The sequence below is a fragment of the Psychrobacter sp. M17(2026) genome, assembly GCF_055699815.1.
Genome location: NZ_CM146741.1, coordinates 922744 through 980414 on the forward strand (window position 1 = coordinate 922744; position 57671 = coordinate 980414).

33 protein-coding genes, 2 tRNA genes and 1 pseudogene (1 of these 36 running past the window's edge) are annotated in these 57671 nt (G+C 43.8%); 26 read left to right on the forward strand and 10 right to left on the reverse strand.

The annotated features are described in order from the left end of the window. The first annotated feature begins 75 nt into the window (after positions 1-75). The 4 genes from ACR63T_RS04020 to ruvB all read left to right on the forward strand — a co-directional run bounded on the left by ACR63T_RS04020 (position 76) and on the right by ruvB (position 3754). Positions 76-480 (forward strand): hypothetical protein, encoded by a 405-nt coding sequence (locus ACR63T_RS04020; RefSeq protein WP_305899797.1) that lies wholly within the window; start codon positions 76-78, stop codon positions 478-480. Positions 481-853: 373 nt separating this feature from the next. Next, positions 854-1891, forward strand: coding sequence for a class II fructose-bisphosphate aldolase (fba, locus tag ACR63T_RS04025; RefSeq protein WP_472784843.1), 1038 nt, complete (start codon positions 854-856; stop codon positions 1889-1891). Between the two features lie 98 nt (positions 1892-1989). Then, positions 1990-2610, forward strand: coding sequence for a Holliday junction branch migration protein RuvA (ruvA, locus tag ACR63T_RS04030; protein ID WP_201572537.1), 621 nt, complete (start codon positions 1990-1992; stop codon positions 2608-2610). 163 nt (positions 2611-2773) lie between these two features. Beyond that, a complete protein-coding gene (ruvB, locus tag ACR63T_RS04035; protein WP_201573740.1) occupies positions 2774-3754 on the forward strand; it encodes a Holliday junction branch migration DNA helicase RuvB in 981 nt (326 codons plus the stop codon). Positions 3755-4013: 259 nt separating this feature from the next. On the opposite strand, the gene ACR63T_RS04040 is transcribed toward ruvB, so the two are convergent. From ACR63T_RS04040 to ACR63T_RS04060, 5 genes are all read right to left on the reverse strand, one after another. Then, positions 4014-5672 carry an ABC1 kinase family protein gene (locus tag ACR63T_RS04040; RefSeq protein ID WP_305899799.1) on the reverse strand — a complete coding sequence of 553 codons (1659 nt, stop codon included), beginning with the start codon at positions 5670-5672 and terminating at the stop codon, positions 4014-4016. 195 nt (positions 5673-5867) lie between these two features. Then, complete coding sequence (locus ACR63T_RS04045; RefSeq protein ID WP_472784844.1) at positions 5868-6584, reverse strand: ubiquinone biosynthesis accessory factor UbiJ; 717 nt, start codon at positions 6582-6584, stop codon at positions 5868-5870. A 133-nt stretch (positions 6585-6717) separates the two neighbouring features. Then, positions 6718-7602: a bifunctional demethylmenaquinone methyltransferase/2-methoxy-6-polyprenyl-1,4-benzoquinol methylase UbiE gene (ubiE, locus tag ACR63T_RS04050; RefSeq protein ID WP_472785228.1), complete on the reverse strand. Its 885-nt coding sequence runs from the start codon at positions 7600-7602 to the stop codon at positions 6718-6720. 343 nt (positions 7603-7945) lie between these two features. Further along, positions 7946-8656: an FFLEELY motif protein gene (locus tag ACR63T_RS04055; protein WP_472784845.1), complete on the reverse strand. Its 711-nt coding sequence runs from the start codon at positions 8654-8656 to the stop codon at positions 7946-7948. 54 nt (positions 8657-8710) lie between these two features. Further along, positions 8711-9421, reverse strand: coding sequence for an FFLEELY motif protein (locus ACR63T_RS04060; protein WP_472784846.1), 711 nt, complete (start codon positions 9419-9421; stop codon positions 8711-8713). A 371-nt stretch (positions 9422-9792) separates the two neighbouring features. Between ACR63T_RS04060 and ACR63T_RS04065 the strand changes: the two genes are divergently transcribed. Further along, complete coding sequence (locus tag ACR63T_RS04065) at positions 9793-11421, forward strand: ATPase (protein ID WP_472784847.1); 1629 nt, start codon at positions 9793-9795, stop codon at positions 11419-11421. A gap of 359 nt (positions 11422-11780) precedes the next feature. Continuing rightward, complete coding sequence (locus ACR63T_RS04070) at positions 11781-13388, forward strand: inorganic phosphate transporter (protein ID WP_472784848.1); 1608 nt, start codon at positions 11781-11783, stop codon at positions 13386-13388. 122 nt (positions 13389-13510) lie between these two features. Here the strand turns inward: ACR63T_RS04070 and ACR63T_RS04075 are convergent, their stop codons facing one another. Further along, a complete protein-coding gene (locus tag ACR63T_RS04075) occupies positions 13511-15220 on the reverse strand; it encodes an aminotransferase class I/II-fold pyridoxal phosphate-dependent enzyme (protein ID WP_472784849.1) in 1710 nt (569 codons plus the stop codon). A gap of 583 nt (positions 15221-15803) precedes the next feature. Here ACR63T_RS04075 and msrB point away from each other — a divergent pair. The 19 genes from msrB (at position 15804) to ACR63T_RS04170 (ending at position 44815) form a co-directional block, all read left to right on the forward strand. Further along, positions 15804-16229, forward strand: coding sequence for a peptide-methionine (R)-S-oxide reductase MsrB (gene msrB, locus ACR63T_RS04080; RefSeq protein ID WP_472784850.1), 426 nt, complete (start codon positions 15804-15806; stop codon positions 16227-16229). Positions 16230-16369: 140 nt separating this feature from the next. Next, positions 16370-16855: a glutathione peroxidase gene (locus tag ACR63T_RS04085; protein WP_305899808.1), complete on the forward strand. Its 486-nt coding sequence runs from the start codon at positions 16370-16372 to the stop codon at positions 16853-16855. A 377-nt stretch (positions 16856-17232) separates the two neighbouring features. After that, positions 17233-17308, forward strand: a tRNA-Val gene (locus tag ACR63T_RS04090). Positions 17309-17356: 48 nt separating this feature from the next. After that, positions 17357-17433: transfer RNA gene (locus ACR63T_RS04095), tRNA-Asp, on the forward strand. Between the two features lie 307 nt (positions 17434-17740). Continuing rightward, positions 17741-19558, forward strand: coding sequence for a ShlB/FhaC/HecB family hemolysin secretion/activation protein (locus ACR63T_RS04100; protein WP_472784851.1), 1818 nt, complete (start codon positions 17741-17743; stop codon positions 19556-19558). Positions 19559-19701: 143 nt separating this feature from the next. Further along, a complete protein-coding gene (locus ACR63T_RS04105) occupies positions 19702-28206 on the forward strand; it encodes a two-partner secretion domain-containing protein (protein WP_472784852.1) in 8505 nt (2834 codons plus the stop codon). Then, positions 28193-28678 carry a hypothetical protein gene (locus ACR63T_RS04110; protein ID WP_305899811.1) on the forward strand — a complete coding sequence of 162 codons (486 nt, stop codon included), beginning with the start codon at positions 28193-28195 and terminating at the stop codon, positions 28676-28678. Before ACR63T_RS04105 ends, ACR63T_RS04110 begins: the two co-directional genes overlap by 14 nt. A 647-nt stretch (positions 28679-29325) precedes the next feature. Further along, entirely contained in the window at positions 29326-31149 is a 1824-nt protein-coding gene (locus ACR63T_RS04115; protein WP_472784853.1) for a putative adhesin, read from the forward strand. A gap of 12 nt (positions 31150-31161) precedes the next feature. Further along, positions 31162-31668 (forward strand): DUF7919 family protein, encoded by a 507-nt coding sequence (locus tag ACR63T_RS04120; protein WP_305899813.1) that lies wholly within the window; start codon positions 31162-31164, stop codon positions 31666-31668. A 396-nt stretch (positions 31669-32064) separates the two neighbouring features. Then, complete coding sequence (locus ACR63T_RS04125; protein WP_472784854.1) at positions 32065-33642, forward strand: polymorphic toxin-type HINT domain-containing protein; 1578 nt, start codon at positions 32065-32067, stop codon at positions 33640-33642. A gap of 1 nt (position 33643) precedes the next feature. Beyond that, positions 33644-34501, forward strand: a complete 858-nt coding sequence (locus ACR63T_RS04130) for a hypothetical protein (protein WP_472784855.1) — start codon at positions 33644-33646, stop codon at positions 34499-34501. Positions 34502-34967: 466 nt separating this feature from the next. Next, positions 34968-38018 carry a beta strand repeat-containing protein gene (locus ACR63T_RS04135; RefSeq protein WP_472785229.1) on the forward strand — a complete coding sequence of 1017 codons (3051 nt, stop codon included), beginning with the start codon at positions 34968-34970 and terminating at the stop codon, positions 38016-38018. A gap of 101 nt (positions 38019-38119) precedes the next feature. Further along, positions 38120-38899: a hypothetical protein gene (locus ACR63T_RS04140; protein ID WP_472784856.1), complete on the forward strand. Its 780-nt coding sequence runs from the start codon at positions 38120-38122 to the stop codon at positions 38897-38899. Positions 38900-38961: 62 nt separating this feature from the next. Next, positions 38962-40127 (forward strand): IS3 family transposase gene (locus ACR63T_RS04145; RefSeq protein ID WP_472784857.1). Its coding sequence is split into 2 segments (ribosomal slippage): positions 38962-39220 and positions 39220-40127, totalling 1167 coding nucleotides; the frame shifts between segments, so codons are not numbered across the junction. A gap of 30 nt (positions 40128-40157) precedes the next feature. After that, positions 40158-40298, forward strand: a complete 141-nt coding sequence (locus tag ACR63T_RS04150) for a polymorphic toxin type 47 domain-containing protein (protein WP_472784858.1) — start codon at positions 40158-40160, stop codon at positions 40296-40298. A gap of 5 nt (positions 40299-40303) precedes the next feature. After that, entirely contained in the window at positions 40304-40729 is a 426-nt protein-coding gene (locus tag ACR63T_RS04155; protein ID WP_472784859.1) for a hypothetical protein, read from the forward strand. 112 nt (positions 40730-40841) lie between these two features. Then, positions 40842-42971 carry a hypothetical protein gene (locus ACR63T_RS04160; RefSeq protein WP_472784860.1) on the forward strand — a complete coding sequence of 710 codons (2130 nt, stop codon included), beginning with the start codon at positions 40842-40844 and terminating at the stop codon, positions 42969-42971. Between the two features lie 8 nt (positions 42972-42979). Further along, positions 42980-43930, forward strand: a complete 951-nt coding sequence (locus ACR63T_RS04165) for an Imm49 family immunity protein (RefSeq protein WP_472784861.1) — start codon at positions 42980-42982, stop codon at positions 43928-43930. A 228-nt stretch (positions 43931-44158) separates the two neighbouring features. Continuing rightward, entirely contained in the window at positions 44159-44815 is a 657-nt protein-coding gene (locus ACR63T_RS04170) for a DsbA family oxidoreductase (protein WP_472784862.1), read from the forward strand. 111 nt (positions 44816-44926) lie between these two features. On the opposite strand, the gene ACR63T_RS04175 is transcribed toward ACR63T_RS04170, so the two are convergent. Then, entirely contained in the window at positions 44927-45196 is a 270-nt protein-coding gene (locus ACR63T_RS04175) for a DUF4031 domain-containing protein (protein WP_472784863.1), read from the reverse strand. Between the two features lie 248 nt (positions 45197-45444). On the opposite strand from ACR63T_RS04175, the gene ACR63T_RS04180 reads away from it, so the two are divergent. Beyond that, the gene (locus tag ACR63T_RS04180; protein WP_472784864.1) at positions 45445-46182 is read left to right on the forward strand and encodes a YidX family protein; all 738 of its coding nucleotides are present in this window, start codon (positions 45445-45447) and stop codon (positions 46180-46182) included. A 158-nt stretch (positions 46183-46340) separates the two neighbouring features. Here ACR63T_RS04180 and ACR63T_RS04185 read toward each other — a convergent pair whose 3' ends face one another. The 3 genes and pseudogenes from ACR63T_RS04185 to ACR63T_RS04195 all read right to left on the reverse strand — a co-directional run. After that, complete coding sequence (locus ACR63T_RS04185; protein WP_472784865.1) at positions 46341-47660, reverse strand: lytic murein transglycosylase; 1320 nt, start codon at positions 47658-47660, stop codon at positions 46341-46343. Positions 47661-47899: 239 nt separating this feature from the next. After that, the gene (locus ACR63T_RS04190) at positions 47900-48790 is read right to left on the reverse strand and encodes an OmpA family protein (protein ID WP_472784866.1); all 891 of its coding nucleotides are present in this window, start codon (positions 48788-48790) and stop codon (positions 47900-47902) included. A gap of 178 nt (positions 48791-48968) precedes the next feature. Continuing rightward, a pseudogene (locus ACR63T_RS04195) lies at positions 48969-57671 on the reverse strand (ESPR-type extended signal peptide-containing protein); its annotated part runs 3753 nt beyond the window's last position; the annotation flags it as partial.

A 57671-nucleotide genomic window follows, 5' to 3' on the forward strand; every position in this document is an offset into this window, starting at 1 on the left:
TTGCTAGTTATAGAATAGCGCCATTACCGATGCTCGAATGCATTATTATTTATTTATTTATCTTGAAGGTTTACTATGTTAAAACGTCATTTATTACTTGCCACTATATTTGCTGGTACTTTTGCAGTTACTGCCTGTAGCCAACAAACAGAAAATGAAGCAGAAGCGACTGCTGCTGAAGCGGTAGATACTGCTGACTCAGCTGGCGATGATATCGCTGCTAACACTGAAGCCGCTGCAACTGAAGCTGAGATTGCTGCTCAAAATACAGGTGCTGAGATTGCTGATGGCGCTGATACTGCGGGTGCAGCAGCTACGGACGCTGTTGCTAATGCTGGCGAAGCTATTACTGAAGGTACTAACAAAGCGGTTGCAGCGACTGCTGGAGCTGTTGCTGATGGCGCAAGCTCAGTTGCTAATGGTGCATCTGATATCGAAGCTGATGCAGAAGGCAATGCGCCAACTGATCAACAGTACTAATTTTAGCAATAGCTATCTGATGTTAGATGTAGTTATTTGACGGCTCTTTTTGTGATAGCAGTTTATAAAATAAAATAGTACTAAAAAGGCCTTGGGATATTCCAAGGCTTTTTTATGTTCATAACTTTATAACTCAATATTTTATAGCCGATATGTTGTGGGTTCAACTTATCATTGAGCATTGATCATCTAAAACTCAGTAGATAGTAAAATACAGGCGTATCCACTACGAGTGAGGGCTAAATTTTGCTATAATTAACCGCGCTAATAAAGGTAGAGTCGGTTATCCCATAAACCGTCAAAATACCATTCAGAACTATTTATCAAAACCACACTTTCATATCAGTCGTCAAAATCAAATAGAGAGCGTTATATGGCTTTAATATCGTTACGTCAACTTTTAGATCATGCTGCCGAACACAACTACGGTGTTCCTGCTTTTAATGTGAATAACTTAGAGCAAATGCGCGCTATCATGATGGCAGCGGACGCTTGTGATTCTCCTGTTATCGTACAAGCAAGTGCAGGCGCACGTGGCTATGCTGGTTCCGCTTTTTTGCGTCACTTGATTATTGCTGCTATTGAAGAGTGGCCACATATTCCAGTGGTAATGCATCAGGATCATGGTATGTCGCCTGCGATATGTCAACGCTCAATCCAGTTAGGATTTTCATCAGTGATGATGGATGGCTCGCTTGGTGAAGATGGCAAGACCCCAATGGATTATGACTACAATGCTAGCGTGACCCGTGAAGTCGTCAAAATGTCACATGCGTGTGGCGTATCAGTCGAAGGCGAGATTGGTTGCTTGGGTAGCCTTGAGACGGGTATGGCAGGTGAAGAAGATGGTTCTGGCGCAGAAGGCGTGCTGGATCATGAGCAACTATTAACTAGTGCTGATGAAGCTGAGCAGTTTGTCAAAGACACTAACGTCGATGCACTAGCAATTGCCATCGGTACTAGTCATGGCGCGTATAAATTTACTCGTCCACCGACAGGCGATATCCTATCGATTGAGAGGGTGAAAGAGATTCATGCCCGTATTCCTAATACCCATTTGGTTATGCACGGCTCATCGTCTGTACCGCAAGAATGGCTAAAAGTCATCAATGAAAATGGGGGTAATATTGGTGAGACTTATGGTGTACCTGTTGAGCAAATCGTTGAAGCGATCAAGCATGGTGTCCGTAAAGTCAATATCGATACTGATTTACGTCTCGCATCAACGGGTGCTATCCGCAAATTCCTTGTAGAAAACCCAAGTGAATTTGATCCGCGTAAATACTTTAAAGCGTCTATGGTTGCGATGTCAGATATCTGTGCTAATCGTTTTGAAGCCTTTGGTTCAGCAGGACAAGCGCACAAAATTCGCCCAATAAATCTAGAAGGTATGGTTAACTTTTATCAATAGAGTTAAGCGCTTTAGCGTAAACGTGCGATATTATTTTTCATTAGGTTGTTTTTAGCGCATGGTTGATATTGAGTGATAAATATAATAGGTGTCAGATTATGATAGGACTTATCAGCGGACAAGTGCAGCATTTGATGGCACCGATGGCCTGCGTTATGACGGCGTCAGGCGTTGGCTATGATATCGAGCTGCCGTTGCCGTCGTTTTGTCAATTACAATTGGATCAACAAGCTAGTATTTGGACGCATTTTCATGTGCGTGAAGATGCGCAGCTGCTGTTTGGCTTTATTGATCGCAAAGAGCGTGATGTCTTTCGCCAGTTGATTAAGATTAATGGGGTCGGTGCCAAAATGGCATTGGCTATGTTATCAGCGATGTCAGCGGCTGAGCTCAAAATGCATGTCGACCAAGACTCGGAAACCGCGCTCATGCGTATTCCAGGTATCGGCAAAAAGACAGCTCAACGTCTGCTTATTGAGCTCAAAGACAAGCTTAAAAATATCGAAGTTGACGATAGCAATTCGGAGTTTGATGTTCAGATTACGCCAATCTCTAATGAGGGCAGTATCATCGCTGAGGTGGAAGGCGCGCTGATTAGCTTAGGGTATAAAGAGCGCGAAGCTCAGCAAGCCATCAAAGCGGCCAAAAATGACGGCGAAACCTTTACAGATACTCAAAGTTTGTTAAAAGCGACTTTAAAACAACTCTCTCGCTTTTGATATCTGCTACTTAAGCCTTGATTCAGCTATAAGCGACACTAATTGTCGCTTATTTTTATTCTAGCTCTGATTTTATGATGTTTTGCATGACTTACAAGCAAGCTTTAGTTATGCTGATTGATATTCTTTTATAATCTATTTACACACGATGATAAATACTATGATGCAAGACCGCTTGATCAATCCATTATCAGACGCGAGCGATGCGCCTGATTCTAATATTCGACCAGCCTTACTGGCTGAGTACATTGGTCAGCCTGTAGTGCGTGAGCAGATGGAAGTATTTATCGGTGCTGCCCGTGGCCGCAATGAACCGCTGGATCATACCCTTATTTTTGGTCCGCCAGGATTAGGTAAGACTACGCTTGCTAATATTATTGCTCGTGAAATGGGTGGCAATTTGCGCTCAACCTCGGGACCTGTCCTTGAGCGTCCAGGTGATTTGGCAGCGATGTTAACCAATCTAGAAGAGGGTGACGTGCTATTTATCGATGAGATCCATCGCTTGAGCTCGGTCATTGAAGAAATACTCTATCCTGCGATGGAAGACTTTCAGCTGGATATTATGATAGGTGAAGGGCCAGCGGCGCGTTCTATCAAGCTTGATTTGCCACCCTTTACATTAGTTGCTGCGACCACAAGAGCAGGGCTATTGACCTCACCGTTGCGTGATCGCTTTGGTATCGTTCAGCGTTTAGAGTTTTATAATATCGAGGATTTGACGACTATCGTCAGTCGTGCTGCTCGGCTAATGAAAGTCCCTATGAGCCAAGATGGCGCCGTTGAGATTGCGCGCCGCGCCCGTGGGACACCTAGGATTGCCAATAGATTGCTACGCCGTGTCCGCGACTATGCTGAGGTTCGAGGTGACGGTAGTATCAATGGTGCTATCGCTGGTAGTGCGCTTGATATGCTGGCAGTTGATCGGCGCGGCCTTGATCATCTAGATCGTCGCTACATCGAGATTTTGCATGAGCGCTTCGATGGAGGGCCTGCTGGGGTTGAGGCGGTGGCGGCAGCGATGGCTGAGGATCGCGGAACATTAGAGGATGTCATTGAGCCTTATCTGATTCAGCAAGGTTACGTACTACGCACTGCTCGTGGTCGGGTATTAACGCAAATGGCTATCGATCAGATGCTGTAATACGTATTTAAAAAGTGTTCTTATTTATGAAAAAGCGCCTACTTTATATAATTGAAGTAGGCGCTTTGTTATGTAATGACATCTTAGTGTTTTTTAAGGCATTTCGTCATATGTGTTTTATAGCTTTTGCAGGGTGCACTCCATCGCACCGATAATGACGCTATCACGAACCACCGGTGCATAAAATGCACCCTACACCCACTCTATTTTTGCAAACAGTACAATACATATTTTTAGATTAATCTCTATCTTAATAACACTAAGCCAAGATACGCCAAATAACAAATAATACCGCCAAGATATAAAATATCGGTGCAAACCATTCCACTTGCGTTGCGATAGCAATATTTATTCCAAAGCCTGCCAAGGCGATCCAATCACGGCGACGATCGTTGAGCATATCAGCGCGGATTTGTTGGATTTCACGCAGTTGACTGTCTTGCCTTGAGCCTTGCGATGCTAGACTTTGCAAGCCTTGATCTAGCAGTTTAGGTATGTCAGTGGCGGATAATAAAATCTCTGGTAACTGCTGACGTAATTGTTGTAAATTACGCACAGGATCGAGCTGTTCTTTGATCCAACCGCTCAAAATAGGCTTCGCAAGTGACCAGATATCCAGATCGGGATATAACTCGCGACCTAATCCCTCAACATGTACCAAGGTTTTGAGTAGTAGCATCAGCTGCGGTGGAATGCTCATATGGTGGCGACGCGCGATATCTAATATCTGCATCAAGACGCCAGCAAAATCAATCTCATTGATAGATTTTGACAGCATAGGGCCAACCGTGCGACTCATATCACGCATCAAAGCGTGTTTGTCAGCACTGGGCGGTATCCAGCCTGCACGGCTCACAATATCGACTACTGCGGTAAAGTTATTATTCATAACCGCGAGTAACATACGGGCAACGATCAGCTGATCATCCTTCGATAATGTACCCATAATAGCGCAATCAAGACCGATGTAGCGTGGCTCATAGCCCAAGCTGGCAGGCTGCGCATCATTGCCTAAGAGGCTAACAGGTGGTGTCTCTACAAAGACATTGCCTGGGTGCATATCAGCATGAAAAAAGTTATCACGAAACACTTGGGTAAAGAATATCGTTAAGCCTTTTTTCGCTAAGATAGCGCGGTCATAACCTAGCTTATCAAATAGCTCAACTTGTGAGATGGGCACACCTTGAATACGCTCCATAACGATGACGTTTTTGGCGGCAGCATAGACCTCGGGCACGTACATCAGCGCTGAGTCTAAAAAGTTATTGCGCATCTTAGTGGTATTATCAGCCTCTAGCGTCAAGTCCAGCTCATTGAGCATGACCTGCCGATAGTCCTCGACTAAGTCAATAATATGGATAGCCCGTGCCGCTTCAACCCGTGCAGATACCCAGCTGGCAAGCTCGCGCAACAGCTCAAAATCAGTAATAATAGTGTCACGTATATCAGGGCGCACTACTTTGACCACTACTTCACGCTGATCGTGTAGGGCGGCGCTATGGACTTGCGCGATAGAAGCAGCAGCTAAAGGCTTGACATCAAAGCGAGCAAATAAAGTCTCGATAGACTGACCCAAACCATGCTTTGGATCTTGAATTTGCGCGATAGCAATATTGGGGTCAAAGGATTTAACCTTGTCTTGCAGCTGTACCAGTTGATCGATGATATTAGGTGGCACTAAATCACGACGAGTCGAGAGCAATTGACCTAATTTAAGGAACAGCGTGCCCATGTCTTCTAATGCATACTTAATGCCATTAGGCTGATGCTTCTTACCCCAAGCAGCAGGATGCATACGGATTAAGCGCGCTATCGGTCGTAACTGCGGCGCGTCCTCGATTGAAATATGAGTATCAATGCGATATTTCGCTGCAATGTGTAATAGCTCGCGGAGACGTTTTTGATAGGATAAAAGCATGGGTATTGATTACTCTAAATAAGTACTTTCTATAGATGACGGTTAGCTAAATAGGGTTTTCATACGCTATTTTAGCAAATCATAGCTAGGTTGATTTGGTGGGTTACGCTTGAGCTAACCCACCCTACGCAAAACTTATTATTATAAAAAATTCATATAAGATTCTAGTTCGCACTTAAAATGAACTACTAAAATCTAACTGTTTCTAAGCTTTGCTTGCTCTACCTTGATCGCCATTAATCTTGCTTCTTCACGCTCAATATCAGCGCGAAGTTTTAAGAGTTGCTGTTTAAGATCATTGACCTCAGCTTTATCATTAGGATCAGGCTCATTAGTACCAGCGACCTCATTAGCCCAGATACTCACATCGTCGAATGCACGTTTGGCGGTATGACGTAAGCTCCACTTCAGCTGTTTGATAAGCAGTTGCAATTGACTGGCCATAGGCTTACCAATGATAGGCTCAAGCTGACCTGCAACATCAGGATCAAAACCTGCTATCAGCTGTTTTAACTGCATCAGTACTGTGTAATCTCCTGCAATAGGCAGATTACCCTCAGCACCACGGATTAAGTTCAGGAGCTGCGCAGGATTATCAACGGTAATAGTACAGTCAGGGCTACTATGACCGATACGCGCCAGCTCAGCATCGGCACGGGCGCGCTCATCGTAAGAGTCGGCATCATCAACATTCTTGCCACCACGCGGCTCAAATACACTAACCGTCGTCACAGGCTCAAAACGCAGACGATCATGATTGAATAAAATATCCAAATGAATTTCAGGCAGCGCCATATCTAAACGTAGTACTTTACCTGCCAAAGGTACCAGCCCAGCTTTGGTGATTTCATCACTAGCAATAGCGATATTAATGAGCTTTTCGGCACCAGCCAATAAGAATACCGTAATCATAAGACTCTCACCTATTAAATTAAATTGATCTTACAAACTCAGCTTAGCGTTTGGGTTTTTTAGCTGTCATTACGTTTTCTAATTATCAAACCCTCACGCTTTTAGCTTGTAAGGCTTTTATATTACAAAGCTATTAAGCCTTAAAGCCGCGATGCACCGCTACAATACCTGCGGTTAAATTATGATAATCACAATTATCAAACCCAGCCTGTTCCATCATTTGCTTAAGTGTCTGCTGATCAGGATGCATACGGATAGACTCCGCCAAGTACTGATAACTCTCAGAATCATTGGCGATGATTTTGCCCATTATCGGCAGCGCGGTAAATGAGTATAGATCATAGGCTTTAGATAAAGGCTCAAAAATAGGCTTTGAGAATTCCAAAATCAATAAACGACCGCCTGGCTTGAGGACACGATACATAGATTTTAAGGCAGCGTCTTTGTCGGTGACGTTGCGCAGACCAAAGCTGATGGTGACTAAATCGAAGCTTTCATCCTCAAAAGGCGCAAGCGTTTCAGCATTAGCCAGTACAAAGTCGACGTTATTGCAGCCTGCATTAATCAAGCGCTCGCGACCCACTTCTAACATCGCCGCATTAATATCAGACAACACTACATGACCATTACGACCGACCTCACGGCTGAATACTTTAGCCAAATCACCCGTACCACCAGCGATATCTAAGACGTGCTGACCTGCACGAACGCCTGATAAGCTAATGGCATAGCGCTTCCATAAGCGGTGAATACCAAATGACATCAAGTCATTCATAATATCGTATTTTTTGGCAACTGAGGTGAACACATCAGCGACGCGAGCTTGCTTTTCCGCTTTATTAACGGTTTTGTAGCCAAAATGAGTTTGTTCAGCGCCATCAGTGTCAGCAGTATGTGGATTGTTAATATCATCACGCTGATTGAAGAGGGTTTGCTGGGTAGCGGCCTTATTAGCAATAGGTGCGCCATTATTACTGCTTGGTGCCTTTTTATTATTACTGTTTTCACTGTCAGGCATCGTGGTTTGTTGACCTTGAGGCGCACCAACGGGCAAGTCTGCAACTTGAGTAAAGCTATCGGCTGTCGGCAAAGGACTTTGACGCGCTTGGGCTTGCGCACTGATGTGCTGCTGATGAGCGATGCTATCTTTAATAAGTTTGTCTTGGATCTGACTTTGAGAAGTAGTGCTAGTATCTGTATGGTTCGTATTGATAGGGTCGCTCATAAAGGTATCTCTTCACTTATAATATAAAGAATGGGTAATATAGAGTATGGGTTTTAAAGTATAGGTTTTTAGCCAAAACCAGCCGCAATACACAGCTGGTTTTGGTCAAATAGAGTTTTCTTTTAGGGTGAGGCTATCATACTTCAAACGCTGCTATCTTGCCGTTATTATCAGTGGCATGAACCTGATCAATGATCTCAAGTTCACGCTTGCAAAACGGATCAATAAAGCTGCCAACACTCTTAAGGGGTTTCATTGCCGCAAAACCAGCATCCATAAAGTCATATAAAGGCTGATAATTATGGCGATAGGCTGTGCTCTTGGCTAATCCAAACGCTTTACGCAGCACGAATGAATTTAAATACTTATCAGTACGATAGCAGACGTCTTTTAGATTGTTTATCTGAGTACGGCGCTCACCTGCTTCATCAACTCCGCGATAAGCGGCGAGCATATTATCCTCATTCACTGATAAATCATTAGCGATTAGCCACTGTGCTAAGTGCATATCCAACTCAATGGCTAATATAGCCGCCTGAATAGCCAAGCTGCCCGTCTCCAAGGCAGACTCTTTAGCCAAACGCTCAAGCTTTTTGGCTTTGGGCAAGATACGCTCTAGCTGCTTGGCCAATAGTTTGAAATCATCACCGCCGTACAGCTGAGTAATAAAATAATCAGCCATAGGCTTGTTTTTTGGCTGTTCAAACAGTTCACGATGCGTGGTTTGGATACGGGCACGCTGCCAAGCCTGTACTTCATTGAGCTTATCATTAAGCGCTTGATCTTCATGATAAGGCAGTGCCCAATAATGCGTTAAGTGACGTTGTAGTTCTGTTAGAGCGGCCATAATCGATAATCCTATTGCTTTTATTGAATGTAAAAAACTTTAAAATGAAACCGTCTATAATACAGTAAATGGGTCAATCTTGCCGTCTTTATCCTGCTGTATTCTATCAATAATCATCATCTCGCGCGCGCAAAATGGGTCAATAAAACTACTAACGCTATCCAGTGGTTTCATAGCAGAAAATCCTGCCTCGACAAAGTCGTAGAGCAGCTGATAATTAAGTCTATAAACCGTACTCTTAGCGAGCTGAAAGGCTTTATGCAAAAAGAACGAATTTAAGTATTTATCGGTACGGTAGCAGACCTCTTTTAGATTATTAATCTGGTTGCGACGCGCATCGGACTCATCAAGCGTACTATAAGCGAGCATAATGTTGTGCTCATTAGCCAGTAGATCATGAGCAATAAGCCACTGGGCCAAATGCAAATCCAGCTCAACCGCCAAAACAGCCGCTTCAATCGCCATGCTACCTGTGGTCAGCGCTGACTCTTTTATTAAGCTCTCAAGCTTTTTGGCTTTGGGTAAAACACGCGCTAGTTGAATGGCAAGTAATTTAAACTCTTTACCACCATATAATTGAGTCAAAAAATAGTTTGCCATCAGCTGATGGTTAGGCTGCGCAAATAATTCGCTATGCGTACGCTGAATACGTATACGCTGCCACGCTTGTACTTCGTTGAGTACCGTATTCAGCTTGGGATCATCATGATAAGGCAATGCCCAGTAACGCTTTAAGTGTTGTTGCAACTCCAAAAAAGCAGTCATGACAGCCAATCCTATATAATTTTAAACCGTTAAACCCTCAAATCATTCAACTGTAAAACACTAAGCTATAAAACGTAAATGACAAACGACAATAAATTATTAGCGATAAGAATAAGTAATTAACTAGCTAACAGCAAGTATAAGCCCAAAAACAGGTATAAGCGTTTATTATGGCTTATGCCTATCCGTAACAGTAAAAGAAAAGCGCGGTTAATACAAATGCCAAACTGTTACACAGCTCAATTTTATAAGGATAAGGTGGATGCTATTATTAGGCTTGAAGCCTAAAAGCAAGTTGAGCCTATAACTGCCTACTTATACCAATGAGTGCGCACGTATACAAATGCCTAACTATTATAAAGAGTCTAACTATGCCGAAGAATAAATCCAAGCAAATAGTTTCAGGAAGTAATGCTCAGATTGACTCACAAGTCGTCAATGAGAGACTGACACCCAATCCCTTGAGTGAGTTCTCCTTAGATAAAGATGAGCTAAGATTAGCGCTAGTCACCGCTCAATTTGCGCTGCGTGCCACTCGCCAGCAAACACCGTCATCAACCAATAAGCCCACAGGGTTATTAGTATTAGTCAATGGTATGGAGCAGGCAGGCAAAGGTCGTGCGGTCAAGCAATTGCGCCAGTGGGTCGATCCGCGACTCTTAAAAGTCGAGGCCACTATAGGCTATCCACCCTTAGCTCATCAACCTATTTGGCAAGCACATACGCAAGCTATGCCGCGCCACGGCGATGTGATGGTGTATTTTGGTAACTGGTATGCCGATCTGCTATATAACATCATGCGCATGATAAGTGAGAGTGAGGATAAAAAGAGCGAAAGCTCAGCTGATTTACCAGCGCTACCTATCACTGAGTGGCAAAACTATCTACAGCAACAGCTGAATCAGCTCGACGCTTTTGAGCGCGACTTGGCGGTTAATCAAACCAAGGTATTAAAATGCTGGTTTCATATCGATGCCGAAACCTTAAAAGAGCGCTTAACGGACGACGAGGTGGATCCGCAGTTTTTATATCAGATTGACTGGAGTGATACTGAGATAGTTGAGCAATTCAATAGGGTAGCCACCGCTTTACTGCGTGAGCAGGGCGATTGGATCATCATAGATGGTAGCGATAAAGATCAAGCCACTACTAGCTTTTGTCATGAGGTATTGCACGCGATGCAAAACGCGTTAGCAAGTAGTCATGTTCCTGATTCTACGCCTGACGAGCCAGCTGAATCTAGTAGCGCTAATGATAAGTTTAGAGCTGCTGATATTCCCAAGCCATTGACTAAGATAAAAGACCCTGATTTGGATAAGTCAGACTACCGTGAGCAGTTAGCAGATAAACAAGCCAAATTTGCCAAGCTCATACGCGCTAGAGAGGGTCGCCATGTAGTGTTCGCGTTTGAAGGTATGGATGCAGCAGGCAAAGGCGGCGCTATCAAGCGCATGGTCGCGCCACTCGATCCGCGTGAATATCAGATCTATAACATCGGTGCGCCGATGCTTTATGAGCTACAGCATCCTTATTTATGGCGATTTTGGACGCGCCTGCCGAATGAACAAACGGATCGCATTAGCCGTATCGCCATCTTTGATCGTACTTGGTATGGGCGGGTACTGGTTGAACGTATTGAAGCGTTTGCCAAGCCGCATGAGTGGCAGCGTGCTTATGATGAGATCAATCGCTTTGAGGCTGACTTGGCCGATGCAGGAACGCTGGTGATTAAATACTGGCTGGCGATTGATAAGGAGGAGCAATTAAAGCGCTTTGAGGCTCGCGCCGACACGCCGCACAAGCAGTTTAAGCTCACCGATGATGATTGGCGCAATCGTGATAACTGGAGCAACTACGTGCAAGCGGCAGCTGATATGCTGGCACGTACTGACACTGAAGCTGCGCCTTGGTGCATTATTGCAACTAACGATAAGCGTAGTGCGCGTTTGCAAGTGTTGGATCACGCCATCAAGCAGCTTGAAGCGATGATAAAAGCTTAAGGTTTTTATTAAGGCGCGTTTGCTGGGTCATACAATTACTTTGACAACGGTCTTAAAATAAACATAATAGGGTCGAAGGTTCAGACAGGCCCTATTTTTGTAAAAAATCACTTTATAGAAAAATAATCCTAGTGAAGTCTTAAATAAAACATTATTACGGCAATAAGCTTTATAATATGCCCGAAGTTTTTGCTTGGGCATAGTTAAGATGGTCTGCATTATACTTCACTTTTTTATCTCAAATATCATTACGTTACGCTGCTATTTATGTTTTGTATCTATTAAAGTCATCGTATAAATAGCAAGTAACGGCATCAATCGTAGAGCCATCATACAGCTTACGCAAGGCGTGTTAATCTATGGGTAATAGTAGCAGTTCTAACGCATCAACCAAAGATGTCGGCTCCATGAGAATCAATATATTCTTTGCCATACTGTTAATTGGTATGACGGGCTATTTTTTATGGTGGGGCCTTGACTACACCATGCATCAGCAGACCTCATTGTTTCTTGCTGCTACTGCTTTTGGTGTCTTTATGGCATTCAATATTGGTGGTAATGACGTCGCCAACTCTTTTGGTACCTCAGTGGGCGCTGGGACCTTAACGATCCCCCAAGCATTGGGAATAGCTGCGATATTTGAGGTGTCTGGAGCGGTACTAGCAGGCGGTGAAGTAACCGATACCATCCGTAGCGGTATTGTTGATTTGGACGGTTTGGCCGTAAGCCCCAATCAGTTCATATATGTCATGCTCTCAGCTTTAATCGCTGCTGCGTTTTGGCTACTATTTGCAACTCGTAAGGGTTTACCAGTCTCAACGACTCATGCCATCATCGGCGGGGTAGTCGGTAGCTCTATTGTGCTAGGTATCACTTTAGGGGGTACCGAAATGGCGCTCTCAACAGTGAATTGGGGCACTATCGGCACTATTGCTATCTCTTGGGTGCTATCGCCACTGCTTGGCGGCTTAATCTCTTATCTGTTATATAGTCAAATTAAGAAAAATATCATTGAGTATAATGATAGAACAGAGGCTTATCTTGTCACTTTAAAAGATAATAAAAAGGCTCTAAAGCAAGAGCACAAAGTATTTTTGGAGGCTATGACAGAGTCTGAGCAATTGGCTTATACCTCAGCTATGCTTCGTGACCAAGAAATCTATAAAGACGATGATTGTGTCGTTGAAGATTTAGAGACTGACTATTATAAGAGCCTCTATAAGATTGAGAATGAGCGTAGTAATTTAGATACCTTAAAAGCCATTAAGCAATGGGTACCTATCATTGCTGCTGCAGGCGGGGCAGTTATGTCCTCATTGGTGATATTCAAAGGTCTCAAAAACGTCAATAATAATATGACGACTTTGCAGGGCTTTTTAATCATGGGTATGGTCGCTGCGATGGTATGGCTGGCGACTTTTGTTTATACCAAGAGTATTCGTGGTAAGCACAAAGAGGATCTGACCAAAGCGACCTTTATTATGTTTAGCTGGATGCAGGTATTCACCGCGTCGGCGTTTGCCTTTAGTCATGGCTCTAACGACATTGCCAATGCAGTTGGGCCTTTTGCGGCGATTATGGATGTCATCCGTACCAATAGTATTGCATCAGAAGCAGCTGTACCTCCTGCGGTCATGCTAACCTTTGGTGTCGCGCTTATCGTCGGTCTTTGGTTCATCGGTAAAGAAGTCATCCAAACCGTTGGTACTAATTTGGCTAAAATGCATCCTGCTTCTGGATTTTCAGCGGAGCTCGCTGCGGCTGCTGTGGTCATGGGCGCATCCACTATGGGCTTACCCGTATCGAGCACGCACACCTTAGTAGGTGCTGTTTTAGGTATCGGTATCGTCAACAGAGATACCAATTGGGCATTAATGAAACCTATTGGCTTAGCGTGGGTTATCACTTTACCGGCGGCAGCTATCATGTCAGCACTTAGCTTTGTGATTTTAATGCAGATTTTTTAGGTCAGTTTTAGTATCGTTGTCCATTAATAAAATAGTGCCGAATAAAAAAACGCTTAGCGATAATGTATCGCTAAGCGTTTTTTTTAATCCATATAACATGCCTATCAAGTAGCCATCAAGCTTTAAGCATCTGCGGTTTCAGGTTTAGAAGTTTTAGAGTCTTTCGCCTGATCATTGACCACTTTGTCCGTACCATACTGCTTACGTTTTTTGGCGAAGAAGCGATCTAAGCGATCCATAGCATTCTCAAGCTCATCTAAATTCGGCATGAATACTACACGGAAATGATCAGGCGTATCCCAATTAAAGCCCGTACCTTGTACCATTAATACTTTTTCGTCGACCAATAAATCCATCATAAATTGCATATCATCTTCGATAGGATAAATGGCAGGGTCCATTTTAGGGAAGCAGTAAAATGCACCTTGAGGCTTAGTACAAGAGATACCTGGAATAGCATTTAGGCGAGAGGTCGTTAGATCACGCTGTTTAGTCAAGCGTCCTTTAGGAGAGGTCAGCTCTTTCATGCTTTGATAGCCGCCCATCGCTGTTTGAATAGCATATTGGCCTGGTACGTTTGAGCATAGACGCATAGAGGCTAACATATCTAAGCCTTCAATAAAGTCGGTAGCATGGCTTTTCTGACCAGAAACCATCATCCATCCGGCACGGAAACCTGCGATACGATGCGATTTTGACAGCCCACTGTAGGATAAAACTAGCGCTTGATCGGTCAAAGTACACATAGGGGTATGCGTCGCATCATCATAAAGAACGCGATCATAAATCTCATCAGCCATGATTACTAAATCATGCTCTACTGCGACCTCAACGAGCTGTTTGAGTACTTCGTCAGTATACAAGGCACCAGTAGGGTTGTTAGGGTTAATAATAACGATGCCCTTAGTTTTGCTAGTGATCTTAGATTTGATATCTTCGATATCAGGCTGCCAGTTATCCTCTTCGTTACAGCGATAATGTACCGCTTTGCCGCCCGCAAGGTTAGCCGCTGCTGTCCATAGCGGATAATCAGGCTTAGGAATCAACACTTCATCACCATCGCTCATCAATGCCTGCATTGTCATCACGATAAGCTCAGACACCCCATTGCCTAAATAGATATCACGAACGTCAACCGCCGATAAAAACCCTTTAGCTTGATAGTATTGTAATACCGCTTTGCGCGCTGAAAAGATACCCTGTGAGTCTGAATAGCCAATGGCTTCCGTCAGGTTCATTGCCACATCTCGTATGATCTCATGCGGCGCTGTAAAGCCGAACGGCGCAGGATTGCCAATGTTTAATTTAAGGATACGTTGACCGTCTGCCTCCATCTGATTGGCCGCTTTGAGTAGTGGACCACGAATGTCATAGCAAACGTTCTGTAGTTTATCGGATTTTTTGAGAATGCTCATAGTTTTACCTTCCATAGCTTTATACTGTGAATTTTTAACATTATTATTGGTTGTTTGCTCAGATTGAGACTGATCTTGTGGTTGAGTATCAGTAGGAACCGCTAAGGTTACATTGGTCGCTGATTGATCGTTATCGTTACTAATGTCAGCATGCGAGTTATAGAGATTATCAGGGTTATCGTTGATATCGCCACGTAGTAGATAGCCTTCACTACAGCCTAATAGTCGAGCCAAGGTAGGCAGCTTCGATGATACGATACCGTTAGTGCCACGCTCCCAGTTAGAGATAGCACCGCGGCTCACTTTAGCGCCAGCGTCTGTCATTGCTTTGGCTAACTGCGCTGCTGTTAAGCCCTTAGCACGGCGCAGTGCTACCAAACGCTCAGCTTGGGCTGACTTATCTTGACTGTCTTTCATTATCATCTCACCCTTTTTAAACCATTGATCTAAAGACTGAATAGAACATACTGCGTACTTTATTTTTAAGACATACTTAGATTTAGGACATACTCTGATTTCTTATTGTATAACTAACTTATTATAATTTTTAGTCCAAAAACAAGCTCAGTAGCTCACTCTATATCTAAAGCCGATATAAATACCTAAACTTCATTCAGCACATAATGCAAGATATTATTGCATTTCCAATAAGTATGCAAGCGGTTTATTATAATAAAATTGCAAGATTTACTTGCATTTATCCTATTAAGAATTGTATTGAAAACCTCGCTAAAGTAAAGCTTTATGATAACGGAGGCTATAACCTAACTTACACAAAGCGTCACTGTTGTTTTGGGCTATTGAATAGTGATTTTCTGCTGATACAACTCGATTATAATTCCCAAAAAATAAATATTAATTGCGTTTAAGTTTGGTAAAAATAACTGATCTCATCTTGTAACACAGACCATAACTACCATATCTTAGACAAGTTAAGCTTTTTAGATAACAAGCTTTCAAATATTAAGCTCTTAGGTAAACGATAATATAAGGATAACTCATGCAAGACAAGCAACTTAACAAAGACGAAATCGCGCAGTTAACGGAAGCCGATTGGAAGCAGCGTTTAACGAGTGATGAGTATCATGTGATGCGAGAGAAGGGCACTGAGCGCCCTTTTACTGGCGTCTATAATGATATCGATGATAAAGGGGTTTATCGCTGCAAAGGCTGCGGTGCTAGCTTATTCAACTCAGATAATAAGTTTGATGCAGGTTGCGGCTGGCCAAGCTTCGATCAAAGTGTCGACAATGCCGCGATTGATGAGCATGTCGATGACTCGCTAGGTATGCGTCGTACTGAGGTCACTTGTAGCAACTGCGGGGCACATTTGGGTCATGTCTTCCCTGATGGGCCGCGTGAGACCACAGGTATGCGCTACTGCATTAACTCCGTATCTATTGACTTGGACAAAAACGAGCACTGATACGCTTGTATTAGCGGCTACGGTTTAGCAATTTATTGATATTTAGTAGGGGAGCTAATACTAGCGCCCTTATTTTTATTGGCCATGACTACTACTAAGTCTCACGTACGCAAAAATTTAATGAAAATTAAGGATATATAATGAGTAATATTTACGATTTTAGCGCTGAAACTATGGAGGGCACCACGCAGTCTTTCGCTGGTTACGAAGGGCAAGTGTTATTGGTGGTCAATACCGCTAGCAAATGTGGCTTTACCCCGCAGTTTGAAGGGTTAGAGACGCTATACCAGCAGTACAAAGATCAGGGACTAACAGTGATTGGTTTCCCGTGCAATCAGTTCGGCAGTCAAGACCCTGGTAGTAACAATGAAATTGGCGCATTTTGTCAAAAAAACTATGGTGTCAGTTTCCCAATGATGGGCAAAGTCGATGTCAATGGAAAAGATGCCGATCCTATTTTCAATTGGCTAAAGGATCAAAAGGGTGGCCTATTGACTGATGGCATAAAATGGAATTTTACTAAGTTTTTGATTGGTCGTGATGGACAAGTGATTGATCGGTATGCACCAACGACTAAACCTGATGCTATTAAAGCGGATATAGAACAAGCGCTCGCTGCGAAGTAATCCTCTATACAGAAGCTATACAGAAGAATGCAGCCTATACGAAAGAATTTTATATTTTGGAAAATTATAAAATCAACAAAAACAGATGCTTATAGTTATAGGCAATAAAATAGGCAAAAATACGTCATAAATGTTGAAATAGTGTTTGACAGCCAAGTGTAAATCTATATAATACACACCCACAGCAAGGGGCTTTAATTGGTTCTAAGTTGTTAAAGGCAAGTTTAGAGGGTGACAACTTTAGACGTTATGACTTTTAGAGATTCTTAGTAGAGAATTTCGAATAGAATTGAGAAAGCAGAGATGTTTTAGAAATTCTATTTAAAGAATTTCTCTTGCGCGCCTAAAATTGCAGTGCAATTTTTTAACGGCGCTCAGGGTGATTAGCTCAGTTGGTAGAGCGTCTGCCTTACACGCAGAATGTCGGCGGTTCGAATCCGTCATCACCCACCACTTATTAGCAAGTGGGTCTTTAATCAGACAAAAGCTAGTACGACCTTAGCAGCGGTAGTTCAGTTGGTTAGAATACCGGCCTGTCACGCCGGGGGTCGCGGGTTCGAGTCCCGTCCGCTGCGCCATATTTAAAACGAATTTAAACTCTTAAGTTTAAGCAAGTTTCGCCTCAAACATTAGATTGTTTGGGGTTTTTTTGTGTCTGGCTTTTGATATATTTTATTCACTTCAAAAATAATATAGAGTATTTGTGTAGTAAAATAATAAGTATCAATTGAGGTATGAAGTATGATTAAGTAATCGTCGTATTCTACAAATATGAAATGTATTAGGTATATAAAACAATAATATAGGCTTAAAATAACTATAAATAAGGCTTGCTTTGAACACTTGTTGATATCATACTTCGTTGACTATATTTATGGTGAACTTATGTATACATATCTTGCTAGTGCTAATCAACCCCGTTTTACTCATCGACTTTTACCAATTAGCATAGCTGCACTATTTATCATAATGTGCCAATCAGCTACCGCAGAGGATATTCTGCCCACTGCCATTGGCGTTAATACGATTACCCCTGATCAATTTCAACAACAGCGCACCGAGGCCTTAAAACAACAACAGCTGACTAGACCCAACGTCAACATTGACACCACTGAATTTCAAGTTACGCCATCCTCTGCTAGTCCAGATACTGATCCTGCATCAACTCCATGCTTTGACATCAACAACATCTATCTCACTGGCGAGCTTAGCGATCAGTTCAACTTTGCTTTGCGCCCGTTTACTACAGGTTCTGAGTCGATGCTCGGTCGTTGTCTATCGGTTAACGATATCAATGGGCTGGTTACTAACGTGCAGAACCGTATCATTGAAAAAGGTTATGTCACCACTCGCGTCTTAGTTGAGAATCAAAATCTTAAAACGGGCAACTTATTTTTAACCCTTATTCCTGGTCGTATCGATCAGATAGCGCCTATCGATATTAAGGCCAGTCGTCCTATTTATATTGACAATACGGGCAACCCTGCCAACTTTGCTCCTGCCATGCCGATGCAATCAGGTGATCTGTTGAATGTACGTGATATCGAGCAAGCGCTTGAGAACTTCAAACGCGTACCAACCGCTGATGCGGATTTCTCTATTATTCCAAGCAGCCGTATGAGTACCCCCGGCTACAGTGATATTCGAGTGAAATGGCAGCAGGATCGCCGCTTTCGTCTATCAGCGAGCGTCGATGACTCAGGGCAAGATAGTACGGGAGTTTATCAAGCTAACGTAACCTTGTCGCTGGATAATCCGACCTGGAATAATGATCTACTGTATGTGTCCTATAACCGTGATCTCGATGGTGGTAATGAGGATAGCGATGGTAGCGACGGCTATAACGTCGGTTATGTCCTACCTATAGATAATACTCTAATCACGCTAACCCATAGCGGTTATAACTATGATCAAACCATTGCCGGTATCAATCAAGATTACGTCTATAGCGGTGAGTCCTATAACACTGATCTATTAGTCTCACAACTCGTCCATCGTGACAATCATAGTAAGACTTTCCTTAAAGCAGGCGGCTTTGCCAGACAGCAAAGCAACTTTATTGATGATACTGAGGTTGAAGTACAGCGCCGCCGTACGGCAGGCTATAGAGTCGGTGTCGGCTATGAGACGGTTATTGGAAAGACGCAGTGGTTAGGTGACATCCTCTATCAGCGTGGCACCGGTGCTTTTAATGCGATTACTCCGCCAGAAGCCCTCTTTAATGAAGGTAGTGCGCGCGCCGGTATTATCAAGACCAACATCGATATGAGCCGTCCGCTAAGCGTCGCTGACCAAGCGCTCAATTACCGCGCGACCTTTAGGGGTCAATATGCCACCGAAGCACTCGTACCCAATGAGCGCTTAATCATTGGCGGGCGCTACACAGTACGCGGCTTCGATGGTGATCGTAGTCTTAGCGGTGATCATGGCGCACTGCTTAGACAAGAGCTCAGCGCTTATATCGGTGATAGACCGCACGCAATTTATGTAGGCGTCGATGCAGGATACGTCAAGCTCGATAATAGTGAGCAAGATGACTTGCTACTAGGTCATCATCTGATTGGCGGTGTGGTCGGGGTCAAAGGTTATGTGACGCCACTACGCACAAGCTATGACTTATTTGCAGGATATCCGCTCGCGCAGCCGGATAACTTTAGTGATAAAGACTGGGTAACTGGCTTTAGCTTAGGTTGGCAGTATTAAGCTAAAGCTCTGATAGCTTAGCTGTACAACTCAAGCTTTAAAGTTAAGCACCATTCAAGCTCTACTATTTAAATCGCTTAGAATCTAAAAACATTTGCACGACCTAATTTGATATTAAATTATCTACATCCAAGGACATCTTTATGAACGCACAATGCTATCGAGTTATCTTTAACAAAGCCCGTGGTATGCTCATGGTGGTGTCCGAAGCTGCACGCTCACAAGGCAAAACCAGTAATGCAGGTGAGGGTGGCAGCGATATTAGTCAAGTCGCTAGTACCTCTCAGATTAGCGGTTCTAGCAATAGCGGTGGCTATCAGGGTGGCAGGTTAAATAGTCTACGCGCCCAAGTACTCTTGTCGCTAGGTCTTGCCACTATCGTAGCAGGCGCTAGTCTTACCGCTCATGCTGATAACACCGCAATCATCGCGGATCGTAACGCAGCGGCGAATCAACAAGCCACGATACTAGCCACTTCAAACGGTCTAGCACAAGTCAATATCCAAAGCCCAAGTGCGGCTGGCGTCTCGCGTAATGTCTTTAGTCAGTTCGATGTCGGCGCGGACGGCGCTATTTTAAATAATAGCCGTGTTAACTCGCAGACGCAGCTTGCTGGTTGGGTAGAAGGTAATCCGTATCTCGCCCGCGGTGAAGCGCGTATTATTTTAAATGAGGTCAACTCTAGTGATCCTAGTCGATTGGGCGGATTTACTGAGATTGCAGGGGGGAGAGCTGAGCTTATCATTGCTAACCCTGCTGGCATTACCTGCGCAGGTTGCGGCTTTATTAATGCCGCGCGCACGACGCTTACGACAGGTGAGGCACTGATGGATCAAGGCCGCGTGACCGGCTTTGATATAAAAGAGGGTAATATTCGGGTTGATGGCGATGGCTTAGATAGCAGTACATCAGACTATACACAGATTTTAGCGAAAACCACGGAGATTAATGCCGCGGTTTATGCCAAAAACTTAGACGTCATTACCGGTAATAATACCGTTAGCTACGAGGCTGATGGCGCAGACTCAATCATTACGCCTAAAAGTTCTGCTAGTAGCAATCAAGCGACAGGCGTGGCGCTTGATGTGTCAGCGCTGGGTGCAATGTATGCAGGTAAAATCCGTCTGATCGGTACTGAAAAAGGTATGGGCGTCACTAATGCGGGTAGCATTATTGCCTCAAACGCTGGTGGTTTACAGCTTGATGTTAGTGGTAACTTGATTAACATGGGCAGTCTAATTGCGAACAAAGGCAAAGTAGCTATTAATACTAGTGGCAACTCTGTAAATAACTCAGGCACGATTGCCAGCAGTCAAGATACTACTACTCTCATTAGTAGCTCGCTTGATAATAGTGGTGTGATCAGCAGTTATGATACGGCAAGCTTGCAGCAGACAGGCGCTATTGCTAACTCAGGTGAGATCGCTGCGGGTAGCTTCGATATTGACGCCAGTAGCTTAAACAATACTGGTAAATTATTGCAAACGGGTAGTGGTCAGCTAGGTGTTACTACAAGTTCACTAATTAACAAAGAAGGCGGCATCATTGGTCAAGACTTGTATGCTGATGCTAGTACGCCGCCTGCTACCGCCCCAACAACTAATCCGCCAACAACGGCTAATAATGGCAGTACAGTACAAGAGAATAGTGGTACGACGAACCCTTCAGAGCCTACCCCTGTCATCCTACCCCCTGTTTCTCGTGACGGTACTATCACCGTTAGCAACATTACTAACAGCGGCAGTATCTATAGCAATAGCAAGATTAATACCACCGCCGATAGTGTTAATAATCAAGGTAAGTCGAGTCTCGCGCTGGGTCGCTTAGATATTGCCAATAGTGGTAGCTTAATCAATACCGATAGTCGCGTGCAGCTTGAGAATATCGACTGGCAACTAGCAAGCTTTGATAATAGTAATAGTCAAATTACCGCGACGAATAGCATTAACATTCGCACAGCCAATCAGATTAATAATACTCAAGGTACAATCGGGGCTATTGGTGACATCAGTCTAAGTGCAAAAAATCAGATCAATAATAATCAAGGTGTTATTCAGAGTAACGCTAATGTAATCACCAACAGCGACGATTTCAACAATACTAAAGGTAGCATTAGTAGCCAAGGTAATTTAAGTATTGATAACCGTGGCAATTTGATCAACAACCAAGGTCGTCTGCAAAGCGATGACAGCCTAACTCTTAATACCAAAGGCTATAGTAATACGGACGGCACTATCATCGGTGTACAGCGCGCTGCTATTAACACTCTTGATGACATTACTATTAATAACAACAACAATAATATCCAAGCAGGCAATTTGGCCATTACGACTCAAGGCATCTTTACTAACACTACTAAAGTTGCTGGACAAAATGCACTAACGATCACCGCCAACCGTATTGATAACCAACAAGACGGCGAGCTGACCAGTAGTGGCACCACTCAACTCAATGCAGCCACTGATATCGATAATCGCGGATTAATCAATGGGATTAATACCTATCTAAACGCTACTGATAGCGTTAATAATTATAGTGGTGGTCGCATTTATGGTGATCAAGTAGCGATAGCGGCTAATACTTTAAACAATACGCCTGATGCGGGTACTGATAGCTCAGATCCAGCACCTGTCATTGCCGCGCGTAATCGCTTGGATATAGGGGTTACAACGTTAAATAATAATTCCAACCAAGCCCGTAGCGGAAAATTCAATGAGGACTTTAGTGGTCAAGCTCGTCTCATTAGTAATGGTGCGCTATATATCGGTGGCAGCCTAGATGCCAATCAGCAAGCGGTAGGTCGCGCGACGACCGTGAACAATAAAGGTGCTTCTATCGAGTCAGTCGGTAATATGACGATTAGCACTAATTTGCTTAACAACGTCAATGCCGACTTTAAAAAAGAGGCCTTTACTATCAGTGAGGTCAAAGATAAGAACCAGTATGCAGGCACAGAAGATGGACGTAAATATGATGAAGAGGAAGTAGAGCTACGGGATGACAGTAAGCTTGACGATGAAGATCTCTATGTTATCGCAACCGATGAGCCACTAGGCTCAAGTGGTGGCGAAAACTTTTACATCTTTAACTTCGATGAGCGCATCACTGAGGATAGAACCGTTGTCTCAGACCCTTCTAGAATCATCTCAGGTGGCGTGATCACCTTGCAAGGCGATCAGCTTAATAACGACAAAAGCCAGTTAGGCTTAGGAGAAGGATTTCTTGTCACAGGCGATAATATCACCAATGTTGGCGATGTCGATTTACAAGGCTTTAAGACCAAATACATCGAAAACGGTAAAGTGATCTATAGGCATGTGGAGTCCTCAGGATTTTTTGGTAGCGGTCATAAAATTGAGAAAGATAATAAAGGGGCCTACACTCAAGCGCCTGAAAAATTAGAGTCTTATCAGCTCCCTATTCTAAAGCAAGACATCGATAAAGTGGTCGTGGCTCAAAACGTCACGAATGCTGATGGCCTCACTGTTACTAGCACCCCAACCGATGAGATTCGTAGTAGTGGCACTGCGCCAAGCTTACCTGATAGTAGTTTGTTTGGTATTAATCCTGATAGCGATGCCGATTATCTGATTGAAACTGACTCTGAATTTGCTAATTATAAAAACTGGCTGTCATCAAGCTACATGCTAGAGCGCCTAAAGCTGGATCCCACTATCACTCAAAAGCGTCTAGGTGATGGCTACTATGAGCAGCAGTATATTCGTGATCAGATCATGATGCTCACAGGTCGCTACTACCTTGCCAACTACGCTGATCAAGATGCTCAGTATAAAGGACTAATGGATGCAGGGATCACTGCAGCCCAAACCCTTAACTTACGCCCAGGTATTGCCCTAAGTGCCGCGCAGGTCGCTAACCTCACCACTGATATGGTATGGCTCGTAGAACAAAGTATCACCCTAGCAGATGGTAGTACGCAGTCTGTGCTCGTCCCTAAAGTCTATACCCGCCAAGCGGCTGGTCAGATTGACGGTACTGGCAACTTAATTGCTGCTAACAATATCGACGTCAATCTAACAGGCGATCTTACCAGCCAAAGCAACATCATCGGTCATCAAAGCATCACCATTAGTGCCAATAACATCACCAATGCCAATGGCGGTGTCATCAAAGGCAGCTTTGTTCAAATCAGCACCACAAACGACCTAAACAATCTAAGCGGCACTATTGCAGCGGACAGTGCTATGCAGCTCAATGTCGGCGGTGATCTAAATAATAAAAGCCTCACCTATACTAGTGATGCAGTCGATGGTGCTAGTAATGCCACCCGCACCGGCATCACTCAAATAGCCAGCATCTATGTTGGTGATGATTTGAAAGGTCAGACAGATGCTAATGGCAACCCCTTAACTACCTTTGTCGCAAGCGTTGGCGGTAACACTACTTTCGCAGCAGGTCGTCTTGACAACCAAGGCGGTAGCAGCGTCATCAACGCCACAGGCGATGTCACTCTTGATGCGGTCAATGTCAGCTATCAGTCCAACAGCATTCTTGATAGTAATAACTACTATAACCAAGGCGCATCAGCCGATATTGGTAGCCAAATCACAGGTAACAACGACATCCTCTTAACCGGCAACAACATCAGTGGCACCGCGGCTCAAATCAGTAGCACTACTGGCAATGTTGGTATCCTTGCCGATGGCAACGTCGACTTCATCGAGGGTCGTAGTACAAACAATCTTAGTACTGCCTCAAAATCAAAAGAAAGCAACTGGTATGGAAGTAAACGAATTTCAGAAAGTGTTGACTTTTATGAAGATAATGCGTTGATCACTAATATCAATGGTAACAGCGTTTCAATCGACTCAGAGAACGGTAACGTCAATTTAATAGGCTCAAACGTAAAAGCCGTTGGCGCTGCTAAAGTCACCGCTATGAACGGCAAGGTCACCGTTCAATCAGCCGTAGATAAAGCCGCCTTGAGTGAAACCCGCAGCACCAGCAACTTTTACAAAGAAACAGGCGCACAAAAAGGTTATGAGCGTGAGACGCTCAATCAAACGGGCATCAGCGGCGGTAGTGTCTATATCAATGGTGACAATGTCGCGGTTAATGGTGCTAGATTACAAGCCAAGGACGGCACCCTACAAGTGGGCGATGCCACCCTTGCCACTGATAGCCAAGGTAATATAATATTTGGCGATAATGGTAAACCTATCATTGAGTCAGGCTCTATAGACAACCTAAGCTTTGGCACTATTGAGCTTAATAGTCGTGAGTGGGATGAGAAACAAAAGGCTTATAAAGGTATCGCCAAAGTCGGTATGCAAGTCGCAGGTGTCGTCGGTGGCGCACTAGGTATTACTGATGGTATCACCATTAGTGAAAGCAATGGCACTACTACCACCAGCAAAGACGAAGCTATCAGTCGCCTAGAAGGACAGAATATCTTAGTTGGTGGTAAGACCGTTCAAGCAGAAGGCACCCAGTTCACCGCCACTCAAGCGGGCGGTAGCACATACATACTAGGTAAAGACATTGACTTAGGGGTGGCAACTAGTACTACCACTGCCACTACCACTGCCCAAAAAGAAACCATTGGTGGCGAAGGTGTCAAGCTGAACAGCGACAGCTTACAGCTAGGCGCTGTGGTTCGCACTGATACTGAGGACACCAAGACCACCACCACAGGTACTAACCAAGGCGTTACTATCAACAGTGACAACATCGTCGTCTTAGGTGATATGACTGATGGTAGCCTCACCACCACTGCCGCTAAGCTCAATGCCAATCAACAGACAGGTAGCTTATTGATTGGCGCTAAGACTACTGTCTTAGGAGGTATTGAAGATACTGAAACTGTCACCCAAAGCAATAAAACAGACACCACTCGCATCAGTGTTGACGTACATCACGCGGCAGTAGATACCATTAGCGCCGCTGAACAAGTCAAAGAAGCAGGCTCTGCCCTCGCCGCTGCTAAGAACAACCTTCGTGACGCCAAAGACAGAGTATCACGTGGTGAGCTAAGTCAAGATGCCATCAAAGACTATGAGATCAACCTAGCAGCCGCTACCCTAAATCTTGCCAATGCCCAAATTAATCTCGGTAGTGTCGCCGCTGGTGCTGCTAATACTGCGGGCACCCTAGGCTTTAGTGCTTCAGCTAACGTTGAGAATACCCAAACTAAAACTACCGATACGCAAACCCAAGGCAAATGGCAGGGTACAGAAGTCAATGGCGCTAATGCTACCTTTGTTGGTGATAACTTTACTGGCGTCGGACTCCAAGGCAATATCGGACAGCTCAACATCGACAACCTTGGCAGCCTCAACCTTAGTGCAGGTACCAACACCAGTAGCAGTACCAGTACCAGCAAAACCAATAGCCAAACGGGCAGTATCAGCACCACAGGCAGTGCAAGCCTTGGCATCAGCACCCAACAAAGCCAATCCCAAGCCCAAGGCACTACCTTTACCAACAGCGAGCTAAACGTAGGTGAGCTTAATGGCTATGCCGATACCACCAACTTAACAGGCGGACGCATCAATGCAAATGGCGGCAGCTACGCTACAGACAACCTATACATCGAGACCGTGCAAAACAGCGAAAGTCAAAGCAATAAAAGTTCAGGGGGCAACCTAGGCATCAACTTTAACAACGGTATTCCAAGCGGTGGCAGTATCGGTGCCAATAAAGCCAGTGGTAGCAGTCAAAGCATAACCGCCGCCGAGCAAAGCGGTATCGTCTACAATGATGACAATCACAGCCTAACCGCAGGCAGCACCACTAACATCGGTGGCATCATCGCTAATATAAACACCGATAGCGATGGCACCCAAACTAACAGCAATCTGAACTTCACCACAGGGACTCTAGTCACCAAAGATCTGATCAACACGGCAACCCAAGAACAAAAGAGCATCGGTGGCAGTATTAGCACAGGTAAAACCGCAACGGGCGTTAGTCTCAATAACATCGGTCTTCAGCTTGGTAATACAGGTCAAGAGTTTAAAAGTAAAACGCTTGCTACTATTGGACAAGGCGCTGTGGTCACGGGTGACATGATCACAGGACAAGATAGCTTAGCAGGTGTCAATCGTGATGCCTTCAACACTGAAACCATCATTACAGATAGGCAGACGGGTGGTCTTGCGGTAGATACGGGTATTGATACCCGAGTGTTTACCAGTGCAGGTCGAGAGGAGATTGTCAAAGAACAAAGAGAGCTTGGGAAGAATGTTAAAGGCGTTGTTGCTATTACTGGCACTGCGGGACTAGCCGTTCCCTCCATCGCAGCGGGACTCTTAGACAACGGCAATAGCAACCCTGATAGTCTTAATAAATCAGGCATTGATAAAGCCAAAGACAACGTTACTCAGCTCGTCAACAATCTAGAAACAGGTATGAGTGATGATACTGTTAATCTTACCGCGACTGTAGAAGCCATACAAGAGGGCGAGCTGACTAACAGTGTTGATAACAAAGACACCCTCAATCAGCTTAATGCTGCTATCACTCAAGGTACTGATGCTAGTGGCACTCAAATCAGTCTCGTTGATGACCTGCGTAACGTAAATGGAGATAGTGTTCGAGGCACAACCAACGTTATCAATGGTACAGATACTTATATTGCTACCGATAGTATGGGTAATGTGGTTGAACTCATTAATCATGAAGGTGCCCATCAAAACGGTCAAGGAGAGTTCGCGGCTGATGTCATGGGTCAAACAGGTAACAGCGCCTTTAACCTTGGCAAATGGGCGAACAGTGGCGCAATCGCGGAAGAACGCACGACCATTACGCCAAGACCAATCACGGCTACTAATGATGCTAAAGCTCAGCAGGAGCAACTCGCAAATGATAAAGAGAAGTTAGAGACTCAGCAGAACGCTGGCGATGCGTTTGAGGATAATCGCAGAGGGATAACAGTTAGAAGTCCGCAACAACAACAAAGACGAGATATTATTGCTTTTGAAACATTGGCAATACGTAGACATTTACCTAATTTCAGAGGGATTTCTACAGCACGTCCAAACAATCAAATTTCTCAAGCTGAGGTATTAGAATATCAGGCATTAAGTAGATTCCTGCAATCGTCAGGAAGAACATATCCTAATCCTGAAGCTGCTTATCGAGCATTTCAGCGAGAAACAGCACAGCGTCCTGTCCAGTTAAACATAGAACTTGGTGGTAGTGGAGGACAGAGAACCAACTCTTCTTCTAACCCAGACGCAAATGCATGGGAGGCTATAAGACCTAATGTCCAGAATCCTAACAAAAGACATAAGGTAGATAGTGTTGGTGGTAAAAATGTACTAGTTAGAGACGTTAATACAGTGGTCAGTAGCCGTGTCAATATGGAACATGATATTATCCAAATAAGGCTAGGTGGAGGTCAACCATCAAGAGGACCAAGCGGTGAAAGGCAAATTGAGATAAATGGCAGAACATATCAGACACACGCCGGAGGAGGTCCGAACACATCGGACAGTCTAATTCCTGTATCATCACGTAATCCAAATGAAATGTTTAGATTATCTCGAGGAGAGTATAAGAATTTACAACAAATTGTCAGGAATAAGGGCAATATCAATCAAACACGTACTAATCTGTCTGGTCGTCCAGACTTCAATCAGAATGATTTTAATAGAGCGGCAGAGGTATACAATGCAACAAGATGAACTGGATGGATACTATAATATTTTATTTGAAAATGAATTTAATATTAATGAGTTAAAAGACTTGATGATAGAAAGGTTTCCCACCTCGAATATAATTTTTGATATCGATGATGAATATGGAGCCATAGAGCATCGTCATAATGATGATAAATTTGATATATCCATGTCTATTTTTTATATGAAAACAGATGATGTTTATGATTTTAAAGATGTAAAGATTAGAGCATTGCTATACGTAGGGACTGAACTTCAAATTAGCTCTTTTGACATAATGAACTTTTTACAAACAATTTCTAAGAAGTTTAATACAAAGATTTATGTGCCTATCGAAGACGTAGAAAAAGTATTACCTAGCTTAGGTAATATTAAAACGTGGTGTATAGATAATGATAAAAGAAAGATTGTATTTGATTTAGAAGAGTTATCAGGTAATTCTTTAAATCACTATTGCGACTATCTACTTTTCCCTTGAGATATAAAAGCTGATAAGCAGACTAAATGGGATGGCAATAAGTATAGGGCAGGTTATTACTTTCATTAGTTTGGCATGATATCAAAAGCCTACTATTTATGTCGTCTTTGTATTGTTTAGAAAAAATAGGTAATAGGATTTATACAAAAGAAAATTTAGTCAATAAGAAAATATTGAATTTTTAAGAAAAAACGAAGCTTACACCTTAGATGTGCCATCCTCTTATATGACATATTACTTAAAAGAAGATATGTTTTATTCTTTATCTAAAGACAGTCATTTTTTGATTACGACTAAATTAAACCCTATATTTTGTGAACAGTTAGTAGATAAGCGAATGAGTCTGTGAGTAAGTGTCGTAACACATAAAAGTTAAGCGCAATTAGATCAGAAAACTACGATGCATCATGTATCGTAGCTTTTTTATTTGGCTTAACTAAACCAATGACACGCTCAACTTCACCACAGGCACTCTAGTCACCAAAGATCTTATCAACACCGCAACCCAAGAACAAAAGAGCATCGGTGGCAGTATTAGCACAGGTAAAACCGCAACGGGCGTTAGTCTCAATAACATCGGTCTTCAGCTTGGTAATACAGGTCAAGAGTTTAAAAGTAAAACGCTTGCTACTATTGGACAAGGCGCTGTGGTCACGGGTGACATGATCACAGGACAAGATAGCTTAGCAGGTGTCAATCGTGATGCCTTCAACACTGAAACCATCATTACAGATAGGCAGACGGGTGGTCTTGCGGTAGATACGGGTATTGATACCCGAGTGTTTACCAGTGCAGGTCGAGAGGAGATTGTCAAAGAACAAAGAGAGCTTGGGAAGAATGTTAAAGGCGTTGTTGCTATTACTGGCACTGCGGGACTAGCCGTTCCCTCCATCGCAGCGGGACTCTTAGACAACGGCAATAGCAACCCTGATAGTCTTAATAAATCAGGCATTGATAAAGCCAAAGACAACGTTACTCAGCTCGTCAACAATCTAGAAACAGGTATGAGTGATGATACTGTTAATCTTACCGCGACTGTAGAAGCCATACAAGAAGGTGAGCTAACTAATAGTATTGACAACCAAGACACCCTCAACAACTTCAATACCGCCATTACCGAAGGCACTGATGCTGATGGGACGAAAATTAGTCTTGTCGATGACCCTCGTAATGTAGACGGCATACGAGTACGAGGTACCACCAACGTTGATACAGGACAAGACACCTTTATTGATACTGGTAGCATGAGTAGTGTGGTTGAAGTCATCAACCATGACGCCGCGCATCAAAATGGACAGGGAGAAGCGGCTGCTGATGTCATGGGTCAAACAGGTAACCGTGCCTTTAATCTTGGTAAATGGGCGAATAGTAGTGCAATAGCGGAAGAGCGCACAACGATCACGCCAAGACCAATCACTGCTACTAATGATGCCAAAGCGCAGCAAGAGCAATTAGCAAGCAATAAAGAGAAGTTAGAGGCTCAGCAGGAAGCTGGGGATGCGTTTGAGGATGATACGGATACTTGGACTTATAATGGAAATTCTGCGCCCTCTACTAACGCTGAAATGAGAGCTTTAAATAATGAAGCAAAAAGGTTGTTTCCGAACAGTACTGCTGATCAAGAAGCTTATAAGGCGGGGAAAGAGTCTGCTTTTGGCTCTAGTGTTGTTAATGCAGGGCAAGGATTAGTAGAAATTGCTAGAGATCCAAAAAGTGCGATTACTAATTCGTTTAGAGGTATGATAAACGTATTAACTGATCCGAATAAAGCGGGTCAAGAGATGAGAGCAGCCATAATTCAATGGAAAGACGACTACAACAAAGCTTTGAAAGACAACCCAAAACTTGCCGGTAAAATGAGAGGTGAGCTTGAGGATGCTGTAGGATTTGGAGTGGTTAGTACGGTATTAACTGGAGGTTCAGCTAATGCTCTAAAAACATTGCAACAAACGGGTAAGTTTGAATCAAGAGGTGTATTAGGAGATAATAATGGTTCAGGAAATGCTAAAGAAGTTATTCATGGAGGAAATGGTCAGGCAATATCAGGTCATGGATATTATGATTTTAGAATGACTGCTAATAGAGAGTTAATTGTACCTGAAGGTACTACTGTTATAACTGCGCCATTTAATACAAAAATTAGTGATACTACTGGACGTTTTATGGAAGGCGTTAATGCTGATAAATTAGGTCGAGTTAATGCTAATCAGAGAGTACAAATGGCAAAGGATTGGGCTAAACAAAATAACATAACTGGACGAGCTCTGACTAGACTAAAAAATGAAGTTAAAGAGCTACAGGTTTATAAGCCTGGATCTACTATGCCTAATTATAGTATCAGCCCACCTGAAAGACTAACGATCCATAAAAACTCTACTACAGTAGGAGTGACGACAAATCTTGATCAGATACTAAAGCCTAATAAAGGTTGTATTCCTTTAGCTACCTGTACTGAAACTATTAAACGCTAACAGAGGCAAATTATGTATTATCCTGATTTAGAAAACTATTATATGTACGATGATAACTACTCGAATATGTTTAACATTGGTTGGTTGGATAAGTCTTATGATTTCACAAAAGGTGAGGTTAGCCAAAATTTAGTGGAAAAACTTCGATATCTAACATTACTTGCGAGAGAGCAAGATATGTTTCATTACACACATCCGAGTGGCATTGTTGTTCACAGTGGATTAGTTCGAGGACCAATATTCGAATGTCCTTATTGTGGAGAAAAAATCGGTCTGTTCGATGAGAATGATCAGTCTGATAACCCAAAGGGTGTTCAATTAGGATTAAATACTATGGAAATACCAAGTATTGACGGAAATTTCATCTACATATTCCCCACTTTACTCTATCACTATATTACTGAACATAATTATCGTCCACCAAACGAATTTTTATTAGCTTTAGAGGCTTTTGATTTAACCAAACCTTTCAACTGTAACGACTTAGATGACAATGTCTATGAAAGTTTTGGAGAATGATCAGTTAATTTGAATTGAAATTTATATTATAAGATAATTTGAAAATATTATTTTCACGTATTGAGTCTGGTCTCTAATTTGTCCAGCGCATCAAACATTTTCCAAAATTCAGAATTTATTCAAAGGCTACCACATAAGAATTTATGTCGTAGCTTTTTTTATTCTTAATTTATTATTCTTACCGCGACTGTAGAAGCCATACAAGAAGGTGAGCTAACTAATAGTATTGACAACCAAGACACCCTTAATCAGTTTAATACTGCTATCACTCAAGGTACCGATGCTAGTGGCACACAAATTAGTCTTGTCGATGATCCTCGCAACGTAAATGGCGAACGTGTTCAAGGCACGACTAACGTTATCAACCGAACTGACACATTTGTGAACACTGACAACATGAGTAACGTGGTTGAAGTCATCAACCATGACGCGGCTCATCAAAACGGACAAGCAGAAGCGGCGGCTGATGTCATGGGTCAAACAGGCAACAGTGCCTTTAACTTAGGAAAATGGGCTAACAGTGGCGCAATCGCCGAAGAGCGTACGACGATCAAGCCAAAACCAATCACAGCGACTAATAATGCTAAAGCGCAGCAGGAGCAATTAGAGCAGAATAAGGAGAACCTAGAAGCTCAGCAGGATGCTGGGGATGCGTTTGAGGATGGTGGAATCTACGACGGTACTGTACCTGGTTACTCTGGTGAGTGGGAGGATATGAAAAATGTATGGGGAACTAAAACTCGACCTATAACAGAGAAAGATTTTGATAAATTCGTAAAAAGTATGTCTAAGACATTAGGATTTGATGTAGAAGATGCTGCAATCCATATTTTTACGCCTTTGATGGCTGGGTCGGGTTCAACTGCCAATATGGTCGTTAGTATAGGCAAAAGTGGTATTATAATTTCAAATAAAGGTAGAGTAGTCAAGCAGTATAGTTCTGCTTATCTTGCTAAACTAGCTGCTAGTAGAAAGGCTAGCAAAAGTGCAGCTTCTGACTTGCCTTCTACAAATATAGGTTCAAATCTTCCTGTAATCAAAGGTACTTCTATTAAGCAAGCAGGGGCAACTAAAAATTTAGACTTTAGCAAGGTATGTAGTGGTACAGTATGCTTCACCGCAGGTACATTAATTCATACTATTCATGGTACAAAACCAATCGAAACAATTGAACGTAGCGAACTGGTTTGGTCAAGAGAAGAGTTTGGTGATAAATATGATTATCGTCCTGTCATTGCCACCAAAGTCACGCCAAATGCGCCTATTTATGAAGTTAAGATTAAGCATGACAATGGTTTAGAAGAAACCTTTAATACTACCGAAGAGCACCCATTCTGGATTGATGGTGAAGGTTGGCGAAAAGCGTCAATCTTAGAGTCGGGAATGAAGTTACTTGATAAGCAGGGGTATGCTACTGCCACTGTTGTTAGCCAAATGGCTTTAGAAAAGACTGATACAGTTTATAACTTTGAAGTACAGGAATTTCATACTTATCATATTGGCGAGATAGGTCTTTGGGTACACAATGCAAATTGTTGTGACTTCACTGATAACTGGGGTGCCATTGAACCGAAATTCAAAGCAGCAGGTTGGGTCGATTCCAAAACGAATAAGGTTCGTTATTTAGATCCATTTGACGGTAAACTAAAGAACTTTCCTGATAATGTGACACCACAGGTTGATCATGTATTGCCAAGAGTTGAAGCTAAAAGATTAGCCGGTAAAGACTTAACAACTGCTGAATTAAATAAAATCATCAACTCTAGCGATAATTTAATGCCTATACCTGGCTATCTAAATGGATCTAAAGGCAGTAAGGTAGAGTATAAAAATGGCGGTTGGGTACAATACGGTAATAAAGGCAAAGGTAAACCGATACCGATTAATGCAGAATATAAAGCACATATTCTAGAAATTCAAAAAGATATTCGACTCAAAATTTTAAAAGCTATCGAAGTTAAAGAAGGTAAATAAAATGAATACACATATTCTTAATGAGTTTGATGAGATTTACTATGATCTAGAGAAATTGAGTATCGATGATGTTTATATCAAAAACAGAGATGAAACAAAAATTGAATTTAATTCACTCAACTTTAAGAATGCTAAACCTAAGAATTTAAGCTTTCATGACTATTTCTTTAAGCCATTTAAGGACACTCAACCTAATACTTATGCAGTGTTATCTCAGGTTAAAGAAAAGTTCTTTTATGCTATCCAAAGAACAGATATTCCAGAAATATTTTCAGATATTACAGCGTTTGGGGTCAATATCAATGGCATTATTGTATTTTTAGGATATACGCCTTACATTGATAAGCATGCTCAAAGAAATGAGTTCAATTTCCCCATAGAGATTATTCATTCGTGGCTGTGGCATAGCGCAGGTTGGTATATTTCCGACGGAGTAAACTATGGGCCATTAGCCGCAAGTGCTTTACCATCAAGTAATAACCCACCGTTAGTATCACTCTGTCCAGATATTGAAGGAAAGAGTAAGAAAGCTCGTGAAAAAGTAGCCTTTTTAGAAGAAAAGTTTCAACAGCCATTTTTAGTAGATTATGAAGATGATGATAGTTATGAAACTCATTTTCAACTTCGTGCTTTAATCGATACTAGGTTTAATGGTTTAGAGCAAGAGAAGAACTTTCAATTATTCTCTATTGTTAATCATGCGGAAAAAGATATATTTTTTATCCAAGACCAAGATGTTTATAGTATTAAGAAACTTATCAACCCAGCAGAAGCAATAGATAAATACGCAGCTCATTTATTGTCAAGGCAGGAAGGCTTTTTTGATTTTAGAGATTATGGAGAGGCTTTTCAGTATTAAAATAAGTATTATGCATTTTATGAAGCATTTAGGCTGAATGGAGCTTGCTACATACAGAATCTTAAACATATTTAATAAGATTTCTTTATCTAACTGCAAAACTGTACTTGCCCCTGCCGAGGGACGAGGCACAAAGCTAACTATTAAAGAAAAATAGCCCATGCCCTGCATATTTCCAGCTCATTAAAGCACTCAAATCTCTAGGCCATGCTTTTTAACCGTAGGCAATAAAGACTCAGCTATCCTAGGTGATGATACCTTAAGTATCATTGCAGGCAAAGATATCAATATAACGGGTGCCAAGGTTAATAACTATATTGGCAGCTCTGAATACGTTGCTGGAGAAAACATTAATCTAAATGCCCTTAATATTGGTAGCAGTGAAACCCATCAGTACAGTGATCGTGACTATCGAAATACCAGCCATTCAAAAGATACAGGCAGCAAGCTTGTTAGCGCGGGTAATCTGACCATGTCAGCTAATAATATCAGCGGTGTTGCAGCAGATATCGAAGCTGGTGGACTTGCTACTCTTGATGCCAGACAAGACATCAGCCTACTTAACGGTACAGAGCAGGATAAAAATGACTCTTATAGTACATCTGCCCAAAGAGACAGCCACTCTGAGCGTAGTACCAGCATAGGCAGCCGCTTAGATGCTGACCGTATTGAGATGCAAGCGGGCAATGATATCACGCTGACTAATGCAAGCGTCAATGCAAAGACAGGCATCGAGCTTGGGGCCGGTAATAACATCGCCTTCAACGCCGTAAAAAACACCAATGTGAGCGACTTTACCGATCATAATGGGATCAATAATTCTGGGCGTAGGGTTGATGTCGGTACGCAGTTACACAATCAATCAGGCGAAGTTCGTATTACAGCAGGTAATAACGTTACTGGCACGGTCACGCAAATCATAAATGAGACAGGTAACACTATTATTGGTGCTGGCAATGATGTCATCTTTAATGAAGGGCGAGACGAGACAAGTAGTGAGGGTACTCGTAGTTGGACGAAAAAAAGATGGTATGGAAAAAAGACATATACTGAGCATGAGAGTAAATTTAGTGATACTGCAGTGACCAGTAATATCACAGGCGATAATGTCGTTATTAGCTCCAATAAAGGTAATGTCAGTCTCATAGGTGCTAATGTAAACGCGGCACAAGCGGCAGAAGTGACTGCAATGAAAGGGGCGGTCACGGTTCAATCCGCTGTCGACAAATCAGCCAAAAACACCAATCGCACTACTAGTAATTTCTATAAAGGTACTGGGCAACAAAAAGGCTACGAGCGCGAGACGCTCAATGAGACTGGCATCAGTGGTGGTAGCGTCTATATCAATGGTCAAAACGTCGATGTGAATGCAGCAAGCCTACAAGCAAGAGAGGGCAACCTACAAGTAGGCGACGCTACCCTCGCAACTGACACTCAAGGCAACTTAAGATTAGATGACAACGGCAAACCTATCATCGAATCAGGTTCTATCGACAATCTCACCTTTGGCAAGATAAAGCTTGAAGAGAAAACATGGGATAATAAGCAAAAGTCCTATAAAGGCATTGCCAAGATTGGCATGCAAGCCGTAGGTGTCGTCGGCGGCGCGTTAGGTATTACTGACGGTATGACGATTAGTAAAAGTAGTGAAGACACTAGCAATCATACTACCGAGGCGGCATCAAAGCTTGAAGGCAGTAACATCCTTGCCGGTGGTAACAATGTCAAAGCTGATGGCACCTCGTTTAAAGCGACTCAAGCAGGTGGCAGCACCTATGTACTGGGAAATAATGTTGAGTTAGGGGTGGCGACAAGTACAAACACGACCACCCAACGACGTCAAGAAGAAACCATTGGCGGTGAAGGTATTAAGCTTAACAGCGACAGTCTACAGCTTAGTGCAGTCGTTCGTACCGATGGCGATGATAAAACCGTCACCACCACCACTACTCATCAAGGCGTCACCATTGACAGCGACAACATCATCGTCCTTGGGGATATGACAGAGGGTAGCCTCAACACCATCAATGCCACCTTCAATGCTAATGAAGAGACGGGCAAATTACTGATCGGCGCTAAAACCACCGTCTTAAGCGGTATCGAAAACACCCAAACCGTCACCCAAAGCAATAAAACCGATACTACCCGAATCAGTGCGTCAGTCCATCATATAGCAGCAGATTTAGTAAGCGCGGGCGAACAAGTCAAAGAAGCAGGCTCTGCCCTCGCCGCTGCTAAGAACAACCTTCGTGACGCCAAAGACAGAGTATCACGTGGTGAGCTAAGTCAAGATGCCATCAAAGACTATGAGATCAACCTAGCTGCTGCCACCCTCAATCTTGCCAATGCCCAAATTAATCTCGGTAGTGTCGCCGCTGGTGCTGCTAATACTGCGGGCACCCTAGGCTTTAGTGCTTCAGCTAACGTTGAGAATACCCAAACTAAAACTACCGATACGAAAACCCAAGGCAAATGGCAGGGTACAGAAGTCAATGGCGCTAATGCTACCTTTGTTGGTGATAACTTTACTGGCGTCGGACTCCAAGGCAATATCGGACAGCTCAACATCGACAACCTTGGCAGCCTCAACCTTAGTGCAGGTACCAACACCAGTAGCAGTACCAGTACCAGCAAAACCAATAGCCAAACGGGCAGTATCAGCACCACAGGCAGTGCAAGCCTTGGCATCAGCACCCAACAAAGCCAATCCCAAGCCCAAGGCACTACCTTTACCAACAGCGAGCTAAACGTAGGTGAGCTTAATGGCTATGCCGATACCACTAACCTAACCGGTGGTCGCATTAATGCAAATGGCGGCAACTACGCCACAGGCAACCTTAACATCGAGACCGTGCAAAACAGCGAAAGTCAAAGCAATAAAAGCTCAGGGGGCAACCTAGGTATCAACTTTAACAGCGGTCTCCCAAGCGGTGGCAGCATAGGAGCCAATAAAGCCAGTGGTAGCAGTCAAAGCATAACCGCCGCCGAGCAAAGCGGTATCGTCTACAACAGTGACAATCACAGTCTCACTGCTAATCAGACCACTAACATCGGTGGCATCATAGCCAAGGTAAGCACAGATGCCAACGGCAACCAAACTAATGGCACGCTTAACTTCACTACAGGCACTCTAGTCACTAAGGATCTTGTCAACACCGCAACCCAAGAGCAAAAGAGCATCGGTGGCAGTCTTAGCACAGGTAAAACCGCAACGGGAGTCAGTCTTAATAACATCGGTCTTCAGCTCGGTAATACAGGTCAAGAGTTTGAAAGTAAAACGCTTGCTACTATTGGACAAGGCGCTGTTGTTACTAGTGATACCAGCACAGGTAAGGATAGCTTAGCGGGTGTTAATCGTGATGCCTTTAACACTGAAACCATCATTACAGATAGGCAGACGGGTGGTCTTGCGGTAGATACGGGTATTGATACCCGAGTGTTTACCAGTGCAGGTCGAGCTGAGATTGCCAAAGAGCAAAGAGAGCTTGTAAAGAATATTAAAACCACGGGCAAATAACTGCCGCAGCTGGTGTACAAGGGGTTGCTACCGCAGGTAATATTCTAAGCCAAAACCAAACCCTCTCTCAAGCCATTCAAGGCCTCAAAGCCCCTGCTAAAATGGCACAAGCCATTCAAAATAACCCTGAGATTGGCGCAGTCTTACAAGGCTATCAACAAGGCGATTATGACGGACTACTGAACAGTCAAGCTGCTCTACAAGCATTGGCTGACAGCACGGGCGTCAGTGTCGATGTTATTATCACAAGAATTACTCAAGAACTACGTGCCAAAGGTGCAACCGATGGTCAACTGGTTGCTATAGATGGTGATATTAGTAATAGAGAAGACGTCATCAAAACCACAGCCCATGAGCTTGATCATGTACGAGGCGGTAGTAGTGAAACATTAGCTAATCTTGCAGGAATTGCCGCTAACCTAAACGTCTCAGCCAGTATGGATGCCAATCAAGATGAGATAGATAAGTATAAGCCTGCTTTGGGTAATGGCAAAGATGCTGTGACCCAAACCGAGAATAAGCAGCTGCTTAATAAAAATGATACAACGCTGATTACAGCTGTCGAAAAGGCTCCTGAGAGCTTTGATTATAAAACTTCTTACATACAAGATATCAAGTACGCTCTAACCTACTTTAGCCCTGGTGCTCGTCAAGCTTATGAGAAGATTGACGCCAGTCAAGAAGCAGCTTTCTTAAGAGGTCAAAAAAAGGCTATCGATGACTTTACAAAGAATATTAGGGAAACACCAGAGAATGTCCAAGCCTTGTATAAAGCTATTATAGAAAATCCTGACGTTGTTTATGCGGGTCTTATAGATGCTATAAAAGCGATGCCTGAAGCTTATTACAATATGGGAAAAGATATTGTTAGCGCCTCATGAGCTATGCTGAAGAAACCGTACAACTAAACTTGGTAAACTAAGCGTATTCACAGGAGTTTACCATGACCAAGAAAATCAGAACCTACAGTACAGAATTCAAAGCAGAAGCCGTCAAGAAGATAGCGGACAATAACGGCAATATTTCAGCGACTGCAAAGCAACTTGGCATCGCCATGCAAACGCTATCGAACTGGAACAATAAAGCCAATCAAGGCAAGCTTATCGGTACAGAACAATATGATCCTGATCTTATGACGGCTCTTCAGGAAATAAAGCGCCTCAAACGACAGCTTAAAGTTGCTGAAGAGGAACGAGAGATATTAAAAAAGGCGACGGCGTACTTTGCAAAGCACAGCTAGTCAGGTACGCCTTTATCAAAGATAACCAGTACTTCTTTAGCATCAGCACTATGTGCCGTGTGCTAAAGATTAAGTATTCAAGCTACTACGACTGGCTGAGTCGCGATATTAGCGAGCAGCAGATACATCGCAACCGTTGTGAGCTACTCGTTAAAGCCGCTCACAGTGAAAGTAAAGAACGTTATGGTCATGAACGTTTGCATGCAACGCTCACCGAGCAAGGCCATAACATTAGCCTATACATGGTTAGAAGCATCAAAGAAGCACACGGTATCAGATGCCGTCGCCATAAGCGCTTTAAAGTCACCACCAACTCCAATCATAACAAGCTTGTCTATCACAACGTGCTTGATCAAAAGTTTGATGCGAAGACTCCTAATGAGTCTTGGGTCAGTGACATCACCTATATTTGGACCAATGAGGGCTGGCTGTATTTAGCAGGTGTTAAAGATCTCTATACCAAAGAGCTTGTCGGCTATGCTACAAGTAAGCGCATGACAGCAGACTTAGTATGCCGCGCGCTTAATATGGCCATTAAGAACAAACGTCCAAGCCAAGGGCTGATTGTGCATTCTGATAGAGGTAGTCAGTACTGTAGCCATGCGTATCACAAGATCATCGAGCAGCATCATTTTAAAGGCTCAATGAGTGGTAAAGGTAATTGCTTTGACAATGCTCCGATAGAAAGCTTCTGGGGTATATTAAAGAATGAGCTTGTATACCATCAAGAGTGTAACACAAGGTTTACAGCGACCAATGAGATCACACAGTATATCGAGCTGTATTACAACCAGACTAGGATTCAAAAAGGTTTAGGCTATAGAACGCCAAGGCAGGTGTGGTTTGACTTTTATCGTCAGGCTGCGTAACTAAAATCTCCCAGGTTTAATTGTACGGATTTGACGGCAGAGGGCAAAAGTAACGGTCAGCTAGGTGAAGGACCTCACCAACCACATATAGGATATCAGACTCCTGGTAAAGGTTCAGATAGAATTAGAGGACATATATTTGTAGATCATATTCCGGCGACAAGGAGATAAATGTAATGTATATTGTAAATGAATTAAAATTAAATGCAGATAAAATAGGTCTTAGTTATTCAATCATTAAGGGAATAGAAGCTAAAAATTTAATTTCTGAAATTTTTGGAAAATTTAATCCTTTAAAAACGAGTGGGCATCTATCAATATCGGATAATAGTAAAGTTATTAATCTAGAAGATAATGAGTTTAAGTATACTTTGGCAATGAAAAAACAAAAAGGTTACCTGTTTTTTGATCAAGAAGGAATTGATAGAAATATAGTTTTTGAAGTTGAGAATGTGCAAAGAGTTGGCGAACTGATGGAAGAGTCTTTCGGTATTGAGTACTTTCTATCAAACAATAATTTAAGTTTTCTAATAGCTGTAAATTGGTATGTTATCGAAATTTCAGGTGATTGTGAAGGCATTGAAGACTTAATTAATATCTAGGTGTTAATTACTCGTATAGTATTATTTTACTATAGTCAAAGCAGAACTCATGATCATAAAGTTTGCTAAATTTGAAATAAAGCCATGATACTTAAAATATCATGGCTTTATTATGTTTCAAGCCAACAGTCAAATCAACGTTGGTGGCACGAGTACCTTTGACATCGGCAATGACGTCAACATTAAAGGCGGGGTATTTAACACAGACAAAGCGCTAGAACTAGGACTCAACAAATATGTCAGTAAAGGCGGTATCACCATTCAAGACATTGAGAACACGACCAGCTATGAGGGGGACGCGATACAAGTCGGTGTTAGTCTTGGTAACACCACAGGCAAACCACAAGCGACGATGAATGGGCTTGGCTATGGCACAGATGGCGATAGTGATAGTAGTACTACCAAAGCGGGCATTACAGGTATTGCAGGCAATAGTAGTATCACGACTGACAATCGTGCTGAGTATGCAGGTGCGCTTGAGAATGTGTTTGATGCGACACGAGTTAATGAGGAGCTGGGGGCGCAGACGATCATTACGAAAGAGTTTGGCAAGGAAGCGCCAAAGGCAGTTGGGGATTATGCTAATAATCGTATCAAAGCCATTAGAGTTGACGCCACTCTTAGTGATGCCGAGAAAAACGCAGCGATTGCTAAGTGGGATGAAGGTGGAATCTATCGCGTTGCGGCTCATACGGCGCTTGGCGCATTAGGCACAGGTAGCCTTGAGGGCGCACTAACCACAGGTGGCGTAGCAGCAGCAGCGCCTACGCTCGATAAGGTGCAAGAAAAAATAGCAGAGTCATTGATTGCAAGCGGTATGAGTGAAGATATTGCTAGTGGTACAGCCAGCGGTTTGGTTAGTTTGACACTACTAGGTGCTGGTGCAGCAGCTGGACTTGATACCTCAAGTACGGTAACTGCGACTAATGTGGATGCTAATAATCGGCAGTTGCACATTAATGAAATCCTTTTTCTAAACAATAAGGAAAGGGTCAAACGTTTTCAAAAATATGTATTAGAAAAGGAAGGGAAAAGTATAAGCAAAGAAGAGGCTCAAAAACGACTCAACCGTTCTGGTGCAGCACTTGTCGACAATAATTGGAATAAAATTTATGGTGGTGATGGAAATGCATTAAGCTTCATCGCTAGTGAAGCCCAAAAGTCTGGTATAAAAATAACTTCGACAGATGGGAAAACAACTCAGATATTTCATGTTGATAAATCCGCATTTAACAATGAAACAATTAATTTGAGGCAAGCAATTCAGAGTTATGCTAATCCTCAAACTCAGCAATTTATTAAAGACTTACAGGTAAAAGTTAATAAAGATACTGCAATAAAAGAGTATAAGGCAGGACAAAATTTAGGTTATCAAGATGCTGGTAAAGACGCTAGTCCAGTGAAAGACACAGGTATTATTCTATCAGGGTTGCTAGATACATTTGGCTTTTTAATAGAATCAACTAAAAGTGATCAAGTAGGTCCAATTGATTCACAGCGTATGAAGGAATATCATAATAAACTGTTACAACTGCAAGGGAAATATAAAGAAGCAGGGTATCTTTCAGAAAAAGATTGGGCAGAAACACAACGACTAACCATAGTTGGTTTAGCCTTAAGCGAAGTTGGGGGCGTAGCTATAGGAGCAGCAGCTAAAGCGGGTGTTAATACATTTAAGCGGGTTGGAAATGGGAATACATTCAAGACTTTAATTACTAGCTCTGAAGATGTTGTAGTGTCTTCGCCAGGTGGATCTATTAATGCTACGAAAGTTAAGCAGTCAACTAACGTATTAAATTCTACTAGTACTGTTGAAAAAAGCCTTGTAGACGACATAGTAAAAAATGGTGATCAAAGTGGTGCTAAGACAGAGCAACTCATCAATAGTATCGCCCAGCGTTCAGGTTTTACCCCTATCAAAGGGGGTACATATAACAAAGGTGTCAATGGATTCGATCATGTTTTAAAAGCTAAAGATGGCACAATTGTTATCATGGACAGCAAGCAGATTAGTAAAAGTGGTACGCTTTCAGTAAGCTCAAAAGCTGCAGGTAATACCAATCAACTATCTCCTGCATGGATAGAAGTAGTAATTGATAAATTGCCAGACAGTGACCCTGCTAAAATAGCTATTGAGAATGCCAAACGGGCAGGTAAACCCATAAAGACGATCATTACGGCAGTGGACAAACAAAATGGCGTGATAAAAATCATCCCTGTAGAGATTCCCAATAAGGAGTGAGAAATTAAATGACTGAATACTATAAAGTATATTTAGGAAGTGAGGCAGGACGAGATTATCAAGAAAGTGTTGATCATGTCATGGGTAGAGCCAATTATCTGCTTTCTAATCATCAGTATTACATTGACGATATAAAGCAGCTATTAGAGATTATTCATACGTCAGATGGAAACCCATTATATTGTATGAAAAGCTTAGGCACTTACTACGAAGCAAAGGCCTCCTCTGACTTATTATTACACGCTGATATTAATGCTTTTAAACAAGACGCTTATGTGGCAGCCAAGCTACAAATAATGGGTAAGGAAGAAATTTATTGGGCATACAATGGCTATAATACTAGTAACTTTTTTATAGCCATCATGTCCGACAATCTTGATTTAATCAGATTTTTGATTGAGCACCGAGATGAGGTTGTTGAGGTTAATGAACTGTATGATAGAAAAGATACCCGTTCTTTCTTCAACAAAAATACCTTGCTTGCACTAGCTGGAGATTGGGATCCATTAAAAGAACGTAGCTTGGTTTTTTTAGAAGATGATAACAAAGATAAACGAGATGTCATACGAATAGCTGACCACGAGTTTTACATAGCCCTATGCGATAAGGACGTAAAAGCAATGCAAGTGGCATTAACCAAACTACTTGAACCTAAACTAGCAAAAAAGGCAGCTTATGATGCGAATACTTGGTTTGACTTTTATCTTCAAATACAAGTGCTGTTATATGCCAAGATTGCAGCAATACATGGCTATGATTTAGATATAAACAGTCCAATTGCACCCAAAGAACTTATAGAATTTAAGCCTTTATCAAACTACTCTGAACCTTATGATTTTATGACAGAGTTTGATTATAAACAACCGCAACAAGACTGGATTAATATGTGGCAGAAACGTATGACAGTAGCTAGCGAGAAAAAGAAGAAAAAAGGACTTTTTTCTTGGCTAAATAAATAGCTTGTTTATAACAAGCGTAGGGACTATCTTGTCAAACTATTTAGTATGCCCCTGCCGAGGGACGAAGCACGAAGCTAACTATTAAAGATATCTAGCCCATGCCCCGTATATTTCACAACCATTAAAAAACTCAAATCTATATAAAATAATAACCAGTCAATAACATAAGCCGTAGCTAATATAGGTATGATTGTCAAAAACCTAGATTAATTAATAATGAGACCTATTATGAGTGAGTTAAATCAAACACCGCAACAACCGCTAAAAATCGACATCGTATCAGATGTTGTTTGTCCTTGGTGCGTTATTGGCTATAGACAATTGGCGCAAGCATTAGCAGAAACTAATACTGAATATGAGATTCACTGGCATCCATTTGAATTAAACCCTAACATGCCAGCAGAAGGTCAAAACTTGCGTGAGCATGTGGCACAAAAATATGGCAGCAGTGAGCAAGAGTCGAAGGAGAGTAGAGTCCGTATGACTGAAGCGGGAGAGGCGGTCGGCTTTGACTTCAATTTTAGCGATGACACTCGCATGCACAATACTTTTGACTTGCATCAACTATTGCACTGGGCCAATGGTCAAGGGCGTATGCATGATCTGAAGCAGGCTTTATTTACAGCGCATTTCACTAATAATCGTAATATCTCTGATAGTGCAGTATTGGCAGATATTGCTGCCCAAATTGGTTTAGATCGTGAAGAGGCAGTAGCAGTGCTGAAGGATCAGCGTTTTGCTAATGAGGTGCGTGCCGCTGAACAGTGGGCGCAACAACAAGGCATACAGGGTGTACCAGCGGTGATATTTAATGATCGTCATCTAGTCACTGGTGCACAAGGGGTGGATAATTTTAAAAGTATTTTGCAGCAGTTACAGCAGTAGATCAGTTGTATTTAAATGATATATTATGAAACTATAAAAAAGAAGAGACTCTAAATAGAGTCTCTTCTTTTTTATACAAATTGAGATGCAATAGGCTAAACCAAAGGATTACTACTCAAAACGATTTAATTCAACTTTTAACTTCTTGGCACAGCTAATAATAGTTCTTCTATCGGCAGCGATAGCGCCATTATCGAGCGCTATCAAGCGCATCGCGACTGTAATATCATAATGGGGGTAGCTGGCATTACGATGAAATAAACGTTTATCTACTTCAATAAGCTCCGCAAAATCATGCAGCTCTTGCAAGCTATCAGCAAGCATATGACACCATTTATAGCCTCTATGCTCTATACACATAAAATCCACGTATATCGCCATGTTTTCGCACCCTTTCTCAGTCTATTGACTTAATACAATTATAATTTCTACAAGTGGCCACGCTACGATTATAGGCGACAATTAAATATTTTACTCGACTACAATCGTATAAGTTAGTTAAAGTCGATCATTAAAATGATAAAAAGATGGACTAAAGCTGACCGTTATAGGACACTAGCAAAAATAGTCATTTTAAGGGTTAATTCCTTTTAATCATATTTAATTATAGTCAAACAAGGATTAGCATCATGAGTATCAATAGTCAAAAAATCTCTATTAGCGCTACCAAAACCTTAATAGCTGGAGCAGCACTCAGCGCACTATTGGCAAGCTCTGGTTGTGCCACCAATGAGCTACTAGAGAGTAATACTAGAACGACTACCAACACGGTCAATAGTGTCCTCTCGCAAGATCAAATTGTCGCCTTTGGTCGTCCTGCCAGCGCCTTGCCAAAAACGCCCAATGCCACTATGGTCATCGTTGGGGAAAAGAATAGCTACGTGCTCACCCAAGGTGGTACTGAAATGATAAGCCTATTGACTAAACTCGATCCAAAAAATATCAACGTTGAAAATGCTATGAGCTTTACGGTGCCAAACAATGATGGCTACTTTCAGGGACGGATGAAAATGTCTTATGCCAAGCTCAAAGATGAATTTGCGCGTAGTGACTACCAGTTCTTTTTACAAAACGGTGGTCAAGACTGTAGCTCAGATAGTGACTTACGTATTAACGCTCAGCGCTTTTGTTTTGATGTGCCCGTACAAGGCGCTATCTATCCACAAGTTAGCAATCTTAGTATGATTCAGTCGCAGTACAAAGCGCTAAGCAAGCCTTATACTGTGACTTTTTATGGTAAAACCCAGCAAACTCAAACGACAACTAGTGGTGCGAGCACAGGTCAAAAGCTAGTATTATTACCGTTTGCTTTAGCCTTTGATGTAGTAACCTTGCCCTTGCAAATATTAGGCGCGGTCGCCAATTAAGTAAAGATATACAATCCATAGATAAGTTTATGACTAAAAAAAAGCACTCAATATTGAGTGCTTTTTATTTTTCGATTTCTGATAAAAGTTAATTAGTAACCGTTATTCAAAACCTGCTGCCAGTATTTACTTCCAAAAAACGGCTTTGTCCACGCGTCTCACCACGACGCTAAGGATGAGGCACTGTTCTGAGTGATAAAGCCATCTGGTGTCTGACCATTGTTAGCCTGCCATAGCTGGAACGCTTTACGAGTGTTAGTACCGATAATGCCATCAGCGCCTTTAGTGTCGTAGCCTGAGCTGGTTAAGCGCTGTTGCAGGCGCGTCACTTGTGAGGTCGACAGCGGACGCTCATAGCGCGGCCAAGACTTACGTAAACCGCTCTGTCCTGCGATAGCTTTGCCCAATAAGCTCACGCCAAGCGCGTAGCTTGATGAATTGTTATAGACCTTAATCACATCAAAGTTAGGGCTTAACAATAAGACAGGACCATCTTTACCTGCAGGTAGCCACAGCTCCATTTGAGTATTAGCATCCAAAAACACATCTTCAATAGTATCGACACCCATAGCTGCCCAGCGTGCAGCGGACTGCTTGCTACCGACGGTTGAGTAATCAAAAGAGCTTGGCAAAGTGGCCTCATAAAAGGGCGCAAGGCCGCGTACCCAACCTGATTGGCTCAGATAATTGGCGGTAGAGGCGAGGGCATCCGCGGTTGCCCAAGGGTTGCGATGACCGTTACCATCGCCATCAACGCCAAACTTCATCCAAGTGTCAGGGATAAATTGTGTCTGTCCCATACCGCCCGCCCAAGAGCCGTCGAGCTGTGACCAAGACAAATCGCCGCGCTGCAATAGCTCAACTAAGGAGAGCAGTTGAGTCTCAGCGAACTCTTGACGGCGACCATCAAAGGCAAGGCTGGCAAGCGAGCTTGGAATATAGCTATTACCCGTTACCGCGCCAAAAGAGGACTCCATACCCCAAATCGCGGCGATGATTTCACTATTAACGCCATATTGCGACTGTAGACCAGATAAATAAGAGCGCTGCTCAGAGTATTTGCTTTTGCCTGTGCTGACTCGACCACTCGATACGGCGGAGTCTGCATAATCCCAAGGCATTTTTGAGAATTCAGGCTGACTTGAGTCTAAAGAGATAACTTGCTGATTCAGATAAGTTGAATCAAGCAAACGCCGAACATCATAGCTGCTCTTACCAGCGGCGATCGCGCGCATAGAAAAGTCCGATTTCCAATCATTAAAGCTGCGATAACTTGGTTGCGGCGCGGGCATTGGCGTAACGACAGTAGGCTTTACGATGATAGGCGCTGGCTGAGGTTTGACGGTGATGGTTTGGGTTTGAGTAATGTCAACATTACCCTGACGTATAGGTTTATTGGTCTGTTGCATTGCCTGCTGACCGGTACAACCAGCAGCTAGCAAAACAGGGAAAATAGCGATGTATTGCTTTTTTAACATAATGAAGGTCTCAGATATCAATAAGGACTATAAGCTAGGCGCTATAGAAGTCGATCAGATTTACAGCAAGGTAAAGGCAAAGATTTAACATTAGGCTCTGCCATCTAGCAAAGTTAAAATTAGGGTAGCAATAAATATCTATAAAGTCGATAACTAACTATCTTGGCTCACAATAGACCTAACAAAAAAGCTGCCAATCAATAATTAGCAGCTTTTGATAACGATAGGTTAGTAGTGTTTTATTGAATAACTGTTACATCAAGCGTGACACGGCGGTTTGGCTGCAAGCAGTCAATCTCTTGTTGGCGAGGTAGTGTGGTTGAACACTGCTGGACAGGCTGAGTCTCACCTGCCCCTGTCGCAATGATAGTATTGGCATTCACGCCTTGATTGATCAGATAGCTGCGTACTGTTTGAGCGCGTTTGATGGATAAGTTCATGTTATAGGCGTCATCCCCTTTGCGATCGGTATGACCGGTCACAATGATTCTGCTATCACCCATATCTTGATACTGTCTAAGCTTTGAAGCCAGCTCGTCAAGCTCTCGGCGACCTTGATCCAGCATATCTTGGGTATCGGATTTATCAAATCTAAACAGCGCATCAGCGCCTAAGTTAATGCGCTCTTTGATAGGCGCTGGCGGAGCTGGAACTGCAACTGGGGCAGGAGCAGGCATCTGCTGGATGATGGTTTGCGTCACCACTTGCGGCTCTGCCACTGGCGGCGGACAATCAGCAGGACTCCAATAGAACTCTTGACCCTTAAACTGCTTATCAAAGATGATTTTGTATTGGCAGATTTTGACGGAGTTATCTGGCATATAGAATTTCATAATATAGTCCCATTCGCGGGCATACTGCCCTTCGCTAAAATGGGGACGACCAAGCAGCTGGTAGACATCATCTTTACCAACACCAGGACGCATCTTTGATAAGTTCTCTCTATTAGGGAACTGGCCTTGATCCTGCCAGGCTTTGTCTAGATCTGGAAAGACGATGTCTTGCACCTGCACTTGACCCTGATCGGTGATGCCATCGCTTAAATTGATGGTACCTAGACAGCCGCTCATGCCAAGTACTGCTAAACCCAAGGCGCTAATACTAGCAACTTTACTTATGTGATTCTTCATGTGACTTCCTTTTAGATGCAATTTAAGTTCAATGTAAGTACATCAGTTATTAAAATGGCTCTTCATCTCATATGAATACAAGATGAAGAGGTTTAGCAGAGCATTAATACTGATCTTAGAAGTGGAAGCCTGCGCCTACTGAGCCGCCAGCATTACCTTGGGTATCTGCTGTACCATTCAATTTCATCACCCAACGACCATTGTCAGAGACTTTCGATAGACCCACAGCGACTGCGCTTTGACCGTTGTAGGTTGCAATACCACCACCAATCATGGAGCGACCTGGTAAGAATGCTTGAGGTATTGACGACATTGCCATAGCAGCTGATGTACCAGCATTAGCGTCATCTTCTACTTCGCCAATTCTATTACCTAAATCGTTGATTGCGCCGCCAAGATTATTACCTAGAGTCGTTAACTGACCAACGTTAACAGCATCAGTAGGTGCAATACCATCAGCAACGCCAGTCACCACTTTACCACCTGCATTAATGCCAGCCGTCGTGATGCTTGGACCGTCTTTGATAGTCACGCCGTCGTTGTTAACGACTGTATTACCCGTTGTGACGCTGTCTACTTTGATATCGCCATTTAAGTCAAAGCTGATCTCATTACCATTAGCAGGTTTTGTGACTTTGATGTTGCCATCTTGATTGTTAAAGTCAACGGTGCCGCCATTGGCCACATTCGAGGAGTTGTCCCCTTGAACGGTGACATTGAAGCCTTTGTTAGCGCCTGCAACGACATTATTTAGCTGACCGACGTTAACGGCATCGGTGTCATTTTTACCAGCACCGACACCTGTGATGACATTGCCGCCATTATTAAGACCTGCATTGCCTAGAGTCACATCACCTTTGTCACCGCCGGTGATGGTTAGACCGTCCTTCTTGACTGTGGTGTCACCTACGGTTAGGCCGTCACCATTTAGCACGTTATCGCCTGCGGTCACGCTATCAACGTTAAGGTCTTTTGATGTTGCAACCTTATAGTCAGTAGAGCCATCTGCATTAGTAGACTTAGTGACAAGAATATTGTCACCTTCGGTCACGGTTGATTTGGCTTGAGCGGCTTTGGTGTTAACAGCTTTGATAGCGTCATCGATGGTGTCTTTACCTGTACCGCCAATGTCAGTGGTTGTTACGATACCGCCTACATTGGTTGCGTTGCCGCCAATGACGTTGGTAATAGAGCCTGCGGTAGCATTGAGCTGACCACCGTTCACCGCGTCTTTGCTGTTATTAGCAACGGTACCTTTTGCAATATTAGTGATAACGGTGTTGCCTGCATTGATCCCACCTGTAGTGATCGTCGGTCCAGTCGCATCGCCATTGGCATCTGTAAAACTTATGCCATCTTGGTTGACGATAGTGCTCTTGCGATCGTTATTGTTGCCAGCAACGATACCATTTGCACCATAGTTAGCAGAATTGCCAGCAGCATTAGTAACGGTAGTACCTGCAGTAGTCATAGTGCTGCTATTACCTGCACCATCGTTAACTTTGACACCATTATTATTAGTCACTGTATTACCTGTAGTGACGCTATCGACAACAAGGTCTTTAGCAGTCGTCACTTCATAGTTGTCGGCACCAGTAGTTAAATCTGTGGTCTTAGTAACAGTGATGTTTTTACCTTGAGTCACTGTGGTTTTGGCAGCAGTAGCCGCTTGTCCGACAGATTGAATAGCATCATTGATGTTATTTTTACCAGTGTTGCCAATGTTAGTGGCTGTAACAATACCGCCAGTATTTATGGCACTGCCGCCAATGATGGTAGCAAGAGAATCGACACTATTATTGAGCTGACCACCGTTAATAGCATCAGTAGAACCAGTCGCAACGTTGCCATTAGCTACACCCGTTAATTGACGAGCATCACCAGCTACATTAGTAAAATTGACATTTGTGCCGCCAGTTTGTGCACCGACTGTAATAGCACTAGTACCTGCATCCTGACGAACAAGACCAGCTCTACCTGCATTTAGATCATTAATACTACTAGTGTTACTTGTCGTACGGCCGTCAAGGTTGCCTAGTGCCGCGCCGACATTATCGAAATTAGCAGTGGTATTCGTATTAGTACCGTTGTCTAGGGTGTACGTTGGATTGCTGATGGTACCGGTAGCAGGGTTGTAGATAGCACCACCGCCTAGGTTCTCTGCAGTGTCACTTCCTAGTTGATTAGTCTTGGTGTTGGCTGTGGTGACAAGTGTATTGACCTGACCACCATTGATGGCGTCTTTAGAGCCTTCAGCAATACTGCCATCAGCGACGTTGGTGATGACTTTACTGCCCGCATCGATACCGGTAGTAGTGATACTTGGACCGCCTATGATGGTGAGACCTGCAGTGGTAATAGTGGTGTTGCCCGCTGTTAAGGTATCTGCTGCCACACTGGTCAAACCGGTTAAATTCTTAGCCAGTTTCACGGTTAGATTGTCAGTACCATCAGCTACAACGCCGATGTTGTTGTCTGTTAGATCAGCAGCTACTGTCACGCCGCCTTTAATATTTAAGGTTTGACCCAGCTTACGAGTCACGTTAGTACCGGTGTCACCGGCAAAGGTCAATGGGGTCTGTACCGCTGAGTTTAGGGCAGTGATAGCAGCACCTACGCTACGAACATCGCTTGCTGCATTGGCAGGGTTGCTGACCACAGAGTAAGTTGGTGCTGAGATAGTACCAGTCGTTGCGTCATAAGTTGCGCCGCCGCCTAAGTTGGTTGCGGTACTGCCGCCTAAATTATTAATCTGAGTGCCAGCAGCTTCAACGAGTGTATTGACCTGACCACCGTTGATGGCGTCTTTAGAGCCTGCAGCAATAGTGCCATTAGCGACGTTGGTGATGACTTTACTGCCTGCATCGATACCGGTAGTAGTGATACTTGGACCACCTGTGATGGTCAGACCTGCAGTGTTCAGTAAGCTGTCGCCTGTCTGAACGCTACCGGTCGCGCCTAAGTCAAGGTTCTTGTTCAAGCTGAAGTCAACCATGTTGCCTGTCTTGACGACGCTTAGGTTGTTCTCAGCAGCAGCAGTACCGATGTCAACGGTGTCGCCTGCTTTGATTGCGCCGTCGTTCGCGCCATTGCTGTTTAGGGTGAAGCCTTTATCTAATGCAGTGATTGCAGCACCCACGTTGTCACTAGCGACGCCATTGACGTTGTACGTTGGATTGCTAATGGTACCGGTAGCAGGGTTGTAGGTAGCACCACCGCCTAGGTTCTCTGCAGTGTCACTTCCTAGTTGATCAGTCTTGGTGTTGGCTGTAGTAACTAGAGTGTTGAGCTGACCACCATTCACCGCATCACTTGATCCTGCAGCAATACTGCCATTAGCGACGTTGGTGATGACTTTACTGCCCGCATCGATACCGGCAGTGGTGATACTTGGACCACCTGTGATGGTCAGACCTGCAGTGTTCAGTAAGCTGTTGCCTGTCTGAACGCTACCGGTCGCGCCTAAGTCAAGGTTCTTGTTCAAGCTAAAGTCAACCACGTTGCCTGTTTTAGTCACGCTTAGGTTGTTCTCAGTAGCAGCGGTACCGATGTCAACGATGTCACCCGCTTTGATTGCGCCGTCGTTCACACCATTGCTGTTTAAGATAAAGCCTTGGTCTAAGGCAGTGATTGCAGCGCCTACGTTGTTGTTAGCAACGCCATTGACGTTGTAAGTTGGCGTGCTGATGGTACCTGTAACAGGGTTGTAGATAGCACCACCGCCTAAGTTGGTTGCGGTACTATTCCCCAATGTACTTACTTGACCAAAAGTTGCTGCATCATTTACTGCAACACCGTTGGCCAAATTAGTAATTCTATTATCACCATTATTAAGACCGTTTTTGCCAAGAGTAACGGTATCGTTGTCACCTCCTGTAATAGTAATGCCAGAATTGTTGGTTATGGTGTTACCCGTGGTGACACTATCAAGATCAAGCGCTCTTTTGGTTTTAACTTCGTAGTTGGTCGCGCCAGTAATAGCGTCGATTGACTCAGTAACTAAGATGTTCTCACCTTGGGTAACCGTAGTCTTGGCTTTGGTGGCGGTGTCTAGTACGTTTGTGATGGCGCCATCAATGGTGTTCTGACCGGTGCCACCAATGTTAGTGGTGCTGATAACACCTGCGGTGTTTGTCGCATTACCACCAATAACGTTTTTGACGGACTCTGCGGTGTTGAACAGCTGTCCACCATTCACCGCATCACTTGATCCAGCAGCAATAGTGCCATTAGCGACGTTGGTGATGGTGTTGTTGCCGTTGTTGAGACCGGTGTTGGTTAAGCTGACTGGGCTCGCACCGTTAGCGATAGTCACACCTGTCGTGGTAATGGTGGTGTTGCCCGCTGTCAAGGTATCTGCTGCCACACTGGTTAAACCAGTTAAATTCTTAGCCAGTTTCACGGTTAGATTGTCAGTACCATCAGCTACAACGCCAATGTTGTTGTCTGTTAGATCAGCAGCTACTGTCACGCCGCCTTTAATATTTAGGGTTTGACCCAGCTTACGAGTGACGTTAGTACCTGTGTCACCAGCGAAGGTTAAGGGGGTTTGTAGGGCTGAGTTGATAGCCGTTATCGCCTCACCCACAGTATTGACGGTGCTGCCTGTGCCGGTACCGCCAATCGTGGTGTTGCTTGGATTGGTAAAGACGCTGTAGCTTGGTGGGGTATAAGTATCGGTTGCCGCATCATAGCTGCCGCCTAAAGCAGTGGTGTTGCCTTGTGAGCGATTGGTGTTATCGGTTACGTTGGCGTTGGTTGAATTAAGCTGACCACCATTCACCGCATCACTTGATCCTGCAGCAATACTGCCATTAGCGACGTTGGTGATGACTTTACTGCCCGCATCGATACCGGCAGTGGTGATACTTGGACCACCTGTGATGGTCAGACCTGCAGTGTTCAGTAAGCTGTTGCCCGTGGTGACACTATCAAGATCAAGCGCTCTTTTGGTTTTAACTTCGTAGTTAGTAGCGCCAGTAATGGCATCGATTGACTCAGTAACTAAGATGTTCTCACCTTGGGTAACCGTAGTCTTGGCTTTGGTGGCGGTGTCTAGTACGTTTGTGATGGCGCCATCAATGGTGTTCTGACCGGTGCCACCAATGTTAGTGGTGCTGATAACCCCTGCGGTGTTTATTGCATTTCCACCAATAACGTTTTTGACGGACTCTGCGGTGTTGAACAGCTGACCACCATTCACCGCATCACTTGATCCTGCAGCAATACTGCCATTAGCGACGTTGGTGATGACTTTACTGCCCGCATCGATACCTGTCGCTGTGATACTTGGACCACCTGTGATGGTAAGACCTGCATTGTTCAGTAAGCTGTTGCCTGTCTGAACGCTACCGGTCGCGCCTAAGTCAAGGTTCTTGTTCAAGCTGAAGTCAACCACGTTGCCTGTTTTAGTCACGCTTAGGTTGTTCTCAGCAGCAGCGGTACCGATGTCAACGATGTCACCCGCTTTGATTGCGCCGTCGTTCACACCATTGCTGTTTAAGATAAAGCCTTGGTCTAAGGCAGTGATTGCAGCGCCTACGTTGTTGTTAGCAACGCCATTGACGTTGTAAGTTGGCGTGCTGATGGTACCTGTAACAGGGTTGTAGATAGCACCACCGCCTAAGTTGGTTGCGGTACTGCCGCCTAAATTATTAATCTGAGTGCTAGCAGCTTCAACGAGTGTATTGACCTGACCACCGTTGATGGCGTCTTTAGAGCCTGCAGCAATAGTGCCATTAGCGACGTTGGTGATGGTGTTGTTGCCGTTGTTTAGACCGGTGTTGGTTAAGCTGACTGGGTTCGCACCGTTAGCGATAGTTACACCTGTCGTGGTCATGGTGGTGTTGCCCGCTGTTAAGGTATCTGCGGCCACACTGGTTAAACCAGTTAAATTCTTAGCCAGTTTCACGGTTAGATTGTCAGTACCATCAGCCACAACGCCGATGTTGTTGTCTGTTAGATCAGCAGCTGTTGTCACGCCGCCTTTAACATTTAGGGTTTGACCCAGCTTACGAGTGACGTTAGTACCTGTGTCACCAGCGAAGGTTAAGGGGGTTTGTAGGGCTGAGTTGATAGCCGTTATCGCCTCACCCACAGTATTGACGGTGCTGCCTGTGCCGGTACCGCCAATCGTGGTGTTGCTTGGATTGGTAAAGACGCTGTAGCTTGGTGGGGTATAAGTATCGGTTGCCGCATCATAGCTGCCGCCTAAAGCAGTGGTGTTGCCTTGTGAGCGATTGGTGTTGTCGGTTACGTTGGCGTTGGTTGAATTGAGCTGACCACCATTCACCGCATCACTTGATCCTGCAGCAATACTGCCATTAGCGACGTTGGTGATGACTTTACTGCCCGCATCGATACCGGCAGTGGTGATACTTGGACCACCTGTGATGGTGAGACCTGCATTGTTCAGTAAGCTGTTACCCGTGGTGACACTATCAAGATCAAGCGCTCTTTTGGTTTTAACTTCGTAGTTGGTCGCGCCAGTAATGGCGTCGATTGACTCAGTAACTAAGATGTTCTCACCTTGGGTAACCGTAGTCTTGGCTTTGGTGGCGGTGTCTAGTACGTTTGTGATGGCGCCATCAATGGTGTTCTGACCGGTGCCACCAATGTTAGTGGTGCTGATAACACCTGCGGTGTTTGTCGCATTACCACCAATAACGTTTTTGACGGACTCTGCGGTGTTGAACAGCTGACCACCATTCACCGCATCACTTGATCCAGCAGCAATAGTGCCATCAGCAACATTAGTGATGGTGTTGTTGCCGTTGTTTAGACCGGTGTTGGTTAAGCTGACTGGGCTCGCACCGTTAGCGATAGTCACACCTGTCGTGGTAATGGTGGTGTTGCCCGCTGTCAAGGTATCTGCGGCCACACTGGTTAAACCAGTTAAATTCTTAGCCAGTTTCACGGTTAGATTGTCAGTACCATCAGCTACAACGCCAATGTTGTTGTCTGTTAGATCAGCAGCTACTGTCACGCCGCCTTTAACATTTAGGGTTTGACCCAGCTTACGAGTGACGTTAGTACCTGTGTCACCAGCGAAGGTCAATGGGGTTTGTAGGGCTGAGTTGATAGCCGTTATCGCCTCACCCACAGTATTGACGGTGCTGCCTGTGCCGGTACCGCCAATCGTGGTGTTGCTTGGATTGGTAAAGACGCTGTAGCTTGGTGGGGTATAAGTATCGGTTGCCGCATCATAGCTGCCGCCTAAAGCAGTGGTGTTGCCTTGTGAGCGATTGGTGTTATCGGTTACGTTGGCGTTGGTTGAATTAAGCTGACCACCATTCACCGCATCACTTGATCCTGCAGCAATACTGCCATTAGCGACGTTGGTGATGACTTTACTGCCCGCATCGATACCGGCAGTGGTGATACTTGGACCACCTGTGATGGTGAGACCTGCATTGTTCAGTAAGCTGTTACCCGTGGTGACACTATCAAGATCAAGCGCTCTTTTGGTTTTAACTTCATAGTTAGTAGCGCCAGTAATGGCATCGATTGACTCAGTAACTAAGATGTTCTCACCTTGGGTAACCGTAGTCTTGGCTTTGGTGGCGGTGTCTAGTACGTTTGTGATGGCGCCATCAATGGTGTTCTGACCGGTGCCACCAATGTTAGTGGTGCTGATAACACCTGCGGTGTTTGTCGCATTACCACCAATAACGTTTTTGACGGACTCTGCGGTGTTGAACAGCTGACCACCATTCACCGCATCACTTGATCCAGCAGCAATACTGCCATTAGCGACGTTGGTGATGACTTTACTGCCCGCATCGATACCTGTCGCTGTGACACTTGGACCACCTGTGATGGTAAGACCTGCATTGTTCAGTAAGCTGTTGCCTGTCTGAACGCTACCGGTCGCGCCTAAGTCAAGGTTCTTGTTCAAGCTGAAGTCAACCACGTTGCCTGTTTTAGTCACGCTTAGGTTGTTCTCAGCAGCAGCGGTACCGATGTCAACGATGTCACCCGCTTTGATTGCGCCGTCGTTCACACCATTGCTGTTTAAGATAAAGCCTTGGTCTAAGGCAGTGATTGCAGCGCCTACGTTGTTGTTAGCAACGCCATTGACGTTGTAAGTTGGCGTGCTGATGGTACCTGTAACAGGGTTGTAGGTAGCACCACCGCCTAAGTTGGTTGCGGTACTGCCGCCTAAATTATTAATCTGAGTGCTAGCAGCTTCAACGAGTGTATTGACCTGACCACCGTTGATGGCGTCTTTAGAGCCTGCAGCAATAGTGCCATCAGCAACATTAGTGATGGTGTTGTTGCCGTTGTTTAGACCGGTGTTGGTTAAGCTGACTGGGTTCGCACCGTTAGCGATAGTTACACCTGTCGTGGTCATGGTGGTGTTGCCCGCTGTTAAGGTATCTGCGGCCACACTGGTTAAACCAGTTAAATTCTTAGCCAGTTTCACGGTTAGATTGTCAGTACCATCAGCCACAACGCCGATGTTGTTGTCTGTTAGATCAGCAGCTGTTGTCACGCCGCCTTTAACATTTAGGGTTTGACCCAGCTTACGAGTGACGTTAGTACCTGTGTCACCAGCGAAGGTTAAGGGGGTTTGTAGGGCTGAGTTGATAGCCGTTATCGCCTCACCCACAGTATTGACGGTGCTGCCTGTGCCGGTACCGCCAATCGTGGTGTTGCTTGGATTGGTAAAGACGCTGTAGCTTGGTGGGGTATAAGTATCGGTTGCCGCATCATAGCTGCCGCCTAAAGCAGTGGTGTTGCCTTGTGAGCGATTGGTGTTGTCGGTTACGTTGGCGTTGGTTGAATTGAGCTGACCACCATTCACCGCATCACTTGATCCTGCAGCAATACTGCCATTAGCGACGTTGGTGATGACTTTACTGCCCGCATCGATACCGGC

Coding starts and splice junctions, on each gene's coding strand:
- ACR63T_RS04180 (WP_472784864.1), top strand. CDS start 45,445: ATGAGTATCAATAGTCAAAAAATCTCTATTAGCGCTACCAAAACCTTA.
- ACR63T_RS04070 (WP_472784848.1), top strand. CDS start 11,781: ATGGGTAATAGTAGCAGTTCTAACGCATCAACCAAAGATGTCGGCTCC.
- ACR63T_RS04120 (WP_305899813.1), top strand. CDS start 31,162: ATGTATTATCCTGATTTAGAAAACTATTATATGTACGATGATAACTAC.
- ubiE (WP_472785228.1), bottom strand. CDS start 7,602: ATGCCTGACAGTGAAAACAGTAATAATAAAAAGGCACCAAGCAGTAAT.
- ACR63T_RS04170 (WP_472784862.1), top strand. CDS start 44,159: ATGAGTGAGTTAAATCAAACACCGCAACAACCGCTAAAAATCGACATC.
- ACR63T_RS04045 (WP_472784844.1), bottom strand. CDS start 6,584: ATGATTACGGTATTCTTATTGGCTGGTGCCGAAAAGCTCATTAATATC.
- ACR63T_RS04160 (WP_472784860.1), top strand. CDS start 40,842: ATGTTTCAAGCCAACAGTCAAATCAACGTTGGTGGCACGAGTACCTTT.
- ACR63T_RS04185 (WP_472784865.1), bottom strand. CDS start 47,660: ATGTTAAAAAAGCAATACATCGCTATTTTCCCTGTTTTGCTAGCTGCT.
- ACR63T_RS04060 (WP_472784846.1), bottom strand. CDS start 9,421: ATGACTGCTTTTTTGGAGTTGCAACAACACTTAAAGCGTTACTGGGCA.
- ACR63T_RS04055 (WP_472784845.1), bottom strand. CDS start 8,656: ATGGCCGCTCTAACAGAACTACAACGTCACTTAACGCATTATTGGGCA.
- ACR63T_RS04020 (WP_305899797.1), top strand. CDS start 76: ATGTTAAAACGTCATTTATTACTTGCCACTATATTTGCTGGTACTTTT.
- ACR63T_RS04065 (WP_472784847.1), top strand. CDS start 9,793: ATGCCGAAGAATAAATCCAAGCAAATAGTTTCAGGAAGTAATGCTCAG.
- fba (WP_472784843.1), top strand. CDS start 854: ATGGCTTTAATATCGTTACGTCAACTTTTAGATCATGCTGCCGAACAC.
- ACR63T_RS04100 (WP_472784851.1), top strand. CDS start 17,741: ATGTATACATATCTTGCTAGTGCTAATCAACCCCGTTTTACTCATCGA.
- msrB (WP_472784850.1), top strand. CDS start 15,804: ATGCAAGACAAGCAACTTAACAAAGACGAAATCGCGCAGTTAACGGAA.
- ruvB (WP_201573740.1), top strand. CDS start 2,774: ATGCAAGACCGCTTGATCAATCCATTATCAGACGCGAGCGATGCGCCT.
- ACR63T_RS04110 (WP_305899811.1), top strand. CDS start 28,193: ATGCAACAAGATGAACTGGATGGATACTATAATATTTTATTTGAAAAT.
- ACR63T_RS04085 (WP_305899808.1), top strand. CDS start 16,370: ATGAGTAATATTTACGATTTTAGCGCTGAAACTATGGAGGGCACCACG.
- ruvA (WP_201572537.1), top strand. CDS start 1,990: ATGATAGGACTTATCAGCGGACAAGTGCAGCATTTGATGGCACCGATG.
- ACR63T_RS04165 (WP_472784861.1), top strand. CDS start 42,980: ATGACTGAATACTATAAAGTATATTTAGGAAGTGAGGCAGGACGAGAT.
- ACR63T_RS04140 (WP_472784856.1), top strand. CDS start 38,120: ATGGCACAAGCCATTCAAAATAACCCTGAGATTGGCGCAGTCTTACAA.
- ACR63T_RS04075 (WP_472784849.1), bottom strand. CDS start 15,220: ATGAAAGACAGTCAAGATAAGTCAGCCCAAGCTGAGCGTTTGGTAGCA.
- ACR63T_RS04190 (WP_472784866.1), bottom strand. CDS start 48,790: ATGAAGAATCACATAAGTAAAGTTGCTAGTATTAGCGCCTTGGGTTTA.
- ACR63T_RS04130 (WP_472784855.1), top strand. CDS start 33,644: ATGAATACACATATTCTTAATGAGTTTGATGAGATTTACTATGATCTA.
- ACR63T_RS04155 (WP_472784859.1), top strand. CDS start 40,304: ATGTATATTGTAAATGAATTAAAATTAAATGCAGATAAAATAGGTCTT.
- ACR63T_RS04105 (WP_472784852.1), top strand. CDS start 19,702: ATGAACGCACAATGCTATCGAGTTATCTTTAACAAAGCCCGTGGTATG.
- ACR63T_RS04175 (WP_472784863.1), bottom strand. CDS start 45,196: ATGGCGATATACGTGGATTTTATGTGTATAGAGCATAGAGGCTATAAA.
- ACR63T_RS04125 (WP_472784854.1), top strand. CDS start 32,065: ATGAGTAACGTGGTTGAAGTCATCAACCATGACGCGGCTCATCAAAAC.
- ACR63T_RS04040 (WP_305899799.1), bottom strand. CDS start 5,672: ATGCTTTTATCCTATCAAAAACGTCTCCGCGAGCTATTACACATTGCA.